This is a genomic window from Corynebacterium sp. MSK071, assembly GCF_030232125.1.
Taxonomy (GTDB): Bacteria; Actinomycetota; Actinomycetes; order Mycobacteriales; family Mycobacteriaceae; genus Corynebacterium; species Corynebacterium kefirresidentii.
In genome coordinates this window covers 57,262-101,057 of sequence record NZ_JASPJA010000010.1, presented here as the reverse complement: position 1 = coordinate 101,057, position 43,796 = coordinate 57,262, and the positions used below count along the sequence as shown (strand labels likewise).

At 63.2% G+C, this 43,796-nt stretch carries 46 protein-coding genes, 1 tRNA gene, 1 pseudogene and 1 riboswitch (1 of these 49 running past the window's edge); of the genes and pseudogenes, 16 read left to right on the top strand and 32 right to left on the bottom strand.

Translation table 11 applies throughout. The features are described 5' to 3' along the window. Positions 1-116: 116 nt before the first annotated feature. Positions 117-198 (bottom strand) — tRNA-Tyr (locus QP990_RS09465). Positions 199-304: 106 nt separating this feature from the next. Next, the gene (locus QP990_RS09460; protein WP_023020514.1) at positions 305-1,309 is read right to left on the bottom strand and encodes a polyprenyl synthetase family protein; all 1,005 of its coding nucleotides are present in this window, start codon (positions 1,307-1,309) and stop codon (positions 305-307) included. Between the two features lie 98 nt (positions 1,310-1,407). Between QP990_RS09460 and QP990_RS09455 the strand changes: the two genes are divergently transcribed. Then, on the top strand, positions 1,408-2,673 hold the full coding sequence (locus QP990_RS09455) for a geranylgeranyl reductase family protein (RefSeq protein ID WP_023020513.1): 1,266 nt from the start codon (positions 1,408-1,410) through the stop codon (positions 2,671-2,673). Positions 2,674-2,717: 44 nt separating this feature from the next. Here the strand turns inward: QP990_RS09455 and QP990_RS09450 are convergent, their stop codons facing one another. From QP990_RS09450 to QP990_RS09425, 6 genes are all read right to left on the bottom strand, one after another. Then, the gene (locus QP990_RS09450) at positions 2,718-3,407 is read right to left on the bottom strand and encodes a demethylmenaquinone methyltransferase (protein WP_023020512.1); all 690 of its coding nucleotides are present in this window, start codon (positions 3,405-3,407) and stop codon (positions 2,718-2,720) included. Between the two features lie 11 nt (positions 3,408-3,418). Then, a complete protein-coding gene (locus QP990_RS09445; RefSeq protein WP_023020511.1) occupies positions 3,419-4,618 on the bottom strand; it encodes a glycosyltransferase family 1 protein in 1,200 nt (399 codons plus the stop codon). Between the two features lie 60 nt (positions 4,619-4,678). Next, the gene (locus tag QP990_RS09440; protein WP_023027803.1) at positions 4,679-5,149 is read right to left on the bottom strand and encodes a DUF3592 domain-containing protein; all 471 of its coding nucleotides are present in this window, start codon (positions 5,147-5,149) and stop codon (positions 4,679-4,681) included. Further along, on the bottom strand, positions 5,150-6,772 hold the full coding sequence (gene menD / locus QP990_RS09435) for a 2-succinyl-5-enolpyruvyl-6-hydroxy-3-cyclohexene-1-carboxylic-acid synthase (protein WP_034656216.1): 1,623 nt from the start codon (positions 6,770-6,772) through the stop codon (positions 5,150-5,152). It lies immediately after the preceding gene. 57 nt (positions 6,773-6,829) lie between these two features. Continuing rightward, positions 6,830-7,576: a hypothetical protein gene (locus QP990_RS09430; protein ID WP_023020508.1), complete on the bottom strand. Its 747-nt coding sequence runs from the start codon at positions 7,574-7,576 to the stop codon at positions 6,830-6,832. Positions 7,577-7,654: 78 nt separating this feature from the next. Next, positions 7,655-10,057 carry an excinuclease ABC subunit UvrA gene (locus QP990_RS09425; RefSeq protein WP_034655717.1) on the bottom strand — a complete coding sequence of 801 codons (2,403 nt, stop codon included), beginning with the start codon at positions 10,055-10,057 and terminating at the stop codon, positions 7,655-7,657. A gap of 198 nt (positions 10,058-10,255) precedes the next feature. Between QP990_RS09425 and QP990_RS09420 the strand changes: the two genes are divergently transcribed. Beyond that, positions 10,256-11,167, top strand: coding sequence for a hypothetical protein (locus QP990_RS09420; protein WP_023020506.1), 912 nt, complete (start codon positions 10,256-10,258; stop codon positions 11,165-11,167). Positions 11,168-11,170: 3 nt separating this feature from the next. Here QP990_RS09420 and QP990_RS09415 read toward each other — a convergent pair whose 3' ends face one another. Then, positions 11,171-12,196, bottom strand: coding sequence for an o-succinylbenzoate synthase (locus tag QP990_RS09415; RefSeq protein WP_023020505.1), 1,026 nt, complete (start codon positions 12,194-12,196; stop codon positions 11,171-11,173). Between the two features lie 75 nt (positions 12,197-12,271). Between QP990_RS09415 and QP990_RS09410 the strand changes: the two genes are divergently transcribed. The 9 genes from QP990_RS09410 (at position 12,272) to menE (ending at position 19,316) form a co-directional block, all read left to right on the top strand. Beyond that, positions 12,272-12,733, top strand: a complete 462-nt coding sequence (locus QP990_RS09410) for a DIP1984 family protein (protein WP_023020504.1) — start codon at positions 12,272-12,274, stop codon at positions 12,731-12,733. Positions 12,734-13,026: 293 nt separating this feature from the next. Next, complete coding sequence (locus QP990_RS09405; RefSeq protein WP_034656212.1) at positions 13,027-13,995, top strand: 1,4-dihydroxy-2-naphthoyl-CoA synthase; 969 nt, start codon at positions 13,027-13,029, stop codon at positions 13,993-13,995. Positions 13,996-14,010: 15 nt separating this feature from the next. Continuing rightward, positions 14,011-14,160: a hypothetical protein gene (locus QP990_RS09400; protein ID WP_005322953.1), complete on the top strand. Its 150-nt coding sequence runs from the start codon at positions 14,011-14,013 to the stop codon at positions 14,158-14,160. 91 nt (positions 14,161-14,251) lie between these two features. Continuing rightward, positions 14,252-14,440: a hypothetical protein gene (locus QP990_RS09395; protein ID WP_005322954.1), complete on the top strand. Its 189-nt coding sequence runs from the start codon at positions 14,252-14,254 to the stop codon at positions 14,438-14,440. 169 nt (positions 14,441-14,609) lie between these two features. Then, complete coding sequence (locus QP990_RS09390) at positions 14,610-15,776, top strand: metal ABC transporter substrate-binding protein (protein WP_023020502.1); 1,167 nt, start codon at positions 14,610-14,612, stop codon at positions 15,774-15,776. Positions 15,777-15,782: 6 nt separating this feature from the next. Next, on the top strand, positions 15,783-16,469 hold the full coding sequence (locus QP990_RS09385) for a metal ABC transporter ATP-binding protein (RefSeq protein WP_023020501.1): 687 nt from the start codon (positions 15,783-15,785) through the stop codon (positions 16,467-16,469). Further along, positions 16,466-17,299 carry a metal ABC transporter permease gene (locus QP990_RS09380; protein ID WP_023020500.1) on the top strand — a complete coding sequence of 278 codons (834 nt, stop codon included), beginning with the start codon at positions 16,466-16,468 and terminating at the stop codon, positions 17,297-17,299. The genes QP990_RS09385 and QP990_RS09380 overlap by 4 nt, the downstream gene beginning before the upstream one ends. Then, a complete protein-coding gene (locus tag QP990_RS09375) occupies positions 17,299-18,126 on the top strand; it encodes a metal ABC transporter permease (protein WP_023020499.1) in 828 nt (275 codons plus the stop codon). Before QP990_RS09380 ends, QP990_RS09375 begins: the two co-directional genes overlap by 1 nt. 56 nt (positions 18,127-18,182) lie before the next feature. Continuing rightward, on the top strand, positions 18,183-19,316 hold the full coding sequence (gene menE / locus QP990_RS09370) for an o-succinylbenzoate--CoA ligase (RefSeq protein WP_005322961.1): 1,134 nt from the start codon (positions 18,183-18,185) through the stop codon (positions 19,314-19,316). On the opposite strand, the gene QP990_RS09365 is transcribed toward menE, so the two are convergent. Then, complete coding sequence (locus QP990_RS09365; protein ID WP_034656208.1) at positions 19,317-19,988, bottom strand: metal-dependent transcriptional regulator; 672 nt, start codon at positions 19,986-19,988, stop codon at positions 19,317-19,319. A gap of 214 nt (positions 19,989-20,202) precedes the next feature. Here QP990_RS09365 and QP990_RS09360 point away from each other — a divergent pair, with 214 nt between their 5' ends. Next, the gene (locus QP990_RS09360; RefSeq protein ID WP_023020498.1) at positions 20,203-21,093 is read left to right on the top strand and encodes a 1,4-dihydroxy-2-naphthoate polyprenyltransferase; all 891 of its coding nucleotides are present in this window, start codon (positions 20,203-20,205) and stop codon (positions 21,091-21,093) included. Here QP990_RS09360 and QP990_RS09355 read toward each other — a convergent pair. Continuing rightward, the gene (locus QP990_RS09355; protein WP_084279006.1) at positions 21,090-21,416 is read right to left on the bottom strand and encodes a DUF4229 domain-containing protein; all 327 of its coding nucleotides are present in this window, start codon (positions 21,414-21,416) and stop codon (positions 21,090-21,092) included. The two genes, QP990_RS09360 and QP990_RS09355, sit on opposite strands and share 4 nt — an antisense overlap. 38 nt (positions 21,417-21,454) lie before the next feature. On the opposite strand from QP990_RS09355, the gene QP990_RS09350 reads away from it, so the two are divergent. Next, entirely contained in the window at positions 21,455-21,700 is a 246-nt protein-coding gene (locus QP990_RS09350; protein WP_005322966.1) for a hypothetical protein, read from the top strand. Here the strand turns inward: QP990_RS09350 and QP990_RS09345 are convergent. From QP990_RS09345 to QP990_RS09310, 8 genes and pseudogenes are all read right to left on the bottom strand, one after another. Then, positions 21,697-21,957, bottom strand: a complete 261-nt coding sequence (locus tag QP990_RS09345) for a helix-turn-helix domain-containing protein (RefSeq protein WP_023020496.1) — start codon at positions 21,955-21,957, stop codon at positions 21,697-21,699. The two genes, QP990_RS09350 and QP990_RS09345, sit on opposite strands and share 4 nt — an antisense overlap. Continuing rightward, positions 21,958-22,977, bottom strand: a complete 1,020-nt coding sequence (gene ccsB / locus QP990_RS09340; protein ID WP_023020495.1) for a c-type cytochrome biogenesis protein CcsB — start codon at positions 22,975-22,977, stop codon at positions 21,958-21,960. A 93-nt stretch (positions 22,978-23,070) separates the two neighbouring features. Then, a complete protein-coding gene (locus QP990_RS09335) occupies positions 23,071-24,702 on the bottom strand; it encodes a cytochrome c biogenesis protein ResB (RefSeq protein WP_023020494.1) in 1,632 nt (543 codons plus the stop codon). 7 nt (positions 24,703-24,709) lie between these two features. Beyond that, positions 24,710-25,513, bottom strand: coding sequence for a cytochrome c biogenesis CcdA family protein (locus QP990_RS09330; protein WP_023020493.1), 804 nt, complete (start codon positions 25,511-25,513; stop codon positions 24,710-24,712). Beyond that, entirely contained in the window at positions 25,514-26,119 is a 606-nt protein-coding gene (locus tag QP990_RS09325; RefSeq protein WP_023020492.1) for a TlpA disulfide reductase family protein, read from the bottom strand. It lies immediately after the preceding gene. Further along, positions 26,119-26,727 (bottom strand): histidine phosphatase family protein, encoded by a 609-nt coding sequence (locus QP990_RS09320; protein WP_023020491.1) that lies wholly within the window; start codon positions 26,725-26,727, stop codon positions 26,119-26,121. The genes QP990_RS09325 and QP990_RS09320 overlap by 1 nt, the downstream gene beginning before the upstream one ends. A gap of 8 nt (positions 26,728-26,735) precedes the next feature. After that, on the bottom strand, positions 26,736-28,037 hold the full coding sequence (gene hemL, locus QP990_RS09315) for a glutamate-1-semialdehyde 2,1-aminomutase (RefSeq protein ID WP_023020490.1): 1,302 nt from the start codon (positions 28,035-28,037) through the stop codon (positions 26,736-26,738). A gap of 579 nt (positions 28,038-28,616) precedes the next feature. Then, a pseudogene (locus QP990_RS09310) lies at positions 28,617-28,929 on the bottom strand (DMT family transporter). Positions 28,930-28,937: 8 nt separating this feature from the next. After that, positions 28,938-29,003: riboswitch (guanidine-III (ykkC-III) riboswitch) on the bottom strand. Between the two features lie 31 nt (positions 29,004-29,034). On the opposite strand from QP990_RS09310, the gene QP990_RS09305 reads away from it, so the two are divergent. Next, positions 29,035-29,883 carry an NAD(P)-dependent oxidoreductase gene (locus QP990_RS09305; protein WP_034655712.1) on the top strand — a complete coding sequence of 283 codons (849 nt, stop codon included), beginning with the start codon at positions 29,035-29,037 and terminating at the stop codon, positions 29,881-29,883. Positions 29,884-29,999: 116 nt separating this feature from the next. Continuing rightward, on the top strand, positions 30,000-31,073 hold the full coding sequence (locus QP990_RS09300; protein ID WP_023020486.1) for an HNH endonuclease signature motif containing protein: 1,074 nt from the start codon (positions 30,000-30,002) through the stop codon (positions 31,071-31,073). Positions 31,074-31,172: 99 nt separating this feature from the next. Here QP990_RS09300 and QP990_RS09295 read toward each other — a convergent pair whose 3' ends face one another. The 9 genes from QP990_RS09295 to QP990_RS09255 form a co-directional block, all read right to left on the bottom strand. Then, entirely contained in the window at positions 31,173-32,552 is a 1,380-nt protein-coding gene (locus tag QP990_RS09295) for a protoporphyrinogen oxidase (protein WP_023020485.1), read from the bottom strand. Further along, entirely contained in the window at positions 32,553-33,587 is a 1,035-nt protein-coding gene (hemE, locus tag QP990_RS09290; RefSeq protein WP_023020484.1) for a uroporphyrinogen decarboxylase, read from the bottom strand. It lies immediately after the preceding gene. A gap of 37 nt (positions 33,588-33,624) precedes the next feature. Further along, positions 33,625-34,116 (bottom strand): hypothetical protein, encoded by a 492-nt coding sequence (locus QP990_RS09285; protein WP_023020483.1) that lies wholly within the window; start codon positions 34,114-34,116, stop codon positions 33,625-33,627. Next, entirely contained in the window at positions 34,113-34,796 is a 684-nt protein-coding gene (locus tag QP990_RS09280; RefSeq protein ID WP_023020482.1) for a hypothetical protein, read from the bottom strand. The genes QP990_RS09285 and QP990_RS09280 overlap by 4 nt, the downstream gene beginning before the upstream one ends. A 9-nt stretch (positions 34,797-34,805) precedes the next feature. Then, positions 34,806-35,789, bottom strand: coding sequence for a porphobilinogen synthase (gene hemB, locus QP990_RS09275; RefSeq protein ID WP_023020481.1), 984 nt, complete (start codon positions 35,787-35,789; stop codon positions 34,806-34,808). 28 nt (positions 35,790-35,817) lie between these two features. Next, positions 35,818-37,494, bottom strand: coding sequence for a uroporphyrinogen-III synthase (locus QP990_RS09270; RefSeq protein ID WP_232212573.1), 1,677 nt, complete (start codon positions 37,492-37,494; stop codon positions 35,818-35,820). Between the two features lie 208 nt (positions 37,495-37,702). Next, complete coding sequence (gene hemC / locus QP990_RS09265) at positions 37,703-38,590, bottom strand: hydroxymethylbilane synthase (protein ID WP_023020479.1); 888 nt, start codon at positions 38,588-38,590, stop codon at positions 37,703-37,705. Continuing rightward, positions 38,591-39,925: a glutamyl-tRNA reductase gene (locus QP990_RS09260; RefSeq protein ID WP_023020478.1), complete on the bottom strand. Its 1,335-nt coding sequence runs from the start codon at positions 39,923-39,925 to the stop codon at positions 38,591-38,593. A gap of 73 nt (positions 39,926-39,998) precedes the next feature. Further along, complete coding sequence (locus QP990_RS09255) at positions 39,999-40,241, bottom strand: glutaredoxin family protein (protein ID WP_023020477.1); 243 nt, start codon at positions 40,239-40,241, stop codon at positions 39,999-40,001. Between the two features lie 88 nt (positions 40,242-40,329). Here QP990_RS09255 and QP990_RS09250 point away from each other — a divergent pair, with 88 nt between their 5' ends. Then, positions 40,330-41,367, top strand: a complete 1,038-nt coding sequence (locus tag QP990_RS09250; RefSeq protein WP_023020476.1) for an HAD family phosphatase — start codon at positions 40,330-40,332, stop codon at positions 41,365-41,367. A 95-nt stretch (positions 41,368-41,462) separates the two neighbouring features. Here the strand turns inward: QP990_RS09250 and QP990_RS09245 are convergent, their stop codons facing one another. The 4 genes from QP990_RS09245 to QP990_RS09230 form a co-directional block, all read right to left on the bottom strand. Continuing rightward, positions 41,463-41,564, bottom strand: a complete 102-nt coding sequence (locus QP990_RS09245) for a 30S ribosomal protein bS22 (RefSeq protein WP_003855542.1) — start codon at positions 41,562-41,564, stop codon at positions 41,463-41,465. A 239-nt stretch (positions 41,565-41,803) separates the two neighbouring features. Beyond that, a complete protein-coding gene (locus QP990_RS09240; RefSeq protein ID WP_005527601.1) occupies positions 41,804-41,992 on the bottom strand; it encodes a helix-turn-helix domain-containing protein in 189 nt (62 codons plus the stop codon). A 225-nt stretch (positions 41,993-42,217) separates the two neighbouring features. Further along, positions 42,218-43,009, bottom strand: coding sequence for a pyrroline-5-carboxylate reductase (proC, locus tag QP990_RS09235; protein WP_023020475.1), 792 nt, complete (start codon positions 43,007-43,009; stop codon positions 42,218-42,220). 72 nt (positions 43,010-43,081) lie between these two features. Next, positions 43,082-43,796: the 3' portion of a tripartite tricarboxylate transporter TctB family protein gene (locus QP990_RS09230; protein ID WP_023020474.1), read on the bottom strand. 356 nt of this gene lie beyond the right edge of the window; only the last 715 of its 1,071 coding nucleotides appear in the window; its start codon lies beyond the right edge, outside the window; the stop codon is at positions 43,082-43,084.

Genomic DNA, 43,796 nt, shown 5'->3' with positions numbered 1-43,796 from the left:
ACTCAATCGGCATTCAAAAAGGCCAAATCTAACCCCCGCGACACGCCGAGCCAGACACACATTTTGACCCTTAACCCACGAAACCCCGCAAGCATCTGCTTGCGGGGTTCATTCTGTGCCAGGTAGAAGATTCGAACTTCTGAAGGCAATGCCGGCGGATTTACAGTCCGCTCCCTTTGGCCGCTCGGGCAACCTGGCATGCACTGTGTGGTGCGAGTAAGTACTTTACTACGAACCACCCACCTACCTACAAATCGCCAGCACATAAGGGGAAAAGACGATAGAGGAGGGCGTCGCCAAGCAGCTAGCCAACGCGGCGCACAGTGTAATCCGCCAATTGGCGCAGGGCCTGGCTGGCCGAATTCTCCGGCAGCACGGCGAGCTGCTCCTCTACCACGCGCAAGTAGGCAGTGATGTCCTCCAGCGCCTTCTGTCGGCCGCCAGATTGGTGCAGGAGCTCAATGGCACGCTCCACCTCGGCGTCGGAATGCAGCGGCCCAGTGAGCAGCTCACGCAGCTTATCGCCCACCTCACCCTCTTCTTCCAAGGCATAGAGAACCGGCAAGGTAAATACGCCCTCACGCAGGTCCGTGCCCGGGGTCTTGCCGGATTCCTTAGGGTCGGAGAAGATGTCGATGACATCGTCCACAATCTGGAAGATCATGCCGATGGCACCACCAATGCGGTGCAGGGCTGCGGCATGCTCGGCCGAGGCACCGGAGTGATAGGCGCCCAAGTAGCCCGCAGAGGCAATGAGCACGGCGGTCTTTTCGCGGATAACCGCCGTATAGTGCTCCACGGCATTAGCCTCGCCCGCGCCGATGGTCTCGCGCATCTGGCCGGTAACCAGCTCTTCAAAGGTATCGGCAAAGTGGCCTACGGTGTGGGTATCCAGCTCGCTCATCAGGCGGGAGGCATGCGCCAAGAGCGCATCGCCGGCGAGGATGGCCACGGAATTATTCCACCGCGAATTCGCGGATTCCACGCCCCTACGGCGGTCTGCCTCATCCATGACATCGTCATGATAAAGAGTGGCCACGTGCACCATCTCCACGACGGTGGCGGCCTTAACAACCTCTTCGCAGCCCGGACGCGAACCATACTCGGAGGCCAATAGCGCCATCATAGGGCGAAAGCGCTTGCCACCGGCCTTGGACAGGTGGCTGACCTTATCCTTTAAGAAGTCCTGGCCGCGGTCGATTTCACTGCGCAGCTTGTCTTCTACTGCTTCCATGCCCGCACCAATGCGCTCGTTGAGCTGCGGATCACCAAGATCCACGTGCGTGGCATGCGATTGACCGTGAGTCATTAAATAGTGTTCCTTGCAACTAAAAGCCAGAGATAATCGATTACCTACCGTAGTCCAATCCGCGCCCCTAAACACACTCGAGGGGGCGAACTCATGCAATGATAGTCCTCATGTCGGAGCAGATCGATTCCCAAACCTATGTCGAGGTCGCCATCATTGGCGCTGGACCTGCCGGAGCCGCCGCCGCGATTCACGCCGCACGCGCGGGCTTTGACACCCTCCTTATTGATTCCGCGACGTTTCCCCGCGAGAAAACCTGCGGTGACGGGCTCACCCCACGCGCGATGCATCAGCTCGACGAGCTGGGCCTTAAGGTCAACGCCTCCTACCGCAATCGCGGCCTGAAGCTGCACGGATACGGCGGCGATATTACCGCGCCGTGGCCGAAGACCTACCCTTCCCAGGTGGGTACGGCCCTGCCACGCTATCGCTTTGATGCCCTGCTTGTCGACGCCGCCGTAGACGCCGGCGCCACCCTTATCACCGGCACCCCCGCTACCGATCCCATGCTCGAAGGAAACCGCGTGACGTCTTTCCGCGTGGGCGAAGCCACCGTACACGCCACGTGGGTCATTGTGGCCGATGGCGTGCGCTCTACCTTTGGCAAGAAACTTGGCCGCACCTGGCACCGCGAGGAAGTCTATGGAATCGCCGCACGCTCCTATGCTTCCTCCGCACATGCCGATGAACCCTGGATGCACTCCCACGTGGAGCTCAAGGACGAAGACGGCGAGGTGCAGCCGGGCTACGGGTGGATCTTCCCGCTCGGCCTTGAGCTCGGCCAGGTCAACATCGGCCTTGGCGCGCTCTCGACCGCGCAGCGCCCCGCCAAGATCAACACCAAGAAGCTACTCGAGTTCTACGCCGCCCAGCAGCGCCCCGAGTGGGGCCTAGGGGGGATTGAACACGTCACCTCTGCCCTACTGCCCATGGGCGGCGCGGTATCCAACGTGGCCGGTGCCAATTGGATGCTCATCGGCGATGCCGCCGCCTGCATCAACCCCCTCAACGGCGAAGGCATCGATTATGGCTTGGAGACTGCCGCGCTTGCCGTGGATCTACTCGGCCCAAAGGATTTCACCCTCGCCTGGCCAGCCGTCCTGCGCGAACACTACGGCGAATCCTTCCTCCTCGCCCGCACGGCCGCGCGCCTTTTGACCTACCCGCAGTTCCTCCCGATTGCCGGTCCGCTGGCCCTGCGCGGGCCCATCGGCCGCATGCTCATGCCGGCCGCCGCACGCCTGATGGGCAATCTCATCACTGACGACGACCGCGACCTCATCGCGCGCACCTGGCGCGCTGCTGGCCGCACCGTATCGTCTCTCCGCCGCGATACTCCCCTGTGGGATTCCACCGCGGCTTAGTCCCCGTCCCCCTCATGTCTCTAGGCGCGGGCCCAGGCCCGCACCTAGGCGGGCTTGACCGCCGAGTGCAGCGCCACGATGCCAAAGGTAAGGTTCTGCCAACCAGCCTCGGCCCAGCCATTGCGATTGATAGCCGCCGCGAGCTCCTCTTGCCCCGGCCATGCACGAATGGACTCCGCGAGGTAGATATAGGCATCCGGATTAGAAGAAACCACGCGCGCCACCGGCGGCAACAGGCGCATTAAGTATTCCTTGTACACGGTGCCAAAAATCGGCACCACCGGGGTGGAAAATTCCGCCACCGCTAGACGCCCGCCCGGCTTGGTCACGCGCGCCATTTCACGCAGCCCGAGCTCAAAGTCGTGGATATTGCGCAGTCCATAAGAGATGGTCACCGCATCAAAAGTATTATCCGCAAACGGCAGCTTCATGCCATCGCCGGCCACCTTGGGTACGTCACGCTCACGGCCAGCGGCCAACATCCCGCGGGAGAAATCGCACGCCACGCACCACGCACCGGACTTGGACAATTCCACGGTGGATACGGCGGTGCCGGCCGCAAGATCGAGGACCTTCTCCCCCGGCTGTAGGTTTAGTCGCTCGCGGGTGCGCTTGCGCCAGTGCGCGTCCTGCCCGAAGGACAAGACGGTATTAGTGAGGTCGTACTTCTCGCCCACGGCGTCAAACATGCGCGCCACATCGAAGGGCTTTTTATCCAGATCTGCCTTAGACACAAATGATCAGTTTAGGCCACGCGGGCGCCGAGGGCACGAGCCGCCCACCGCGGCAGCGCCGGGCGCTGCCCCAAAATGGTCAGGGGCACCCGGCGGGTATCCTCCAGCACCTCTTCGTAATAGCCCACGAGCTGCTCGCACAGCGCCTTCCACGTCTTGGAAGAAATGGACTCGCGGGCATTATCGCGCATCTCCTGATGGATCTCTGGGTTGAGCAGCGCATCCACCGCATTGGGGAGGTCTTCCACAAAGGTCTTCACGTCCAACAAAAGCCCGTTATAGCCCTCCTCAATGAGGTCTACCGGACCACCGGCACGCGGCCCAATGGTAGGCACGCCGGAGGCCTGCGCCTCCTGAATGGACTGGCAGAAGGTCTCAAACTCACCGGCGTGGACAAAAACATCCAAAGAGGCATAGGCCGCGGCAAGTTCTTCGCCAGACAGAGCGCCAGTAAACACGGCCCCAGGAAGCTGGGCTTCCAATAATGGCCGCTCCGGCCCATCGCCCACGATGACCAGCTGGATATCTTCGCGTCCATTGAGCGCCGATAACCGGTGCACCCCCTTTTCCGCAGCCAAACGCCCAACGAAGCCGACGATATTCTTCGTGCCGCTCGGCTCCCAGCTGCGGCGCAGCTCAGCAGAGCGCTTGGATGGGTGGAAAAGCTCCGCATTCACGCCGCGTCCCCAATGGCGCACGTTTTTGATGTGGTGCTTTTCCAGATCCCGGATGGTCAGAGAAGACGGTGCCAGGGTCATCTGGCAGGAGTTGTGGATGGTGCGCAGCCACTCCCAGACGCCATAGGCCAGCGCGGAAGCATGGTATTTGGTGGCGAATCCGGCGACGTCAGTCTGGTACAGCGCCACGGCCGGCACGCGTTGCTGACGGGCGGAGAAGGCACCTGCCGCGCCGAGTACGAAGGGGCTGGCTAGGTGGATGATATCCGGCTTGAAATCACGCAGCGCCTCATCCACCGCCGTTGTAGGAACTCCCACCGGAAGCGAATCCACCAGCGGCACGCGCACGGTGGGCACGCGGTAGATGGGGAATCCGAGGTAGTCCGGAATTTCCTCTTGGCCTTCGCGGGCGCCCGGCGCGATAACAATGGCCTCCTGCCCCGTCTCGTGCAGATGCTCCAAAACGCGCAGCACTGAGTTGGTCACACCATTGACATTGGGAAGGAAGGATTCAGCCACGATCGCAACACGCATGCCACCATAATGACCTATTTTCTTAAGTTAATGGTGAAGCTAGTGGAAAATCTTGGTTAATTATTTCTCCGCACGGCGGGTAAAGAAGCTAATCAGCTTCCACAAAGCGGCCGCAATAAGTGTAGCCACCACCCCTACCGAAGCCGCTGGGATGATAGCCAGCGTCCACTTACGGCCTTCTACCTTGACCAGATCAGGGTCATCGAGGGCGTATTGCACCCACACCTGCTGCCCCTCACCCAGGCCGCTGGGATAAAGCAGCCCGTGCTTCGGGGTGTGGTAAATCCCCTCACTGTCTTGGAAATCCACCGTGGTGCGCAGCATTCCCACGTCTTTGACCGTGGCCAGAGCACGCGCGGGGTGGGCGGCGATGGCGTGATCATTAAGCGCCGGTCCGATGACCATGCCTACCACACCCACGAGTGCGGCCAGATACAACGCCAGCGTCAGCTGGTGCAGGCGGCGACGATAGACCGCAGCCGTATAGCGCGGCACCACGGCTGCGTGCGGTTTATGCTGCGGCGAAGCCACTTACTGGCCCACCTTTGCGGTCAACTTCTCAGTGAGCGCCCGGCGCGTGGCACGGGTGGTCTTTGCTTCCACGATGGTGATACCGGTGGAGTATTCCTTAAGTTCCGCCAGCGTATCCAGCAGCTCCTGCGGGGTAGTGACCTCGCGGTAGTCTGCCTCGTAGGCTTCTGCCAGCTTGCCGACGTCCACCCCATGCGGCGTCCCAAACGCCGGCTCGAATGACGCGCGCAGCGCATCGGCCCCCTGCTCAAGGGTCTCAAAGATGCCGCCACCATTGTCATTGGCTACGACGATGGTGAGGTTTTCCGGACGCGGTTGGTCTTCCGGGATGAGTAGGCTATTCGCATCATGCAAGAAGGTGACATCGCCCATCAGCGCCATAACGCGTGGGGCACGCCAATTGGTGGGATCCAGCGATTGTGTGGCCAAGGAAATGCCGATGGCCTGGGCGATGGTTCCGTCAATACCGGCCGCCCCGCGCGGCGAGTACGTATCGACACCGTCGAAGGGCAGGCCCACTAATGCAGCATCGCGCACCGGGTTCGAGGCGCCAAGGACCAGGGTGTCGTTGACGGAGAGCGTATCGCCCACCGCGGCCGCCACGTGCAGCCCGGTAAATCCTAGGTCTTCGTCCTCAAGAGTCTCGCGCACGGCTTGCCCCGCCATGTCGGTAGCACCCTCGCAAATCTTCATCCACTCGCGGCTCGGCTCGCCGGTGACCTTGACAGTGGTGCCCAACCGAGCATCGTTGCCGCGCTGATTGGTGAAGTCCTTGGTGCGCGAGAGCACCACCAGATCAATATCCGGATCATTCATCAGCGCCAAAACGCTGCGGTGCAGCGTCGGGTGCCCGACGACGATGACCTGTTCCACCTTGGTATTGACCACATAATCATTCGCGGAGACCTGCGCCTTGCGGAAGATATGCGCCGTCGCCGGATGTACCGGATGGTACGGGCCCGGCGCGCTTGGCTCTGCGATGGTCGGCACGTCTTCTAAGCCTTCTACCTCCCAGGCTTCATCACCGGCAATGACCAGTGTGTTCTTGCTCAAGTCCACGGCTACTTCGCCGTGGTCCACAAAGGCCGGTGCTGGCTCGCGCACGCCGTCGCCGGAGGTACGGGCGGGCAAGGCGGCGTCGACAAGCGGGGCATCAAAGGCCACATTGATGTGTACTTGCAGGTCTGTGCGGAAGCGCTGGGACATCGCCTCCAGATCATCTGCGCTGGTGACCTGGGTGGTTTTCGCGTATACGCCGAAGATGCCCTGTTGTTCGATGGTTTGGGAGGCACCCGTGCCTACCAGACGCTCTGGCCGGTCGGCGCTAATGATGGCCAGCGGCGTATGGGAATAATGTGCCTCCACCACGGCCGGCAGGGTATTGGCCACGGCAGTTCCCGAGGTCATCACCACGCCCACGTGGCGGCGCTGCACTCGCGCCATGCCTAGGGCGGTAAACGCGCCTCCGCGCTCATCGAGGCGGGTGTGAACGCGGATATCATCACGTGCTAAAAGCGCCAACGACAGCGGCGCGTTGCGCGAACCAGGGCACAAGACGACATCCGTGAGGTGGCGCGCCAGTTGGGTGGCTACCTTCTCAGCCAACTGCATCGATTCATTCATGCCGCCCGATTTTACCTGCCCGCGCGCCATTTCCCTTACCGGGCAGGTGCCTGGCGCTTAGTTCTGAGTGCCTTGCTGGTCGGCCGGCTCCCCGCCGCCGCCCAAGAGATCATTGAGGAGGCCCTCGACGTCCACGTCGCCGCCCCTATCCAACTGGTCTTGCACCTCTGGCGGTAGTTCGGTCGGAATATCGGAGGGCAGCTCGTTTTGGAAATCCGGCAGCTTCGGCAGCTTATTGGAATTTTCATCCTGCGTATCCGGCTCATTTGTCTGCGTCACGGTAGTGGGAACCTGCGTGGTCAGTGTCTCCGTCACCGGCTCTGGTTCCGGCTTATCTGCCTCGTCCGCGGCATTGCGCCACAGGAAAAACAGCACAGCCGCGGCAAGCACTGCCAGCACCGCAATAGCCGCAAAGACGCCGACCATAGCGCCGCCTCCGCCGCCCTTCTTCTTGCGCTTTTCCGGCTGGTCCGGATCATAGTTCGACGGCACCGGTTCGTACTCGGGCTGCTGCGCGTATTGCTGGCCATATGCCTGCCCGGCCGGCTGCTGATAGTTCTGGCCGTAGCTTTGCTGCTGACCGTAGCCCTGCTGATAGCCAGCGGCCGCATCAAATTGACGAGTCTCATTCTGCGTCTGCTGCTCGCCTGGGAAGTACTGCTTGGGGTACTCGCGGCGCGCTTGGTCGCGGCTGGGGCCTGCGGCATTATCGGGCACGCGGCCAATCTGGCGCGTGGCATCATCCGCCGGGCTGGACCAGCTGCGGGTTTCATTATTATCGCCATGAGGGCCTTTAGTAGTCATACCCTCTACCTCTACCCCATTTTGCTGTGAGATCCCAGAGAGGTCTCCCACAGCTAACGGGTAGCTAAGGCTCGCCGCTTAATGCGCTCGGCGTGCACTCAAGGCGCGGCCCGTGGCGGTATCCTCTGCGGCAACCTGCGCCGGGGTGGCATCCGCGATGATGCGGCCGCCATCTTCGCCAGCGCCCGGGCCCATCTCAATGATGCGGTCCGCATTCGCCATGACCGAAAGATCATGCTCGACGACGATCACCGTATATCCAGCATCCGCCAGCTTATGCAGCTCGGTATTGAGCAGGTCGATATCGGCTGGGTGCAGGCCCGTGGTGGGCTCATCGAGCAGGTAGACCGTGTGGCCGCGGCGAGAATTGCGAGAGCGCTGCAGTTCCGTGGCGAGCTTGATGCGCTGGGCCTCTCCGCCGGACAGCTCCGGTGCACCTTGACCCAAGCGGAGATAACCCAGGCCGACGGCCTGCAGTGTGGCGATGGCGCGGTAAATCTTTTCCTCTTCGGCGAATACCTCTGCGGCTTCGTCGACGGTGAGCTCCAAGATATCCGCGATGGTGCGACCCTGCCAGGTCACCTCAAGAGTCTCGTCGTTGAAGCGGGCGCCGCCGCACTCTGGGCAGGTGGTATACGAGCCTGGCAAAAAGACCAGCTCCACTTCGATTTTGCCCGCGCCGCCACAGGTGGGGCACTGGCCTTGCTTCACGTTGTAGGAAAAGCGCGAGACCGTCCACTTGCGCTGCTTGGCCTCGTCGGTGGAGGCGAAGAGCTTGCGGACGTTATCGAAAAGACCGGTATAGGTTGCCAGCGTGGAGCGCGGGGTGCGGCCGATGGGCTTTTGGGTAATCTGCACGACGCGCTTGACTCGGTCAAAACCTTCCGTGCTCTCTACCGACCAGCCCTTCTCCTCGGTCTCTTCTTCATCGGAGACGGCCGTAGCGGATTGGCGCAGCAGGCCGGCAAGTACCGTACTGACCAGAGTGGACTTACCGGAACCGGATACTCCAGCGACCGCCGTGAATTGGCCGAGACCAAAATCTACATCGAGGTTGTCGATGCTGCGGGCTTTGATGCCGCGAAGGGTGAGGTGGGAAGAGGGGGTACGGGGGTCGTCGGCAAGCGCGAGCGTGCGATTAGCCAAGGCACGGGCGGTGGGGGTGTCCGCGTCGTAGTCCGCGACTGGACCCGAATAAACGACGTTACCGCCGCGCTCGCCGGCCAGCGGGCCGACGTCAACGAGCCAGTCCGCCTGCGCGACCAAATCCATGTCATGCTCTACCAAGAGCACAGAATTGCCGGCCGCGATGAAGCGGCGGCACATGTCCATCACGGCATCGCGCTCATCTGGGTGCAGGCCGGCCGAGGGCTCATCGAGCACATAGGCCACGCCAAAGAGACCGGAGCGCAGCTGCGCCGCCAGTCGGATACGCTGCATCTCGCCGCCAGATAGGCTCTGCGTTGGCCGATCCAGGCTTAGATGCGCCAGGCCGAGCTCGAGCGCCGAGGTCAAGGCAGGAAGAATCTGTTTGAGCAATAAGTCCTCGGCCGAATTCTCCTCCGGATTCTGCTTGCTGAGCACCGCGTGGACCCTATCGAGCGGCAGCGCGCCCAGCTCATCAATGGGCATGCCCGCATAAGCCACCTTCAGCGCGGCTGGGTTGAGACGGCGGCCTCCGCAGGTTTCGCACTCGCGCGATTCCATATAGGACAGGGTGCGCTTGCGCAGGGTATCCGATTGGGTCTCTGCCAGCGTCTTCTTCAGGTAGCTGGCCACCGAACGCCACGTGCCCTCATAATTGCGCTGAATCTGGTCCTTGCCGCGCAGGGGCTTGACCGTGACTACTGGGCGCTCCTCGGTAAAGAGAATCCAGTCGCGGTCTTTCTGTGGCAGCTCTTGCCAGGGCGAATCCAGGTCATAGCCTAGGTTCATCAGGATGTCGTGGAAATTCTTGCCGGCCCAAGCGCCCGGCCAGGCTTGGATGGCGCCTTCCTCGATGGAAAGGGTGGGATCCGGGACCATCGAGTCCTCGGTCGGCTCATGCACCACACCCGTGCCGTGGCACTGCGGGCACATTCCCTCAGGCGTATTGGGCGAGAAGGAATCGGAGTATAGGCCCTCCGGGTTATCCCCAGCGCGCGAATAGAGCAGGCGCACGCTATTGGAGAGTGCGGAGACTGTGCCGACCGTGGAGCGCGCCCCGCCGCCGGAGTTCGATTGCTGCAGCGCGACCGTCGGCGGCAGGCCCTCTACCTGGCTGACCTGCGGGTCGACGGCCGAGCTAATGAGGCGGCGTGCGAAGGGGGCTACCGATTCAAGGTAGCGACGCTGGCCTTCGCCGTGAATCGTGCCGAAAGCAAGCGAAGACTTGCCAGAGCCGGACACCCCAGTGACAGCGACGAGTTTGCCACGGGGCATATCGACGTCGACGTTGCGCAGGTTGTGCAGGTGGGCATCGCGGACCTTGATAGTAGACATGTCCTCTAGCGTACGCACAGGTGGCGGGCTGGGCAGCGACCTCTATCTTGGCTTTCCGCCGCTGATCGCGCACCGATCGCGATTTTCGTCCATCTAAACCAGGGATTTCGTCGACGGTTTAAGCGGTTTGTATGGACGAAAGTCGTGATCCCAGCAGTTCCGCGGAACCGAATCCTCAGCGCAGCAGTCTAAAAGGCTATGTACACACGAAAAGACCTGTTCGAAAAAGGAATGACTCAATATCGAATTGAAAAGGAGGTGGCAGAGGGCAGACTCCTCCGGCTTAGGCGCAATTGTTACGTCCCGGCGGAGGCAGAGGCGAAAGATAAGCTCAACGCGGTGGCACAGCTTTATCCGGACGCGGTGTTTTCAGGGACAGCGGCTCTCGCGGCCTATGGCTTATGCGAAGTACGCCTGCCGGCGGTGATCCGGGTGGATAATAATAGCCGGATGCGGGCGGATGATCTGGTGCATATGGTGAGGTCGCGACCGGTGCCGGCGAATCGAGTGAGGGGCGTAAAGATGGCGTTGCCGGCGCAGGCGGTAGCAGATGCATTGAGCTTTGAGCACTGCAGCAAGTGGCTGCTGAAGGATGCGCTGGCGCAGGCGTATCGCGGGCTCAACGGAAGGGGGAGGTTCGCGGCCGATTTAGAGCTGGTGATCAGTAAGAAAAGGGACGCGGTGCGCGAGTTGGCGGAGCAGGCGCCGGTGGGGACGGCGTCGAAATGGGAGCAGCGGATGTACCACGAGATGCGGCGGGTGGGGCTCAAGCCGGTGCCAAATTTCCGGCTTGGGCCGTATACCTGGGATTTAGGCTTCGAAGCGGGGACGACGGTGGTGGACTTGGACTCGCTTTATTATCACGCGCCGGAGAATAATCACCGGGAATTCCTCATCGGGACGTGGAAGACCAATCACGCGGTGCAGCACGGATGGGCGCCGCTGAAGTTTACGGATGAGTGCACCGACTACCACCTCAAACTAGTGGTGGAGACGGTGCAGGAAACGGTGGCGCATCGGCGCAGCGTGCGCGGGCTAAAGAGCAGTCCGCAAAAGGTGCGGCGGGCGTTGGTGACTCCGGCATGGCGGTTTCACCAAAGCTTGCTCTAGGGCCTAGTCAGACAGGTGCGGCCAACAGGCGCGAAGGCGGTCGAACCACCAGTCGCGGCGGTCGGCGGGGGCGGCGAGTGCGGCGAGGCGGTCTGGGTCGGGGGCGAGGATATCGGCGGGAAGGTGGCCATCGATAAGCGGGCGCGGGGCGGTGACGTCCTCTTCAAAAAGGGAGCCGGTGGCAAGGCCGGCGGCGGCCGGGGTGACGTCGATGTCCTCGTCGTCGTAGATGCGCGGGAGGGCGGCGACGGCCGCCAAGCCCATATTGATGCCAATGGAGGTATCCAGCGCGGAGGCCACCGTGATATCCATATGGCGCTGGCGCAGGTGCTGGGCCACCTCGAGGACGCGGCGCACGCCGCCAAGCGGGGCGGGCTTGACCACGGCGACATCCGCGGCCTGCAATTCGGCCACGCGATAAGGGTCCGCAACCTTACGAATGGATTCATCGGCGGCAACGCGTACAAAGAGGCCGGCGCGCATAAGGCGGCCGCGGACCTGGGCGAGCTCCTCGGTGGTGGCGCACGGCTGCTCCATATAGTCCAGCGGCATCATCATCTGCGCGGCCTCGACCGCCTCATCGACGGTCCAGCCGCCGTTGGCATCCACGCGAAGGATGGGGATATCGCCGCGTTGGGTGACGGCGTCGCGGACGGCGCGGACGCGAGCGGCGTCGTCGGCAAGCGTGTGCCCCTTCTCCGCCACCTTGATTTTGAAGGTGCGGCAGCCGGGGTAGCGCTCCACCACGGCCGGGACTTCGCTGGCGGGTACGGCTGGGATGGTGGCGTTGACCTCGATGGAATCGCGCACCGGCTCCGGGAAGCCCTCGTAGGCGGCCTCGAGCCCGGCGCGCAGCCAGGCGGCGGACTCGGCCGGGCCATACTCTAGGAAGGGCGCGAACTCGCCCCAGCCGGCCGGGCCCTCGATGAGCAGGGCCTCCCTCGTGGTGATGCCGCGGAAACGCACGGCAAGCGGGAGGGAGACTACGTGGGCGCGGTCGAGAACGTCATCGATATGCATGGTCTTCATGGTAGCGCCCGCCGGCCATTGACCTCTCCCCCGCTCTGCGCTATTTTGAGAACCTATACCAATAAAGGAGGAATTATGCTGCTAGCTGAGGCATTAGCGGAGCGCGCCCAGGCACAGGAGCGCCTCAATAGCCTGCACGAGCGGCTGCTCACCGTGGCCCGCGTGCAGGAGGGCGATACCCCGGATGAGGATCCGCAGGAGCTGCTGCGTGAGCTCGACGGCGTGGCCGGGCGCATCGATGAGCTGGTGCAGGCCATCAATGCGACGAATATCGCCACCGCCTTTGATGAGAAGAGGAACTTGATGGAAGCCCTCGCGCTTCGCGACGGCCTCTTGCGCAAGCGCCGCATCTACCACGACCTAGCGCAGCGGGCGGGCACGCGCTCGGATCGCTATTCCCGCACCGAGATCAAGTTTGTCTCTACCATCCCGGTGGCGGAGCTGCGCAAGCGCGTCGATGATTTGTCTAAGCAGTACCGTGAGCTGGATACCCGCATCCAGCAGCTGAACTGGAATACCGAACTGAAAAACGGATAGTCATATCGCGCGCTGCTCAAAGCGCGCGATGGTAGCCCACACACCTGCAGCGAGCAGGCCCCCACCCTGGAGGGGAAAATCCTGGGACACTGGCCCCCTTTAGCGCTTTAAGGGGCGGGGAGTTCGAGTCTCCCCATGGCATGGAGTACCGCGCTGGTATGGCGTACACGGGTATTATGCGGGGCAACAACCTCGCAGTATCGCGTATTGATTATTACCGGCCTGCTGGGCAGCGTGTGTGGGTGAGGGTTGGGAATGGGGACTATTCTTCTTTTGCCACTAAGCTGGCCATCATGAGCGAGCAGAAAAAATACAGCACCGATAATCCGTTCCGTCCGGAATTATGGCATGCCGTAGAAGGTTTTGAGGACCTGACGGATATCACCTATCACCGGCTCAACGGCGAGGGCCGCAAGAACGGCATCGTGCGCATCGCCTTCGACCGCCCGGAGGTGCGCAATGCGTTTCGCCCGCATACCGTAGACGAGCTCTACCGCGCCCTCGACCACGCCCGCCGCACGCCGGATGTGGGCACGATTTTGCTCACCGGCAATGGCCCTTCCGAAAAGGATGGCGGCTGGGCGTTTTGTTCCGGCGGCGACCAGCGCATTCGCGGCCGCTCCGGGTACCGCTACGCCACCGAGCACGCCCATGATGACGCCACCGCGGATGAATCCACCGTGGACACCGCCCGCGAGAAGGTGGAAGGCGGCCGCCTACATATCCTCGAGGTCCAACGCCTTATCCGCACCATGCCCAAGGTGGTTATCGCCGTGGTCAATGGTTGGGCGGCCGGCGGCGGACACTCGCTGCACGTGGTCTGCGATATGACGGTCGCCTCCCGCCAGGAGGCGCGCTTCAAGCAGACGGACGCGGACGTGGGTTCCTTCGATGCCGGCTATGGTTCGGCCTACCTAGCTAAGATGGTGGGCCAGAAATTCGCCCGCGAGATCTTCTTCTTGGGTCGCACCTATGATGCCCAGCGGATGTATGAGATGGGCGCGGTCAATGAGGTTGTCGATCACGCCGACTTGGAAGACGCCGCAATCCAGATGGGCCGCGAAATCAACGGCAAGTCCCCAACAGCCCAGCGCATGCTGAAGTTCGCTTTCAACCTGACCGATGACGGCCTCATGGGCCAGCAGGTCTTCGCCGGCGAGGCGACCCGCCTGGCGTACATGACCGACGAGGCCGTCGAGGGCAAAGAAGCATTCCTCGAAAAGCGCGACCCGCAGTGGGAGCAGTTCCCGTATTACTACTAGCCAGGAGTTAGCACGATGTGGATTTTCGCCATCGGCTTGGCCACACTTGCACTGGCGGGCGTCATCGTCTCGCGAGTGTGGATGCTCAAGCGTATCAAGGATGCGCAGGACAGCGGGGAGCGTCCCTTCGATCAGGAGGACACCCCGCGCAATCCATACATGTAGCGGAGTAAATGGCGTGGGACGCCCTCGGACCGGAGTGAGACATCTCAAGCAATTGTGGACATGCCCATAGTTAATACTTAAAGTGTCGAACATGAAACTCTGCAACTCATTCGTCATGCTCGCAGCACGCGTCGCCCTGGGCGTAATTCTCATCGCCCAGGGCTGGCAAAAGTTCTCCGAATGGACCGTCGCCGTCGCGGGCCTGATGCTCGCCGCCGGCCCCGGCATACGCTCCCTGGATCAGCTCCCCTTCAGCAAAAAGGCAAAAGTAGCCAAATAAGGCCACCGCTTCCTAGCCTCTCACTTCACTCATTGAAGTGAGAGGCATTTTTAAATTTTGGCAGCTTAAGGAAGAGATAGGACCACCTAAGTTCATTACGTTGAACAATCTAGTTCAAGGGTGCTAGTGTTTGTTGAGTTCACTTCTCCTAATACAAAGGAAGTTCATTATGAACTCAAATCACAGCACCCCACGCCGGCCCCTACAGCGCATTCTCGCAGGCACCTGCGCCCTCGCACTCGGCGCCAGCCTCGCCGCTTGCAGCGCCTCGAAGGAATCCATCGACGCTGCAAAGCCGAAGGACGGCGACACCGTCAAGGCCGTGGCCACGACTACCCAGATCTGCGACTACCTCACCCAGATAGCCGCCGGCGGCGTCAAGCTCCACAAGGTCGACTCCCAAGGTGCAGAGACCACCTCCGGCGAGGGCCCAGTGACCCTCGACCTCACCTGTTTGCTCGCCCCCAACGCCAGCGCCCACGAGCACGAGATGACCCCACAGCAGATGCAGGCGCTCTCCCAGGCCGACTACATGTTCGTCAACGGAGTCGACCTCGAGCACTTCCTCGACCAAGCCGTGGACTCCTCCGGCTTCCACGGCGTCATGGCCGTGACCTCGGGCGTCAAGAGCGAAGGTATGGGCGATGGCAACGGCAAGTACACCATCGACGAGGGCATCGAGCACGTGAGCCCGCGCCCGTGGCCTTTCCCGGGGGAGGACGGCGAGGCCCCAGAATTCAAGTACGACCCGCACGTGTGGACCTCCCCGAAGCAGGCCAAGATTCAGGTCGACAACATCGTCAACACGTTGTCCCAGGCCTCCCCGCAGGCCAAGGACGCCTTCACCGCCGCCGGCAAGAAGTACACCGACCAGTTGGAGGACCTCGACAAGTGGGCCAGCGATTCCATGTCCGCAGTTCCTGAGCAAGACCGCGTGCTCTTCTCTTCCCACGACGCCTTCGGCTACTTCTCTAACGAGTATGGCGTGAAATTCATCGGCTCCGCACTGTCTGACTTCAACCACCAGCAGGACGCCACCTCGAGCCACATCGATGAGCAGGTAAAGAAGGTCCGCGAGTCCGGCGCCAAGGCCATCTTTGCGGAGAATTCCAACAACTCGAAGTCCATCGAGGCCATCGCCCGCGCCGCAGGCGTCAAGGCGGTTACATCCGACGACGCTTTGTACGGCGACTCGCTAGGTGTGCCAGGCAGTGAGGGCGAGACCTACATCGGATCCATCGTCCACAACATCAACACCCTGGTCAGCGCCTGGGACTCCAAGCAGCAACCGTTGCCAGAATCGCTGCAGGAATTCGACTTCGCCAAGCGAAAGTAGCTCTTTATGTCTTCCCCATTAGTCACTCTGCACAATGCCACCTGCGGCTATGGCGCCCGGGATATCCTCACCGACGTTGACCTTGAGATCCGCGCGGGCGAGGCCGTGGCGCTCCTAGGTTCCAACGGCGCGGGCAAATCTACCCTGCTCAAGGCAATCACTGGCCTGGCTGCCTTGCGCGGCATGGCCACCATCGACGCCTCGCTCGGATACGTCCCGCAGTACCAAGACTCCGACCTGAGCTTTCCCGTCACGGCTTACAAGGTCGTGGAAATGGGCCTTTTGCCCTCAGTGAGCTGGTGGCACAGGTGCACGAGCATGCGTAGCTACCGCGACTGCGTACTCAATGCCCTGCGACAAGTGGGGATGGAGCACCTCGCCGAGACGCGGTTTGGCCAGCTCTCGGGTGGGCAACGCCAGCGCGTGCTCATCGCGCGCGCGTTGGTTTCGGCCCCGGAGCTGGTGCTTCTCGACGAACCCTTCAACGGGCTTGATCAAGAAAGTCGCCGAATCCTGATTCAGATCATTGCGGATCTCAAGGAAGCAGGAATCGCCCTGCTCGTCTCCACTCACGACCCCATCTTGGCGCAGCACACCTGCGACTGGGCGGCGTTTGTGATCGACGGCAAGGTCCGCACCATGGGAACCGAGGAAGCAGTGGAAACCTATATGGAGCAAGGCGCGCGACTGTGATAGAGCAGATTCTCTTCGCCCCGTACCTGCGCAATGCTTTCCTCTTCCTGCTGTGCCTATCGATTGCGGGAGCTGCCATTAGCGTCCTCGTTAATCTCCGCCGCATGGAATTTACGGTGGAAGCCCTCGTGCACTCGGTTTTTCCGGGCATCGTGGTAGGGCTCATCGTGGGCGGCATCCCGGGCATCGTGCCGGGTGCGGCCGCGGTGGCCACGGTGACGGTGCTGGTGCTGGCTTCTCTGGGTTCTGGGCAGGGCCAGTCAGCGCAGAAGCTGGATATGGAAGCCGGAACGGCCGTGGTGCTGACCTTTATGTACGGCATCGGCGTGGTCATCAGTTTGGCCTATGGCGACAAGTCCGGGCAGCTGGAGGCCCTCATGTTTGGCCGGCTTCTCGACGTCACGCAGTCCAGGCTGGCAACCTCCGTCACGCTCTGCGTGATTGCGGCACTACTCATCCTGACAACCTGGCGCATGCAGATTCTCGTCGCTTTCGATACCACAGCGGCCCGCGCCATGGGCATCAACGTGGCGGCTTATGAGCTCATTGCGAATATCGCGGTTGGCCTAATCGTGGTGGCGGCTAGCTCGGCAGTGGGTGTGTTGCTGGTTATCGGTTTTATTGTCATTCCAGGCCTCTCGGCGCGCTTGATCGCAGGATCCCCGCGCAGCATGTGCTTCTGGGCTGCGGGTTTGTCCACGCTGGCAGTGGTGGTTGGATTTGCCATCATGCTGTCCCAAACCACGCACCAGATTTCGCCGCAGGCAATCGTCAGCTTGATGCTGGTTGCCACCGTGCCGCTAGCGGGCTTGAAGGGGGTATTTAGCTAATGGGACTGTCTCATCTTGATCCAGAGATCCTGCGGATGCCCCTCCTTGAGGCCATTGCTGTGGGATGTTTATCTGGCTTGGTTGGAACCTTGATGGTCATGGGCAAGCGCGTCTTTTTCGCCGAGAGCCTGTCGCACGGAATCTTCCCCGGCGCGGTGCTCGGTGTAGTAGTGGCCAACCTTCTGAGCTTGGATCTCTCCACGGGTTTGATGGTGGGGGCGGCACTGTTCTGCCTGCCTTTGGCCTGGCTTATGCGGTGGTTGAGTACCGTCGAGGGCATTTCTTCGACCGCTGCCGCCGGCGTGACGCTCACCTTGGGATTTTCCCTGGGCATCTTGTTGCTGCGCTGGTTCCAACCGCTACCTATCCACGTGGATAGCTTTCTCGTGGGCTCGCTGACCACTGTCAATGCGCAGGATGTCTGGTTTGTCGGCGCCCTGGTGGTGGTCAGCCTTGGCGTGCTGGTGGCATTTCGCCGGACGTTAGTCTCCTTCTACTTCGACCAGACGTCCTTCCGCGCACAAGGCGGAAAGCCCGGCCGCTATGACTTGCTTACCCTCACGCTTATCAGCGTGACCATGGTGGTGGTGATTCCCGCAGTGGGCACTATCTTGTCCCTGGCGCTGCTGGTAGCCCCGGCGGCGGCGTTGCAGCCGTGGATCAAGCGCCCGACCCAGCTCATGCTCGGTGCCGGTATCGCGGGCATTGCGCTGGCATGCGGCGGGCTCTGGCTGGCGGCCGCACTCAGTTTGTCGGCGGGCGGCTGCATCGCGGTGCTGGCGGGTGTGTTCTATTTGCTCAGCATGGGGCTGCGCGCCTTGCTCTAAACGCCCGGCGCGCCGCCTCCCGGGACGAGCGATATGCCCGGGTAACCTGATTATTCGTGACTCATATCCTCGCCCCACTCCCAGTCGATCCCCGCAATCCCGCAGGAATTTTGGATGACCTCGAGAAGGCCATCGCTGGGCAGACCACGCTCTTACCCCTTCCCGCAGCGGACCGCACGCGGACGGAATTGCTGCGCAACCACATGCGCGCGGGCGAATCGATTGCTGAGGACATTGCTTTGGTGGTGTCCACCTCGGGTTCCACGGGCACACCGAAGGGTGCGCAGCTAAGCCCGCTTAACCTGGTGGCGAGTGCGGATGCCACCCATTCTTTCCTGGGTGGCCCCGGCCAATGGCTACTGGCCATGCCCGCCCACCACATCGCGGGCATCCAGGTGCTCGTGCGTTCGTTGGTGGCGGGTGTGGAGCCACTGTGCCTCGACCTGTCCCAAGGCTTTAACATCACCGAGTTCGCCCGCGCAGCAGAAGAACTCGCCCACACCGAGGACCGCATGTACACCGCGCTCACACCGATGCAGCTGCACAAGGCACTCGATTCGCTGGACGGCATCCAAGCACTGCGCCGTTTCAACTCCATCCTGGTAGGTGGAGCAGCGCCACATCCCCAGCTATTGGAATCTGCGCGCAAGCTCGACATCACCGTGGTAACCACCTATGGCTCCTCGGAGACTGCGGGCGGTTGCGTCTACAACGGCACTCCCCTGCCCGGCACCGAGGTGCGCATCGGGGAAGATAACCGCATTTTCCTGGGCGGGCCGACCATTGCGCAGGGCTACCGCAATGTGGAATCGCGCGACTTCGTCGGTGGCTGGTTCGCAACTTCCGACGCCGGGGAGCTCGACGCCCACGGTCAACTCACCGTCACTGGACGTCTGGACAGCATCATCAACTCGGGCGGGTTGAAGTTGCACCCAGAACAACTGGAACAGCTCTTGTTGCAGGTACCGGGCGTCGACAGTGTATGCGTGGTGGGCATCCCTGATCCACGTCTTGGCCAGATGATCGCCGCAGCTTACACCGGCTGGGCCTCGCGCACCGACATCCTCGAAGCGCTCGATGACCTGCCTCGGTGGCAGATTCCGCGCGAGATTATCCGCATTGCTGAGATGCCGCTGACCGGCCCCGGCAAGGTGGACCGTCGTGGTGTCGCAGGGCTCTTTAAGAACTGATTAGACTTCGTTAGCGCGCACCGTCACGTCGGCGGCCGCGACTTCCGCAAGAGAGAACTCCTCGTCCCCTGCGTGCAGGTTGAGCAGGCCCGCAACGCGGGAATCGACTACGACCTCGACGCCCAGGCCGACGCCATGGCTGTCGAGGTAGCGCAACAGCTCGGTGTCTCCGTCGCATACCCGCTCGATGGTGACAGGGGTGTGAAGGGGGACGTCGTCAAGCGTGAGCGTGCCAAGGTCCTCGATGCTGCCCTGCGCGTCGGGGATGGGATCGCCGTGGGGATCGCGCTGAGGATGGCCCAGGTGCTGATCGAGTCGATCGATGAAGCGATCGGAGCATGCATGCTCGAGGAGATCGGCATCCTCGTGAACCTCGTCCCAGGTGTACCCCAGCTCTTTGACCAAGAAGGTCTCGAGGAGACGATGGCGGCGGACCATGCCCATGGACAGTGCCTGGCCCTCTGGGGTCAGCGAAACGCCAGCGTAGCGCTCATGTTCCACCAGCCCTTGGGCAACGAGACGCTTTACGGCTTCCGACGCCGTGGGCACCTTTTGGTTCAATCGCCCCGCCAGCTCCTTGAGCGCGATGGGCGCGCCGCCGGAGTGCTCGGAGAGGTCCCACAGGACTTTGAGGTAGTCCTGGGTACGTTCAGGGAGATCGCTTAAATGCATGACATTCATCGTAGTAAAGGCCTTGCCCCGCGAGCGATTCACATGATAACTTTAAGAACGTTCAACGCATTGAACTTTTGTCACGGGTGTGGCCCACAGCCGTCCTTTCTTGGGTACGTACGACGCGCTTCCGCCATACCCGTGGCTTTTATATATCCGCCGTGTGCGTCCCTTGTGCACAGCATGCCCGCGGTGGCGTGGCACAATAACTGACATGTCACTTTCTGCCTATCCCGCAACTGCCAAAGACTGGCTCCAAGGCGCACGCCCGCACACGTGGGCTAATGCCTTCGCCCCAGTCATCGCTGGTACTGGTGCCGCAGCGGCTGCCGACGGCGCGCACTTCGGCCGCGCGCTTCTCGCCCTCGTGGTGGCGTGGGCGCTCATCATCGGTGTCAATTACGCCAACGATTACTCGGATGGCATCCGCGGCACCGACGACGACCGCACCGGTCCGCAGCGCCTCACCGGCGGCGGCCTGGCCCGCCCGCAGCAGGTGAAACTCGCGGCCTTCGCCGCCTTCGCCGTGGCCGGACTCGCCGGCATCGCGCTGTCTTTTGCGGCGCACGCCTGGTGGCTCATCCTCGTCGGCGCGCTATGCATCACCGGCGCGTGGTTTTATACCGGTGGCAAGAACCCGTATGGCTATCGCGGGCTCGGCGAGGTCGCCGTCTTTATCTTCTTCGGGCTCGTCGCTGTGCTCGGCACCGAATTCACCCAGGCCGGCCGCCTGTCGTGGTCGGGCCTCGCGCTGGCCGTGGGCATCGGCGCGATGAGCTCCGGGGTGAACCTAGTCAATAATATCCGCGATATTCCCTCCGACGCCGAAACCGGCAAGATTACGCTCGCCGTACGCCTCGGCAACGAGAAGGCGCGCCTGCTCTTTACGGTGCTACTCCTACTGCCATTCCTGCTGACCATTGGCATTGCCTTCAGCAGCTGGCTCGCACTCGCCGGCTTGGTCTACTTTCCCTTCGCGCTGCGCGCCATTCGCACCGTCAATCGCGGCGCTCAAGGACCAAAGCTTATCCCCGTGCTCGGCCTGACCGGCCGCGCGATGCTCCTGTGGGCGATTATCGAGGCCGCCGCACTCATCCTCGTCTAGTCCTGCGCGGCGCGCCCTTCTAGCTCCGCCTGTACCCAGCGTTTGTGGGCCTTGCGCTGGGCGGAGTACTCGGCCAGCGTTTGGGTGGCCTCGATGCGCCACTTTTTAAAGATGAGCATCGATAGCGGCAGCGCCACGAAGAGCGCCAACAGCGCCGAGACGAGCACCGGGATGGGAAAGCGGATGGCGATGGACAAAAGCTCGATCACCACGGTCAAAGCGATAAAAAGCACTACGCGGGCGAGCCCATACTTCCACAGCGCCGCACGGGAACGGCGTCGCAGTTCTGGGTCCGGCTTGGGTGGCTCAGGGTTATGCGTCATGGGGGTTGATTGTACGCGGTGCAGGTAGAATTCCACGCATGGGCCGAATCATCCTCCTTTTACTCTTTGTCCTCGCCGCCTACTTGGTGTGGAAGGCCTTCGGGCCCTCCACATGGAAAAAGCGCGAGGTGGAACAACCCCGCGCCATCAAGGGACCCGACGATGATGAAGAATTCCTCTGGAACTTGGAAAAGGAGCGCTTCAAGCAACGCCGCGCACAGGAGGCAGAGGAAGAAAAACGCCGCCAGCGCCGCAATCGCGACACCGACGGCGAGAAGGATTAGGATTCCTTCGGCACGAAGCGCATCTCCAAGCCGAGGGCCTCGGCCACGGCGGTAACCTTTTCCCACCGCACGCCCGCGCCCCCATGCTCAATGGTGTGGAGGGTGGAGCGGGAGATACCGGCGGCGTCGGCAAGCTGCTGCTGCAAAATGCCCAACTCGCGGCGGCGCTCGGCAAATTGCGCGCCCAGGCCTAAAATCACCGCATTATCACCAGCCGGCTTGCCCGGCTTATGGCGCGGGCTCGTATGCTCCGCCATTTAATTCAGCCCCGCATAGGAGTGCAGGCCGGAGACAACCATGTTGATAAAGAAGAGGTTGAAGACCATCAGCGCCATCGCCATGACATTGATCCACGGCGCCGCCTTGCGGAACGCCGGCGTTGCACGCGCGTGCAGGTAGGCGGCATACAGGATCCAGGTGGCAAAGGACACGGTTTCCTTCGGGTCCCAGCCCCAGAAGCGGCCCCAAGCGGACTCAGCCCAGATGGCACCCAGGATAATGCCCAAGCCCAAGGTCGGCAGGGTGATTACGGCCAGACGGTAGGCCAGCTGGTCAATCTTCGCGGCAGAAGGCAATGGGCGGGCTACAGCACCGAAAAAGCCATGCTCGGCATGCTTCGGCTGTGCCATACGGAATAGGGTCAGCAGCGAGACAATGCCGGAAATAATACCAATGGACGCGCCCAAGGACACCACGGTGACGTGGATGGGCAGCCAGTGCGACTGCAGCGCCGGCACCACTGGGGCAGACTCGGCATAGAGCTTGGTGGAGCCATAAAACATCAGCGCCAATACCGGGGTGAGCAGCCATGGCCACACGGTGCGCCACTCCTTACGCTGCATGGCAATATTGCCCACCAGCAGCACACCGAAGCTCACCATCAGCACGTACTCGTATAGGTTGCCAAAGGGGAAACGGCCGGTAGCCAGGCCACGCAGCACAATCGCCGCGGCGTGGAGCGCAATGCCTACCCACATCAGCGAGCTGGTCATACCGCCGAGCTTATCGGCCTTGCGCTCCTTCTCCTTCAGCTCACCTTCCGTGATACCGGAAGAGGACTGGGCCACCTCGCCCGCATAGCTCTGCTTATCGACGCCCCCAGCGCCCGCCCCCACCAAGACCTTCGCGGCCTGGGACTTCACGGCACGGCGGCCCTCGATAATTCCCTGCATGCGGCCGTAGTAGAACAGCGACATAAAGAGCGCGACGCAGTACACCACAAAGGCGGTCTGCACCGCGATATCCGAGAAATTAGACAGATTCTGATCGATCTGCATGAACGCTCCTAGCCAATACACGTGCGGGATAGTGCTGATTACCTTACTCAGCGAAACGGCCTAGTCCAACTTTTGTTGGACTAGGCTGACGTACTAATCATCGGTATAAAGCTCGTCTTCTTCGACCTCATCTGGGTCCGGCAGCTCCAGCAGCGCGCGGTGCAACTCGTGGAATTCCTCGGACCAACCGGCGCGGTCGGTGCGGGCGAGACCGCCCATTTCCACATCGGTGCCGCCGGCCGCGTTCGGCCGCAGGCGGATATAGACGCGGCGGCGCTTAATCACCAGCGAACCCACCAAGGAGATGAGCATTACCAGCGCGGAGACCAGCACCCACTTCTGGAAGGGGTCATAAGAGACCTGGTAATTGGCAAACTCGCTGGCGCCGTTGAAAGTGATCTTGGTGCCATCGTCCAGGGTGACATCCTCACCCTGGTTGAGGTTCACGCGGTCAATCTTTCGCAGCTGGCCGGAGTGCACCAGGTTTGGATCCAGCGAGAAGAAGGACTGCGGGGTGCCGGTATCCAAGCCGGCATCACCGCGGTAGATATCGATGGCCATGGCCGGATCCTGCAAACCTGGGTAGGAGGACTGCAGCAGCTTGCCGTTCTCACCGGCCCACTCGGCCGTAGGCGCGAAGAGACCCTGAATGGCGATCTGATTCTGACGACGCTCATAGAGGTCCGGGTGCATGCCGGCCGGCGGGTCAAAGCGCATCGCGCCGGAGGACAGGAAGAAGGTCGTATCATTCGGCTGGAACTGAATAGTCTGGGTGCGCTTTTCCCCATTGGGCCATTCCACGGTGACCGTCGGCGCGTAGCCATGGCCCTGCAAATAAACGCGGTTATGCGCCAGGCGCAGCGGATGGTTGACCTTGAGCTCATAATCCTTCCACTCGGAGTCATCCTTGTAGATGTCATCGCCCTCCGCGTAGGAGACGTTGGAGGTAAACATCTCGGCCTGGCCGTTCGGCAGGTACTCGGCCGCGAAGTCATGGGCGACGAGGCAGAAAGGGTGGAGCCCGGTGCCGTCGAAAAGCGGGCCGGCGCGGAAGGAGTCAAAGTTAGACGTAGAGGTATTGCAGAACTCCGTAGACTGATCCAGGGTCTGGTCGCCGCCCTGCGAGCCAGACTCAGTGACCACGATGACCTGGCCTTCGTAGTTGACCAGCTTGCCGGCGGCAACCGTGACCAAGATGGCTACCAGCGCCACGTGGAAAATGAGGTTGGCTAGCTCGCGGCCGTAGCCGCGCTCCGCGGAAAAGGTATGCACGCCGGCACGGTCCTTCTCCGGGGAATACTCGGCCACGCGCCACCTCTTCAGGCGCTTCTTAATTTCCGCGGATAGTTCCTCCTCGCTCTTTTCCGAGTGCCCCTCGGCCGCCAGCGGCAGCTTGTGGAGGTACTTCGGGGCGCGCGTTGGCGGGGTCTTCCACGCCTTATAGTGATCCCAGGAGCGCGGCAGGATGCAGCCAACCAGGGAAATCGCCAAGAGGACGAAGATGGCTTGGAACCAGACGGAGGAAAAGACGTCGAAAAGCTGCAGCTTGTCGTAGATCTTCGCCACGTTGCCATTGGACTCAATAAAGTCCTGCACGTTCTGCTCGTTGAGATCGCGCTGCGGCAGCAAAGAACCGGGAATCGCGGCCAGCGCCAGCAAGAAAAGCAGCGCTAGCGCGGTGCGCATACTGGTCAGCCAATGCCAGGCTTTGCGGAAATATTTCACGTCTCTCCTAAATAAGGGTTGCGCCGTAGTTGCCGGTCCACTGGCGGATGAGGCTAATAAATTCGCCCCATAGGCCGGTTACCAGGGCCAGGCCGACGAGGATCATGGCCACGCCGCCGATTATTTGGATGGTATGCGAGTGTTTGCGGGCCCACGAAATCGTGCGCATCGCCCGCGCGGAGCCCAGCGCCACCAGAAGGAACGGTAGGCCCAGGCCCAGGCAATAAAAGATGATGAGCAGCACGCCACGCGCGGCCGTCATGCCCTCGGTGCCGGCCGATACAGAAATGATGGCGGCCAGCGTTGGGCCCAAGCACGGCGTCCAGCCCAGCGCGAATATCCCGCCCAGCAGCGGCGCGCCCAGCCAGGTGGTCCAGCGCTTCGGTGCCATGCGGGTGTCTTTCTGCAGCGCTGGAATCGCGCCTAGGAAGACCACACCCATCAGGATGGTCACGCCGCCGCCGACCCGCATGAGCATTTCTTCGTTGAGCCTTAGCGCGGAAATCGCGCCGAATACCGAGACCGTCGCTAGGAGGAATACCACGGTGAAGCCGAGGATGAACAAGGCCGCGGCCAGCACAACAGCCCATTGCCTGCGCTTGCCGACGCCCACCCCCAGCTCCCCATCGAAGGTAACCTCACCGCCCACCACGCCGGCCAGGTAGGAAATATAGCCGGGAACCAGCGGGATCACACACGGACTGGCGAAGCTCACCAGCCCCGCCACGGCGGCCGCGAGGAGACCCAAAATAAGTGGGCCGGAGGTCACGGCCTCGGCAAAGGAGTTGCCGAAGCTCGCTGCGTTGTCCATTTATTCCTTTTCTAGCTTGTCTACTACATCCATCACGTCTTTAGCGGTGATGGACCGCAAAAAGACCGTAGCCGGGCGGTGCTGTTTATCCAAGACGATGGTGGTGGGCACCACGGAAGTCGGCACGCCGCCTAGGGCCGCAGCCGTCTTAAACGGCGGATCATAGATGGAGGGATACTTCAGCCCATTGTCTTCGAGGAAGTCATTAGACACCTGCGGGTTATAGTCGCGCACATTAATGCCCAGGACGGTGCCAATCTTGCGCTTTTGCAGCTCGGAGTGGACCTCTTGGAGGTCATCGGCCTCGGAACGGCAGGGCGCGCACCACTGGCCCCAGGAGTTAAGCACGACGATTTCGCCGTCATAGTCTTCCAAGGAGATGGTCTTATCCGTATCGCGCACATCCTCGCCGGAGAACGTGCGCAGCGGCTTGCGCTCGGATTCCTCGTAATTGATGACCTTCTCGCCGCCGGGGGTGATGAATTCGAAGTTACCGCCGGTAGCAACCGCATTTTGGGCGTTATCGGAATCCTGCGCGCACCCAGCAAGGGTCACGGCTGCTGCCGCCAGCACCGCGCCAACTGCGCGTTTGCGTCGTAGTGCCATTAAATCTCCTGCGCCGGCGAAGAGTAGAAAATATCGGTGACCTGGTTGTCTTCAAAAAGCAGGGAGGTTACCGAGGCCAAGTCGCATTCGCGGTTCCACGGCGCGTGCGGCAAGCGCTGGCCGAGCACGGTGCGCTGCACCATCACGATGGGCAGCTGGTGGCTGACCAAAATCGCCTCGTGGCCGGCGGCGGCGGTACGGGCGCGCTCGATGGAGCCCAGCATGCGCTCGGCAATCTGCTCATAAGGCTCGCCCCACGATGGCTCCAGCGGATTGACCAGCAGCGGCCAACGGCGCGGATTCCACAGTGCGGAGCGCAGACCCTTGGTGCGCAGGCCCTCGAAGCGATTGCCGGATTCAATGAGCGTCTTATCGACTTCCACGTCCAGTCCCGTTACCTCCGCAATCGGCCGCGCTGTCTCTTGGGCGCGCTGCAGTGGCGAGGCTGCCAGGTAGGTCACATCATGGTCGCGAAAGGACTCCGCGGTCCGCGCCGCCATGGAATGCCCGCGCGAGGATAGGTGATAGCCCGGGATGCGACCGTAGAGGATCTTCTCCGGGTTGTGGACCTCGCCGTGGCGTACGAGGTGAACGATGGTGCGTGTCATGTCTCTCCTTAGTTTGCGGGACGCGCAGCGGCCGCAGCTTGGGCGGCGGGCTTGAGGGCCGCCTCGATGAGTTCAAAGTCGGCGTCGTTCAGTGCATCCGAGACAAACCAGGTCTCGAATGGGCTCGGCGCGACATAGATGCCGTTATCCAGCAGAGCGTGGAAGAACGGGGTGAAGCGGAAGGTCTCGGCCGCCTGCATATCGGCGAAGTTGCGACCCTCGCCCTCGGCAAAACGGATGGAGAACATCGAGGAGGCGCGCTGAATGTGGTGCGCTACGCCCTCGGCCGACAGCGCATCAGAAATCATGCCGGTCAGGCGGTCCGCATTGGCCTGCAGGCGCTCATAGAGCGATTCATCGGCCAGCTCCAAAGACTTCAGGCCCGAAGCCATTGCCACCGGGTTACCGGAGAGCGTGCCCGCCTGGTAGACCGGACCTTCCGGCGCGAGGTAGTCCATGACCTCGGCGCGGCCGCCAAAGGCAGCGGCCGGCAAGCCACCGGAGACGACCTTGCCAAAGGTCACCAGGTCCGCCGCCACGCCGTCGACGCCGTACCAACCCTTATAGGAGGTGCGGAAACCGGTCATGACCTCATCGAGGATGAGGAGGGCGCCGTCTTCATGGGCGACGTCGGCAAGCGCGGCGTTGAAGCCCTCATCTGGTGCCACGGTGCCCATATTGCCGGCCGAGGCCTCCGCGATAATGCAAGCAATCTCGCCCGGGTGCTGCGCAAATGCCTCGCGCACGGCCTCGATATCGTTATAAGGAACGACGATGGTATCGGCCGCTGTCGCGCCCGTAACACCCGGGGAATCCGGCAGCGCAAAGGTCGCCACGCCGGAGCCGGCCGAGGCCAACAGCGCATCCACATGGCCGTGGTAGCAGCCCTCGAACTTCAGCACCTTGGTGCGGCCGGTGTAGCCGCGGGCTAGGCGCACCGCAGACATGGTGGCCTCGGTGCCGGAGTTAACCATGCGCACCTTATCGGCCGCGGTGCGCGCGACGATGGCCTCGGCGAGCAAAGTCTCACCCTCGGTGGGCGAGCCGAAGCTCAAGCCACCCGCAGCGGCCTGCTGCACGGCCTCCACAATCTCTGGGTGGGCATTGCCGTGAATCATCGGGCCATAGGAGCTGACCAGGTCAACGTACTCGTTGCCGTCGGCATCCCACAGGCGCGAACCCGCGCCGCGCTCAATGACGCGGGCCTGGCCACCCACGGAGCCGAACGCGCGCACCGGCGAGTTCACCCCGCCCGGAATCACCTTGGAGGAACGCTCAAACCACTGTTGCGACTGGGAAGTATTAGGCATGTCTGACATTCTAGCGATTCGCGCGCTATACAAAAGTTGGACTGCGCGATTCACAGTCAGCCGCTAAACTTCGGGGCGTTGCACTTTTCAATTCGGGGGGATTTTCAATGCAGCGCACTGTCATTTTCGCCATCCTGGCCGCTTTCTGCCTCGCCGGTTGTGCCCGGCCCGCGCCCGAACGGCCGCTGCCTACCTCGGTAGGTGCCGCCCCGCTTGCCGACGCCCCCTCCTGGCAGCCCCTCCCCACCCTCTCACCCCTCGCGACCTGCCGCAGGAAGACACGGCGCCTCCTTCGCCGCCGGCCGCGGAACCTTCGCCGTCAACCGCGGCGCCCGCGCCTGCGCCTAAGCCTGCGCCGGCCCCTCGCCCAGAACCGGGCCTGGCGCCCGCACCGCGACCGGCAGCGCCACGCCCTCCCGCGCGGGATAAGAGCGGACTGCCGAACCTCAACATTCCGCCGCATGAGGTCCGCGGGCGCATCGAGGACGCGGTGCCTGATATGCCGGCAGTGCCCGCCGTGCCTGCGCCCGCCCCACCGCCTGCGCCGCCGCTGCCTCCCGCGCCGCGGATTCCGGGTCTCTAACTCACCGCTTTCAGCCCCACGATGCCGCCGATGATCATGGAGAGGAAAACACCTTCCACACCGTGGCGACCTCGTGCCCGGCCGCGAAGGAATAGATAACCGCCCCGACGTGCCAACACCCGCCCACACCGCATAGGCCGTGCCTACCGGGATGCTGCGCATCGCCCACGCCAGCCCGCCCATGGAAATCGCGCAGGCCACGAGGAAAACAAGCGAGGGCCACAAACGCGTAAAACCTGCGGATTTATCCAATGCCGCCGCCCACACGGCCTCGAATGCGCCGGAGAAAATCAAGATGAACCACGCCATAACTGCTTCCTGGCCGTCTTGTCGCGTTGCCGGGTACGGCTCCCCCGTCCGGGGCTCGCGCAAGACGCGGCGAACCTGCACCCAATGATGGCACACTGGGAAACCATGAGGATTGCATTTCTTGGAACTGGCCGCATGGGAACCGAACTAGCCCGCCGCCTGCTCAATGAGCAAGACGGCATCGAATTGACCGTCTGGAACCGCACCGCCGAGCGTGCCCAGCCGCTGGTGGAGGAAGGCGCCGAGCTTGCCGCCTCGCCCACCGAGGCCCTAGTGAACGCCGAGGTCATCATCACCTCGCTCTTCGGGCCTGACGATGTCCGCGAGGTCGTCGTCGAGCCGCAGCTCATCCCCGCCGGCGTGACCTGGATCGATACCACCACCGTCTCGCCCAACGATGCCCGCGAATTCGCCGCCGCCGTGGAAACCTACGTCCACGCCCCGGTCGTCGGCACGCTCGGCCCGGCCCGCGAGGGCAAGCTCGGCGTCTATGTGGGCACGCCTGACGACGCCCGCCGCGAGCAAGCCATGTCCCTCGCCGAGTCCTGGGCGGGAGAAGACAAGCTCATCGGGGTGGAGGCGGCGGCCACGGCGGCCATCGGAAAGCTGCTGGCGAACCTCGCGCTCGCCGTCACCGCCGAGGGCCTGCTCGAAGCCCTGCAACTCGGCGAGTCCGAGGGCTTGGACTCCGAGGTGGTGCTGCAGATGCTCGACATCACCGGCTTGTCTTTCATCGCGAATATGAAAGCTCCGTTTATCACCGGCGAGCGCAATACCGACCCGGGCGATTTCACCGTCGACGCCCTGGCTAAGGACGCGAAGCTCATGGAGATGACCTCCACCAAGCCGCTGCCCGCCCTGACTGCCGCCATCGGCCGCTTCGAGGAAATGCAGGCGATGGGCCACGGCAATCAGGACTTCTCCTCCATCTTCGTCTTCCGCAATAAGGGCTAGTTATCCACAGGCCCGCAGCGAGTGCGGGCCGAAATTCGCCCTTCCGGCCCTAGTTATCCACAGATTCGCGCGCTCGCCCTCGCACGGATTGCGCGCGGTGGCTTAGGCTGCGGGGCATGACAGCTCTTCAGACCTATCTCGCGGCCTTGGCGCCCGGCATCGATATCGTTGCCGGGTGCGCTGGCATGTCTGAAGACCAGCTGTGCGCCGCCGGCGCGCCCAATAAAACGGCCCGCACCTTGCTCACGCTTGCCGACGCCCTCTTTGCCCCCACCTCCTTTAGCCGCCTCCAACGCCAGGCGGTTAACGCCGCGCGCGAGCGCGCCCACCCGCTGCCCACGCTGGAGGTAATCGAGCGCTACGCCGCCCGCGCCAAGACTAAGCGCGACGCCTGGCGCCTGCGCGTGGAGTTGTGTCGCACCGCCGCCGATACCGAGGAAATGGAAAAGCTCGCGCGCAAAAAGCTGCGCGAGCTCAATCCCCCGGCCCCTCCGCGCCCCGGCGTGCGCATCCGCCGGCGCAAGGACGCGCCATGGACTCTCGCGATTACCGGGCCTTCCTCGCTCATCGCGGACTTGGAATCCAGCCTGGACGAGGACGCGCCTCTCGATTCCGTTGCGGAGCTCTTCTCCCCTTCCGGCGCCGCCCCAGCCACCCGTCCAACCATTACGACGAATGCAATTATCACGCTCGACGAACTCGACCGCATCATCGATGGCGACGGCGAGGAAATCACCATCCGGCTCACCAACGGTGCCCGCCTCACCGGCGCGGAACTTGTCTCGCGCACGCTGGCAGAGCGCGGGCTTATCACCCTCGTCCATCCCTACGAAGGTGCGGTCAACCTCTACCGGACGGAACGCATGGCCAGCGAAAAGCAGCGGCTCATGGCTGCCGCCGAAAACCCTGTGTGCCCGTGGCCCGCGTGCAACTACCCGGCGGATAAATGCCAGGTGCATCACCTGCAAGCGTGGCGACACGGCGGCGAGACCAACATGTCAAACCTCGCCACCTGCTGCCCGTACCACAATGGTGTCAATGACGATGACCCGAATGCCCCGTCTGTCCGCGGGCGACTCGTTCGCCGCCGAGGTCGCGTGGTGTGGCAACCGCCATGGGCCGATACCGCCGCATCGCCGTCCAGCCCGAACGAGCCAGTGCAACCGACCCCGCCGGATCCACCGCACTAGCACTCATGCCGCTAGGCAGCAGGATGCCCTGCTGCCACTTTGGCATGCCCGCACCACGCCACAGCGTATGACCCGGAATGCACGAATCGTGCGGCACCGCTAGCCGACGATGCGCGCGGCGGCGGCGCGGGCATCCGCAATGACGTTGGGCACTCCAACGCCGCCGGCCCAGGCGCCGGTGACATCGACTCCCGGCGTCGCCGCGAGGGTACCGCGTGCGCTGGCCACAGTTTCGAGGTGCCCGGCGTCGTAGCGCGGCAGGCCGCCGAACCAACGCTGGGTGAAGATCTCCGCGACACCCGCGGCGCGGCCGTCGAAGCCGGTGAGTCGCTGGAGGTCATCGAGGGCATAGTCGACGAGGTCGTCTTCTTCGGCGCGGACGATGGCGTCGTCGCCAAAGCGGCCGAAGGAGGCACGTACGAGGGCACCGCCACGCTCAGCCAAGTGCGGCCACTTGCGGGAGGAAAGTGTAAAGGCCTTGGCGTGCACATCGTCTTGGTCGGTGGCCACGAGAATGCCGGAATTCTGCGGCAAAGCGTTTCCCGAAGGGTCTGTATCGGACTCGAATTTCAACCCCACGACGGCCGACGCTGCCAACTTCACTCCCTTCAGCCGTCCCGCCGCCTGCGGGGCGACCTTGCTAAGAAGGCGCGCCGCGGTCGGAGCCGGGGTAGCTACCAGCACGCGATCAAACGGCGCCGCATCGGCCGGTGCTCCGGCCAGGCGGAATTGCTCGCCCTCGCGAGTGATGCCGGAGATAAAAGTATCGAGGTAGATCTTGGCGCGGGATTGCTCGGCCAGTGCCTCATAAAGCTGCGCGTAGCCGCCGCGGAAAGTCTGGAAGACGGGGCCGCCGCTGCGGGGCGCGGCCGCGCGAGCCTCCTCCAGCGTGCGGACCGCGGCCGAGAGAGTCACTGGGCCGCGCTCGGACAGCGCGTCGAGGGTCTCCGCCAGCGCCGGGATGGTCGCGCGCAAACCCAGATCATCGGCCGAACAGGAGTACACGCCGCCGAGGAGGGCGGAGATAACGTGGTCGACGAGGTCGTCGCCAAACTGCTGGCGCACCAGCTTGCCTGCGGAAACGTCGCTGCCCGCCGTCCACTCGAAGGGCTCCTCATTGTCGATGCGGCGCGCGGTCTCGGCCGAGACCAAATGCGCGACCGGCTCCGAGTGCGAAGGAATGCCCATCATTCCGCCGCGCGGCAACGGCTTGAGCTCGCCGGAGTACACCAGCGAGTGCAGACCGGAGGGCTCGACCAAGCTATCGCCGAGACCGAGGGATTCGATAAATTCCACGGCATCGCGCCGGCGGGCGAGGAAGGCCTCGGCGCCCATGTCGGTCGGGCCGTCGTTAAACGGCACAGAGTACAGCTTGCCACCGATCCGGCCGGCGGCCTCGAAAACCTCGACGTCGTGGTCGCGCAGCTCGTAAGCGGCCGTCAAGCCCGCCAGGCCGGCACCGATAATCGCAATACGCATTTAGCCCTCCTCGTGGATGATGGAAACGGCGCGGGTGATTGCTTCCGCGTCAGTAGTTGGCAGGACCCCGTGGCCGAGGTTCCAGATGTGGCCGTCAATATCGCCGCGCTCGCGCGCCCGATCGACCTCGCCGCGGATGGTGCGTACGGCCTGGCGCACGGCGTCGTCGCCGGCAAAAAGCATGGCCGGGTCAAGGTTGCCCTGCAGCACGCGGGCGCTCACGCGCTCGGCCGCGGCATCCATGGGCACGCGATAGTCGACGCCCATGACCTCCGACCCCGCCTCCGACATTGCTGGCAAGAGCTCGCCGGTGCCGACGCCGAAGTGGATGCGCGGAATATCTACGCCGGCCAGGATTTCTCGCGAATACGGCAAAACGAATTCGCGGTAGTCGCGCTCGTTGAGGTAGCCCGCCCAGGAATCGAAAAGCTGCATGGCGTCGATGCCGGCGTCGACCTGCACCTGCAGGAAGCGGGTGATGGTAGGCACCAGGCGGCGCATGAGCAGATGCCAGGTCTCCGGCTCGGCGTGCATGAGGGCCTTGGTGCGCTCGTGGTTCTTAGACGGCCCGCCCTCAATGAGGTAGCTAGCCAGCGTGAACGGCGCACCAACGAAGCCGATAAGCGCTTGGGTTTCGGTGAGCTCGGCCAGGATGCGGGCAATGCCTTCAGTAACCTCGGGGACGTCGGCCTCTAGCAGCGGCAGCTTGCCGACGTCCTCCCTACTCCGCACCGCCTGCTCCATCACCGGCCCACGGCCCGGCACGATATCGACCTTGACTCCGGCGGCTTTGAGCGGGACCACGATATCGGAAAATAAAATGGCAGCATCAACGTCGTGGCGGCGCACCGGCTGCAGGGTAATTTCTGCTAGCAGTTCTGGCATGAAGCAGGAATCGAGCATGCTAATCCCCTCGCGGGCGGCGCGGTATTCCGGCAGCGAACGGCCAGCCTGGCGCATGAACCAAACTGGGGGTCGGGAGGGGGTGCGGCCGAGGGCGGCGTCGATAAGCGGGGCACGATTAAGTCGAGACATGCCCCAATTATGAATCAAAAGTTGGAGTGGGGGCTAATTAGCCACGCAAGCTGCGGTCCTTAATAAAGCGGTTGGACTGCGGCTGGAAAAGCAGCGCGAGGGCAATGATCAAGGAAATGGGGATAATCAGCAGGCTAAGCCCGCCAATGCCAAGCGCCAGGGCGGCGATATTATTAAAGAGCGCGATGGCGATGACAATGGTGATGATGCGGCGCGCCCACTTGGACCCGCTGGCCAGCTGCGCGGCAAAGAGCGCCAGCACGACGGCGCCGACGGTATTGGTCACCGCAACAAATAGGCGATTGGAGTGGAGATACTCCGCGACCTGCGCGTTCTGGGGTTCTACCTGCGGTCCGCCCGAGCCGAAGATGCCCACCAGACCGCTGACCAACATGAGCACGGCGCTGACGACGAGCACCCAATAGGCCCAGCGCAGCGGCCGTGGCCAGGCGTCGAGGTTCTGGCTGGCGGAGGTATTTCTGGCCGCGCGGTTATAGTCCCGGGGGCCGGGCCGCTCGGTATTGCTCATCGCTTGTCCTCCCGGTCAGTGCGCTTGCTGCGCTGTTCATCCTTGGCACGCTTGCGTTCTTGCTCGGCGCGCTTCTTCTCGCGCTGCGCTTGTTCGAGTTCCTTTTCCAGCTCGCGCATCTGCTCGAGCTCGCCGGTGTAATCCAAGGTATCGACCCGCACGGAGAAAATCAGGCCGAGCACCGCCGCGACGCCGACCAGGATCTGCACCATGCCATCGGCGGCAAAGAGCCAATCGGGCACATCAGCGCCGGCCGGGGTAACCATGAAGGTCAGCAGGATGCGGAAGCCAAAATACAGCGAGAAAGCGAACCACACGCGCCGCGAGGTACCGGCCCGCTTGCCGCGACGCGCCAAGGACCGCAGCAGGAAGGCCAGCAGCACGATAATCGCCAAGGAAATGGCCGCCGAAAGGGCGACGGAGGCGTAGGCGGCGGTGCGGAGGAAGGCGTCGGAAAGCTGGGCTTCATCGACGCCGGCCGGTGCGGACTTGGCCATCTCCTTGGCCTGCGACATGAGTACGTCGTGGTTGAGCAGCGTCAGCACCACGTTGAGCACCTGGTGCACGGCCTCGCCGCACAGCGCGCCCATCCACAGCCACAGCATGTACGCCACGGATTCCGGGCGTTGCGTGCGCGGCGAGCGCGGAGCAGGGGCGGACGACGGGGGCGTAACAGTCACAGGGATCCTTTACTTGAGCAGGCGGGCGGCTTCGGTAGCGAAGTAGGTGAGAATCTGGTCGGCACCGGCGCGCTTGAACGCGGTCAGGGACTCGAGCATGATGGCCTCGCCGTCAATCCACCCATTGGCGGCCGCGGCCTTGACCATCGCGTACTCGCCGGAGACCTGGTAGACCGCAACCGGCACGGGAGAAGTCTCCGCCACGGCCGAAAGCACATCCAAGTAAGGCAGGCCGGGCTTGACCATGACGAAGTCCGCGCCTTCTTCGATGTCGAGCTCGGCCTCGAGCAGGGATTCGCGGAAATTGCGCGGATCCTGCTGGTAGGTGCGGCGGTCGCCCTCGAGGGAGGAACCGACGGCGTCGCGGAACGGTCCGAAGAAGGCGGAGGCGTACTTGGCGGAATAGGCCATGATGGCCACATCCTCGTGGCCGGCCTCGTCGAGGTCGGCACGGATGGCGGCCACCTGGCCGTCCATCATGCCGGACGGGGAGACGATGTGGGCACCGGCGCGGGCCTGGGAGCGGGCCATGTCTTGGTAGAGCTTGACGGATTCGTCGTTAAGCACGCGGCCCTTGTCATCCAGCACGCCGCAGTGGCCGTGGGAGGTGAACTCGTCGAGGCAGGTATCGGCCATCACGATGAGGTCATCGCCGAATTCCTCGCGCAGGCAGGAAATGCCGCGGTTCAAAATGCCCTGCGGGTCCCACGCGACGGAGCCGGTATCATCCTTGTCCTCCTCGAGCGGAACGCCGAAAAGATCGACGCAGGTCACGCCGGCTTCTAGCGCCTCTTCGGTCGCGCGGCGCAGGGAATCAAAAGTGTGCTGGTAAACGCCCGGCATGGAGGGAATCTCGCGCGGGGCGTCGAGACCGTCCACGATGAACATGGGCAAAATCAGGTCCGAGGGGCGGACCTGGGTTTCGGCCACAAGGTTGCGCATCGCGGGGGTGGTGCGCAGGCGGCGTGGGCGGCGGGCTGGGAAGGTGCTCATTGGGTACTCCTTAGAGCGAGACTAAAACTTATGCCTTGTCGACCTTAGTAGCCTTCTTGCGCGAGCGGCGCTTCTTCCTCGGCGCGGGAAGGTTTCCGGCGGCGCGGAGGGCGGCGACGTGGTCTGCGAGGGCGTCGACAAGCGCGGGTACGTCCGCGACCTCGGGCACGACATCAACGCGCAAGCCCATCTCTTCCGCGGCCGCTCTTGCCGACGGCCCGATACACGCAATGATCGTCCGCTGGTGCGGTTTGCCCGCAATGCCCACCAGGTTGCGCACGGTGGAACCAGAGGTGAAGGCGACGGCGTCGAAGCCGCCGGTCTTGATCATGTCGCGGATCTCGGCCGAAGGCGGGGCGGCGCGGACGGTGCGGTAGGCCACGACGTCATCGACTTCCCAGTCGAGGGCCTTGAGCCCATCCACGAGGGTATCGGCCGCGATATCGGCGCGCGGGAGCAGGACGCGGCCGACGGCGTCGATATCTTCCACGAAGTTGGGGAAGACATCGAGCAGGCCCTCGGCGTTCTGCTTTTTCTTGTGCGGTAAAAGCTCCGGAACCATGCCCTTGGCGCGGATGGCGGCCGCCGTCTTGGTGCCCACGGCCGCGAGGTGAACGCCGGCGAAATCGCGGGCGTCGAGGCCGAGCTGGGCTATCTTATCCCACACCGCGCTCACTGCGTTGACGGAGGTAAAGACGATCCACTTATAGCGACCCTCAACGATTCCCTTAATGGCGCGGTCCATCTGTGCCGGATTGCGCGGCGGCTCGATGGAGATGGTGGGCACGTTTTGGGGAATGGCTCCGTAGCCGGCCAGGCGCGCGGACATCGGGCCAGCCTGCTCCTTAGTGCGCGGCACGAGCACGCGCCAGCCGTAGAGGGGACGGTTTTCCCACCAGGAGTATTTGGTGCGGTCGTCGATGCTGCGGCCGAGGGTGACCACGAGCGGGCCGACAAGGTCAGCGTCGAGCTTGCCCATGGTGCCCAGAGTGGTCTCGTAGGTGCGCTGCAGGCGGGTGGTGCCGTGCACGGTGACAAAAGCCTCGGTCTCGGCCGGCATGCCGCGTTGTTGTAGCTCTTCGGAGATGACCGGCAGGTCCTCCTTCGTGGCCTGCAGAACGATGGGCTGCGTGGCGTTGGCCAATGCGTCCCAATCGGCACCGTTGGTGACATCGGCCTCGGTATAAGTCGAGCCGAGTGCAATGCCAGCAAAGGACGGCACGGTCGACGGCAGGGACATGCCCGGCACGACCTGGAATTCCAGGCCTGCGGAGGCCACGGCATTGATTTCGGCCTTGATGGACTCGCGGTGCAGCGGGTTGCCGGTCACTAGGCGGATGACATCTTCGCCGTCGGCCTCAACCAAGCACTCACGCAGCTGGCCGACGATATCCTCTCCCGGTTCATACAACACCGCGGCCGTTGGCGGCGCGGGGCGGGGCGGCTTGCGGCGCGCGCCCTTAGCCTTGGCATCGGCGCACATTTGGGCGTATTCGGCCTCGGCGGCATCGAGAAGCTCTTGCGGTACGGGCAGGGCGGCTGCGACGGCATCGCGCACCCCCTGCATGACCTCTGGATCGGTCACGGCGATGGCACTATTTGCCAGAACCTCGCGGGCGCGGACGGTCAGCAGGTCGGGATTACCTGGACCAGCGCCCACAAAGACGATCTTGCCCAATTGGGTGTCTGGCGCGGCATTGCTCATAAAGTTCTTTTCTAAATTCGGGCGCGCGGCACCGCGCACGGACATGATCGCATGCGGTGTGGTTCCCCGCGCCGGCGGTGGGTGACACGGTCATAACGGCCAAAATCCCAGGCCTTAAGTCCTGGGATGCCCTTAAAGGGGGCCGGATCATTGCGGGACAATGATTTGTGGTATCTACACCTTAAATTATTAGCGCCTAAAGGCGAAATTACTTGCCCAGCAGCTCGGCCGCACCACCGGCGAAAAGCTCGTCGGAAACGCGCGCGCCGAGCTCGGCGGCTTCGGCCGCAGGCCCGGAGGCGGTGGCAGTAAGCTGACGCGAACCATCGAGCGCAAAGACGCCACCGCGCACGGTGAGCTGGTCGCCGTCCCAGCGCGAGGTGGCGGCCACCGGCGCGGTACAGCCGGCCTCAAGGCGGGCCAGCACAGCGCGCTCACCGGCCGCGGCGGCCGAGGCGCGGTCATCGACGATGGCATCGAGGGCCGCGGCAGCCTCGGTTCCGGCCACAGCCTCGATGGCGAGGGCGCCCTGGGCCGGCGCCGGCATGAAGACGGAGGGCTCGAAGATTTCGGTGGCGCGGTCCGCGTAGCCGCCGCGCAGCAGGCCGGCATAGGCCAGCAAGACGGCGTCGAGCTCGCCGTCGGTGACCTTGGACATGCGGGTATCGATATTGCCGCGCAGCGGGCGAATCTCCAGGTCGGGGCGGATGGCGGCCAGCTGGGAGATGCGGCGCGGGGCGGAGGTACCCACGCGCGCGCCCTGCGGCAGCTGCGCCAGGCTCAGGCCATCGCGGGCGACGAGCGCCTCGCGGGAATCCTGGCGCTGCGGCACCACGAGGCGGAAGCGATCATCGGGCGCGGTGGGCAGGTCCTTAAAAGAGTGGACGGCGATATCGCACTCGCCGGCATAGAGGGCCTCGCGCAGCGCTTGGGTAAATACGCCGACGCCGATACGCTCGACCGGTGCCATATTGACGTCGCCGGCGGTGGTGACGATGTGGAGCTGGGAGTCAAAGCCGGCGTCGATAAGCCAATCGCGGACGTGGCCCGCCTGGGTGGTGGCAAGCTTGGAGCCGCGGGTACCAATCTGAAACATTTAGGCCTCCTTAGTCATGGTGGGCAATTCATTAACGGCCACGGACACTCCGGAGCCTTCCAGTTGCAGGCCAAAAAGTTCCTGCAGGGCATTCTCGCTGCTGACACTGCTTTCCGACGCCGCCAGTTTCTTCGCCCGCACCGTTGGTTCATGCAGCAGCTTATCGGCCACGCGCTTGAGGGCGCGCTGGACGTCCTCAAGTTGCTTGCCCGAGATTTCGGGGTGCTTATGTTGCAGGCGTGCGGCCTCGCATTCCACGAGGTCGGCCGCGCGGCGGTGCAGGGCGCTCACGGCCGGGACGACATCGCGTACGCGCTGCGCAGAGGTATAGGCTGCCAGCTCTTCGTCGACGATGCGCCGGGCCTGCGCGTGCGGGCTAGTGCCGGCCGCGACGTCGGTATCGGCGGCCGAGAGCGACTTGCTCAGGCGCTCGATATTGACCAGATCCACGCCCTCGGCCGCAGCGGCGGCATCGTCGATATCGCGCGGCAGGGAGAGATCGATGAGCATGAGCTCGCGGCCGGCGGGAATGTCGGTGGCCTCGATGGTGAAATTATCGGCGCCGGTGGCGGAGATGGCCAGGTCGACGTCGGAAAGCGCGGCGGCACGTTGGGAAAAGTCCACGACGCGGGCGGCAACGCCCGCCTCCTCGGCGTGGCTGGCCAGGCGCTCGGCGCGCTCACGGGTGCGGTTGGCCAGCACCAGCTCCTTGACCCCCAGCCGGCCGGCGTGGGTGGCGGCGAGCGATGCCATAGCGCCCGCGCCGAGGACCAACGCGGTCTTGCCGGCCAAGTCCTCAGCGTCTAGGCGCTGCAGGGCTTGGTCGAAAGCGAAGGACACCATGGAGGAGCCTGCCTCATCGATGTCGGTCTCGGAGTGCACGCGCTTGCCCGCCCGTAGCGCCGACTGCGCCAGCGCGTGGATGCGCGGTCCGGCCGTGCCCTGCTCGGAGGCGGCCTGGTAGGCGCTGCGCACCTGGCCGATGATCTGCTGCTCTCCTACCACCATGGAATCCAGCCCGGAGGTCACCGACATCAGGTGCTCGGCCGCGGCGTCGGCATAGCGCACGTAGAGGTAGCTGCGCAGCTCCTCCTCGCTCACGTCCGATACCTGGGTGAGCACGCGCACGACTTCCTGCACGCCGGCATGGAAGGAGTTAGTAACGGTGTAGACCTCCATGCGGTTGCAGGTGGAGATGATCATCGCCTCTGAAAGTGAGTCGGCCGCCACCAGTTTCCCGCAGGCGGAATCCTGGACCGCACTATCCATGCTCAGCTTCTCCAGCAGCGCCACTGGCGCCGACTGGTGGGACATGCCCACGACGAGCACGCTCATGCACAACACTCCTCAACCATTTGATTGATTTTAACCCACCAAAAGAGTACCCGTCGGTGGCAGGGATCCCGAATTATCTGCTTAGCTCGGCCGCGAGCTCGGCATTGTCTACTTCCCAGCAGGCGAACTCTTCGCCGTCGATAACCACGACGGGTACGCGATCACCGAACTCCATGGCCAGCTCCGCATCCTCATCCACGTTACGCACGGCAAGCTCCGCACCTGCCTGCGTGACAACGGGGGTAATCTGCTCCCTCACGCGCGCACAAGAACCGCAGGTGGTGCGCACCATGAGCTCGACGAGATACTGAGACATATTCTCCTCACAGGGACGGCGGCGGTCGAAACCATTACTATGGACACGTTAGTCCACCCCGCGTTTGCGAAAGCTGTTTGTCTGACTCGTGTCCGCTACCACTCCCCCAGGGTTCCCCGAAACTCCCCGCGAATTCTTGGCCAACTGGACCGCCTCGCGCGGCAATCTGCGTAATTTTTTAGAAAACCAGGCGCTCGCCCCGCTGGACGAGGAATCCCAGCGCACCGCCGGCGAAGCCGCGGCCGCGGCGGCATTGGAAGAATTCGGGCTGGATCTAGAGGATTTTGCCTCCGGTGTGGATTCGGTAACCGGCTCTTATGACGCGGCGGGCGCGCAGCGTATTACCGCCCAGGACCCAGACGTACCGGTAGATGTGGGCGCGGCGGCGTTTTTCGACGTCGACAATACCCTCATCCAAGGCTCCTCCCTCGTGGAATTCGCCTTCGGGTTGGCCCGCAAGCGCTACTTCCGACTATCGGAAATCGTGCCGATTGCATGGAAACAGCTTAAGTTCCGCGTTTCCGGCAGCGAAAATGCCAGGGACGTCGCCGCCGGCCGTGCGCAGGCGCTGGAGTTTGTCAAAGGCCGCAGCGTCGACGAGCTGGTCGAGCTATGTGAGGAGATCGTGGACGCCTCGCTCGCACGCCGCGCGTACCCCGGCACCACCCAATTAGCAGAAATGCACTTAGCCGCCGGCCAGCAGGTGTGGTTGGTCACGGCCACCCCGGTGCAGCTAGCGCAGGTGCTCGCGCGGCGATTCGGGTTTACGGGAGCGCTCGGCACCGTCGCGGAGGTCAAGGATGGCAAGTTCACCGGCCGGCTGGTCGGCGATATCCTGCACGGCCCCGGCAAAAAGCACGCCGTAGCCGCGCTCGCGACCATCGAGGGCTTGGACCTTTCGCGCTGCACCGCGTATTCGGATTCCGCCAACGACGTGCCCATGCTGTCCATGGTCGGTACCGCCGTGGCCATTAATCCAGACCGTAAGCTGCGCACCATCGCCAGCGAGCGCGGCTGGCTGGTGCGCGACTATCGATCCGTGCGCCGCGCTATCCGCACCTATGGCCTGCCGGCCCTGGCCACCGCTGCCTTTTCCTATGGCGGCTGGCGCTACTACCGTCGCTAAGCTACTGCTTGCGGTAGCGGTCGGCGCTGGGAAGGGACTGTAGCAACATGCAAAAACCCTCCGCACAAAGGCGGAGGGTAAGAAGCGAGCTGGGTTTACTTGCCCAGCTTACGGCGCTGCACGCGGGTGCGGCGCAGCATCTTGCGGTGCTTCTTCTTGGACATGCGCTTGCGGCGCTTCTTAATGACGGAACCCATAGAGTCCTCACTTTCAAATAGTACGTACTGTCAAACTTGTCAGCGCTAAAACGGCGAAGGTGCACTCTTGCCGCCGTGGCCACACGGACCGCGGGCCACATCAGCGAGCCGACACGAATGCACACCATCTTACCCAGCCCCCAGCCCGTGACCAAAAAGGGCCCAGGAGAAAGAACAGCGCCCACCACCGCTGACCACGATGGCCAGCAGAGGTGGGCGCTGTCTAGTGCGGCGCGAGCCTAGGCTCCGTAGACGGATGCCTCCAAGTACTCGTTGACGGCGGACTCGTGGACGCGGAAAGAGCGTCCAACGCGAACAGCCGGCATTTCGCCTGCGTGAACCAAACGGTAGACGGTCATCTTGGAGACGCGCATAATCTCGGCGACCTCCGCGATCGTCAGAAAGGTTCCCTTATCTTCATTTGCCATATATATCTAACCCTTCAGCTCGGTGCGCGCTGTAGGCTTCCCCTCCCACAGGACTTCACGCACGTGCTTGTCCTAGCCTATCGTGAAACATGTGACTAATGCGACCCAAGTGCCAAATTTCTTCACAGCATTCATTAGGGTTTACCCCGAAAGCGCTGCTTAACACCCGCCCCAACGCTCCCGGGCGGGTACACCCCCACCACGGGAAGGTCGCGCACGGAAGCTTTAGCCAAGCTCCTTAGCCTTGTCGGAGCAGGCCTCTGCCGCGCGGTAGAACGCTCCGCGCAGGCCGGACTCCTCCAGCTCGCGAACAGCGGCCGCGGTGGTGCCGCCCGGCGAGGTCACTCCGGCACGCAGCTGGGTGGCCGAGCGGCCAGAGCTGGCCAACATCTCACCAGAGCCGGCTGCGGCCTGGGCGGCAAGCTTCTCGGCGACGTCGCGGGGAAGCCCGAGCTGCACGCCGGCATCGACAAGCGCTTCTGCCACGAGGAAGAAATAGGCCGGCGAGGAGCCTGCCAGCGCGGTGGCGGCGTCTATATTCTTCTCCGGGATGACCGCCACCTCGCCCACGGCCTCCAGCAGCTCGCGCACGCCGTCCATCTGGGCGTCGCTCACGTGCTCACCGGCCGCGCAGGTGCACATGCCGCGACGCACCAACATGGGGGTATTGGGCATAACGCGCACCACCGGCACGCCTTCGCCCGCCGCATCCTGCAGCTGCTCTAGGGTCAGGCCCGCGGCCATGGACACGACCACGGCATTCTTGGCCGGCTCAAGGCCTTCGAGCAGGTCCAGGATGGCGTAGGGCTTCACACACGCGAAGATATAGTCCGCGCCGTCTACCGCCGCTGCATTATCGCTGGTGGTATTCACGCCATAGGTCTGTTCGAGTTCTTGGCTGCGCGATTCGGTGCGATTGGTAACCGTGATATCCGAGCCCGCAAAGCCCGAAGCTACGAGTCCCGAGGTCAAAGCCTCACCGATTTGTCCGCCGCCTAAAATTGCAATCTTTGTCATAGTCTCCACCATGCCAAAAATGCGGAACCCCGGCTACCGTGTGGGGTAACCGGGGCGTCGACAAGCAGGGGCTTAGAGCATGACCAACAGCAGCGGCCCGAAGGTCAGGATAAGGCCGGTAAAGCCGGCCAGGAACATGGAGAATCCATCGCGCGCCGTGCGTAGCGCGTGGGTCACGCCGACCATAATCGCGGTGACGCACAGCGCTAGGACGGCCACGACCAGGCGTGGGAAGTTATCCCACAGAATCTCAAAGCCCTTGAAGATGACAATCGCCAGCAGGATGCCCGCGACAATCATCAGCAGGATGGATACCGGATTGAGCTTCTCGTGCTTTTCTTCCACCCAATCCTCGTTGTCCTCGACCTTGGGTAGGTTGCCGGTTTCCTCTGCGCTCTTGGCGACGCCCGCCTTCTTCGACGCCGGCACCGCCGCCGCGGCCGCTCCAGCGCCCGCTGCCGCAGCTCCTGCTCCGGCCGCCTTCGCGCGCTTGTCATCCTTAGGCTTTTCAGCGCGGGCCTTCTCCGCGGCTGGCTTCTTTGCCGCTGGTGTGTCCGCAGCAGGCTTTGCAGCAGCAGGTTTAGCGTCGCCCGCCTTATCCACCCGCTGGATTACCGCGGTGTCATCGGCTGAAGGCTGGTTCTTCTTCGCCGCATCCTGAGCCGCGCCGGTGGCAGCAGGCTTTTGTGCGGCCGGAGCAGCGGCAGCCGGAGTAGCGGACGAAGCAGCTGCGGTCTTTGTGGTGGGCCTTGCGGCAGGCTTGGTAGTCTGCGCCGCCTTAGCTGCG

What these genes read in the sequence shown, in the direction of transcription:
- QP990_RS09460 (WP_023020514.1), bottom strand. Translation starts at nt 1,309, where the DNA reads ATGACTCACGGTCAATCGCATGCCACGCACGTGGATCTTGGTGATCCG.
- QP990_RS09455 (WP_023020513.1), top strand. Translation starts at nt 1,408, where the DNA reads ATGATAGTCCTCATGTCGGAGCAGATCGATTCCCAAACCTATGTCGAG.
- QP990_RS09445 (WP_023020511.1), bottom strand. Translation starts at nt 4,618, where the DNA reads ATGCGTGTTGCGATCGTGGCTGAATCCTTCCTTCCCAATGTCAATGGT.
- menD (WP_034656216.1), bottom strand. Translation starts at nt 6,772, where the DNA reads ATGAATGAATCGATGCAGTTGGCTGAGAAGGTAGCCACCCAACTGGCG.
- QP990_RS09430 (WP_023020508.1), bottom strand. Translation starts at nt 7,576, where the DNA reads ATGACTACTAAAGGCCCTCATGGCGATAATAATGAAACCCGCAGCTGG.
- QP990_RS09425 (WP_034655717.1), bottom strand. Translation starts at nt 10,057, where the DNA reads ATGTCTACTATCAAGGTCCGCGATGCCCACCTGCACAACCTGCGCAAC.
- QP990_RS09420 (WP_023020506.1), top strand. Translation starts at nt 10,256, where the DNA reads ATGTACACACGAAAAGACCTGTTCGAAAAAGGAATGACTCAATATCGA.
- QP990_RS09415 (WP_023020505.1), bottom strand. Translation starts at nt 12,196, where the DNA reads ATGAAGACCATGCATATCGATGACGTTCTCGACCGCGCCCACGTAGTC.
- QP990_RS09410 (WP_023020504.1), top strand. Translation starts at nt 12,272, where the DNA reads ATGCTGCTAGCTGAGGCATTAGCGGAGCGCGCCCAGGCACAGGAGCGC.
- QP990_RS09405 (WP_034656212.1), top strand. Translation starts at nt 13,027, where the DNA reads ATGAGCGAGCAGAAAAAATACAGCACCGATAATCCGTTCCGTCCGGAA.
- QP990_RS09400 (WP_005322953.1), top strand. Translation starts at nt 14,011, where the DNA reads ATGTGGATTTTCGCCATCGGCTTGGCCACACTTGCACTGGCGGGCGTC.
- QP990_RS09395 (WP_005322954.1), top strand. Translation starts at nt 14,252, where the DNA reads ATGAAACTCTGCAACTCATTCGTCATGCTCGCAGCACGCGTCGCCCTG.
- QP990_RS09390 (WP_023020502.1), top strand. Translation starts at nt 14,610, where the DNA reads ATGAACTCAAATCACAGCACCCCACGCCGGCCCCTACAGCGCATTCTC.
- QP990_RS09385 (WP_023020501.1), top strand. Translation starts at nt 15,783, where the DNA reads ATGTCTTCCCCATTAGTCACTCTGCACAATGCCACCTGCGGCTATGGC.
- QP990_RS09375 (WP_023020499.1), top strand. Translation starts at nt 17,299, where the DNA reads ATGGGACTGTCTCATCTTGATCCAGAGATCCTGCGGATGCCCCTCCTT.
- QP990_RS09365 (WP_034656208.1), bottom strand. Translation starts at nt 19,988, where the DNA reads ATGCATTTAAGCGATCTCCCTGAACGTACCCAGGACTACCTCAAAGTC.
- QP990_RS09360 (WP_023020498.1), top strand. Translation starts at nt 20,203, where the DNA reads ATGTCACTTTCTGCCTATCCCGCAACTGCCAAAGACTGGCTCCAAGGC.
- QP990_RS09355 (WP_084279006.1), bottom strand. Translation starts at nt 21,416, where the DNA reads ATGACGCATAACCCTGAGCCACCCAAGCCGGACCCAGAACTGCGACGC.
- QP990_RS09350 (WP_005322966.1), top strand. Translation starts at nt 21,455, where the DNA reads ATGGGCCGAATCATCCTCCTTTTACTCTTTGTCCTCGCCGCCTACTTG.
- QP990_RS09345 (WP_023020496.1), bottom strand. Translation starts at nt 21,957, where the DNA reads ATGGCGGAGCATACGAGCCCGCGCCATAAGCCGGGCAAGCCGGCTGGT.
- ccsB (WP_023020495.1), bottom strand. Translation starts at nt 22,977, where the DNA reads ATGCAGATCGATCAGAATCTGTCTAATTTCTCGGATATCGCGGTGCAG.
- QP990_RS09330 (WP_023020493.1), bottom strand. Translation starts at nt 25,513, where the DNA reads ATGGACAACGCAGCGAGCTTCGGCAACTCCTTTGCCGAGGCCGTGACC.
- QP990_RS09325 (WP_023020492.1), bottom strand. Translation starts at nt 26,119, where the DNA reads ATGGCACTACGACGCAAACGCGCAGTTGGCGCGGTGCTGGCGGCAGCA.
- QP990_RS09320 (WP_023020491.1), bottom strand. Translation starts at nt 26,727, where the DNA reads ATGACACGCACCATCGTTCACCTCGTACGCCACGGCGAGGTCCACAAC.
- hemL (WP_023020490.1), bottom strand. Translation starts at nt 28,037, where the DNA reads ATGCCTAATACTTCCCAGTCGCAACAGTGGTTTGAGCGTTCCTCCAAG.
- QP990_RS09305 (WP_034655712.1), top strand. Translation starts at nt 29,035, where the DNA reads ATGAGGATTGCATTTCTTGGAACTGGCCGCATGGGAACCGAACTAGCC.
- QP990_RS09300 (WP_023020486.1), top strand. Translation starts at nt 30,000, where the DNA reads ATGACAGCTCTTCAGACCTATCTCGCGGCCTTGGCGCCCGGCATCGAT.
- QP990_RS09295 (WP_023020485.1), bottom strand. Translation starts at nt 32,552, where the DNA reads ATGCGTATTGCGATTATCGGTGCCGGCCTGGCGGGCTTGACGGCCGCT.
- hemE (WP_023020484.1), bottom strand. Translation starts at nt 33,587, where the DNA reads ATGTCTCGACTTAATCGTGCCCCGCTTATCGACGCCGCCCTCGGCCGC.
- QP990_RS09285 (WP_023020483.1), bottom strand. Translation starts at nt 34,116, where the DNA reads ATGAGCAATACCGAGCGGCCCGGCCCCCGGGACTATAACCGCGCGGCC.
- hemB (WP_023020481.1), bottom strand. Translation starts at nt 35,789, where the DNA reads ATGAGCACCTTCCCAGCCCGCCGCCCACGCCGCCTGCGCACCACCCCC.
- QP990_RS09270 (WP_232212573.1), bottom strand. Translation starts at nt 37,494, where the DNA reads ATGAGCAATGCCGCGCCAGACACCCAATTGGGCAAGATCGTCTTTGTG.
- hemC (WP_023020479.1), bottom strand. Translation starts at nt 38,590, where the DNA reads ATGTTTCAGATTGGTACCCGCGGCTCCAAGCTTGCCACCACCCAGGCG.
- QP990_RS09260 (WP_023020478.1), bottom strand. Translation starts at nt 39,925, where the DNA reads ATGAGCGTGCTCGTCGTGGGCATGTCCCACCAGTCGGCGCCAGTGGCG.
- QP990_RS09255 (WP_023020477.1), bottom strand. Translation starts at nt 40,241, where the DNA reads ATGTCTCAGTATCTCGTCGAGCTCATGGTGCGCACCACCTGCGGTTCT.
- QP990_RS09245 (WP_003855542.1), bottom strand. Translation starts at nt 41,564, where the DNA reads ATGGGTTCCGTCATTAAGAAGCGCCGCAAGCGCATGTCCAAGAAGAAG.
- QP990_RS09240 (WP_005527601.1), bottom strand. Translation starts at nt 41,992, where the DNA reads ATGGCAAATGAAGATAAGGGAACCTTTCTGACGATCGCGGAGGTCGCC.
- proC (WP_023020475.1), bottom strand. Translation starts at nt 43,009, where the DNA reads ATGACAAAGATTGCAATTTTAGGCGGCGGACAAATCGGTGAGGCTTTG.